Source organism: Blautia glucerasea (genome assembly GCF_013304385.1).
GTDB lineage: Bacteria > Bacillota > Clostridia > Lachnospirales > Lachnospiraceae > Blautia_A > Blautia_A ammoniilytica.
Window position 1 is genome coordinate 1 of the sequence record NZ_JAAITU010000014.1, and the last position, 57,671, is coordinate 57,671.

Genomic DNA, 57,671 nt, shown 5'->3' on the forward strand with positions numbered 1-57,671 from the left:
CAATTCATCTCCCACCTGTAGAGGAAGGAGAATTCTTGCTATATATTATGTTAAAATTTACCCCCACATGTTGTATCTTCGTATTTTATTGTGTTTTGATATAGCCTACAATCTCCTCCACACAATCCTCCAATTCAACATTCTGAAACCTCTTCCAGATTCCTGCCTTCAGAATATTCTCCTCAGAAAAATCTGCCTGATCTGCCAGGAAACGTCTGCACATTTCCTCATACTTTGGCTTCTCCTGCTCCTTCTCCCTATTCAGTGCACGGGTAAGACGTTCTCCATCCTCCACTTCGATATAAACCGGACGGACTGCATCCTCACCGTAATAGTTTTTTAGTTTAAGATAGGATTCCAGGGTGCCAATCCCAAGATAATCATCCTGTGTCAGATCCACCTGTCCGTCATCTGCGGTAAAATAATACCAGATTCCATGCATGGTACTGTAGGAACGTGCCTCGATCACACAACCCTTTCTCCTGAATTCTTTCAGCTTTTCTTCATCTGTAAAAAAATATTGCTTTCCTTCTTCTTCTCCGTCACGTATAGGACGTGTTGTATATAAAACCATTTTTTTCAGATTCAGTTCTGTATGCTGCATCAGTCTTGCGTAGATATGATCCTTACCTGATGCACTCTTTCCCATGATATAAAAAATCTTTCCCATATGGTTCCAGGGCATAAGCCCTATAACTCCTTTACTACTGCTATGGTTTCATTTGTATTGTCTGCAAGACCCTGGAAATTCAGTCCCTGCTCCATGTATCTTCTCACATTCTTTATGAAAAGTCCAGTGATCTGCTCGCCTGGCACCAGAAGCGGAATCCCCGGCGGATATAAATAAGCAAATTCTGTAGAAATCTTCCCTGCACTTTCTTCTAAAGGACAAGGCACAGACGGAGCATCCATTGCCTGGGAGATCCTCATAAACTGCTTCTTTTCTTCCCAGCGAAAATCATACTCTGTCCTCTTATCTTCCACCTTCAAAATGGCTGCTTCTCTTTCATCTATGGTCTGTATGGCCTCACACAAACGTAAAAATCCTTCTTCTGTATCGCCTACTGCTGCCATAGCGATCACATACTGCTCTGTCTCCATCTCTACTTCGATCTTAAATTCCTGACGCAGGACCTTGGCAAGCTGTGTGCCATTAAAGGAACAATGCTCTGTAGACAATATGATCTTTGATCTGTCAAAATCGAAATATTCTTTATTGCCTGGCTCAGGAACCAATCTTATATAATTGCATTTCGCCAAGCTTCGCCTTGCCTGCTCCAGCTGCCTGGTAAAGGTGCGAAACATATCCGTACCTTCTCTTTTCATCTTGTCTACACAGGCATCAATACTTGCCATAAGTACATAGGAGGGACTGCTGGTCTGATAAATATCCATAAATCTGGCAAGCTTTGTCCCATCTACAAGATCACTGCACCTGTGGAGAACTGCAGTCTGTGTCATAGAAGGCAGGGTCTTGTGAAAACTCTGGATTACCACATCTGCTCCCAGCTTCTCTGCTGGCACAGGAAAATAAGAAGAATATCGGAAATGAGCACCATGAGCCTCATCTACGATCAGTGGAACCTGATGCTCATGTGCGATCCTGGCGATTTCCTGAATATCTGACACTACTCCATCATAAGTAGGAGAAGTGATCAGCACTGCCTGGATATTTTTATTTTCTTCCAGCGATCTTTCCACACGGGAAGTCAAAATTTCTCCATTTATCCCCAATTTTGGGTCTGTCTGTGGATAAATATATATAGGTTCAAGATCTCTTAAATAAATCCCATGATATACTGCTTTGTGGCAGTTACGGGCTACCAGGATCTGTCCTCCCTTTTCCACAGAAGCAGAAATAGCCGCAAGGATAGCTGCCGTACTTCCATTTACAGAAAAAAAACTTTGTTTTACTTCGTAAAGTCTGGCCAGCTCTTCCTGTGCTTCTTTAATGATCCCTTCTGCATGATGAAGATTATCAAATCCATATATTTCTGTAATATCCTGCTCTATTGGAAAATCTCCGTACACAGATGCTTTGTTTCTTTTGTGCCCCGGCATGTGAAACGGGTAAGACCCTTCCTGACCGTATGCTTCCAGCTTTTTATATAATCGTTCCATCCTGTCCTCATATCCTGTCTGTATGGCCGATCCAGCAGGATCAAACCTTAAACCTGTATCCAACACCCCAGATCGTCTCAATATACTGTGGCTTTGCTGTATTAAACTCTATCTTCTCACGGATCTTCTTAATGTGTACAGTAACTGTGGCTATATCCCCTACAGATTCCATATCCCAGATCTCCCGGAACAATTCTTCTTTTGTAAATACCCGGTTGGGATTCTCTGCCAGGAAAGTAAGAAGATCAAATTCCTTGGTAGTAAAGGTGGTTTCTTCCCCATTGATCCATACTCTCCTGGCCGTCTTGTCAATCTTGATCCCACGGATCTCGATCACATCATTCTTCTGGACATTAGATCCTACCAGACGATTGTATCTTTCCATATGAGCTTTTACCCGGGCAACCAGTTCACTGGGGCTGAATGGCTTGGTCATGTAATCATCTGCTCCAAGTCCAAGTCCTCGTATCTTGTCAATATCATCCTTCTTGGCAGAAACCATGATGATCGGGATATTCTTTTCCTGACGCACCTGTCTGCAAATATCAAAACCATCCACCTCCGGAAGCATAAGATCCAGAATGATCAGATCAAATTTCTCTGTCAGTGCCCGATCAAGTCCTGTATCTCCCCGGTTGGCTATCTCTACTTCAAACCCGGAAAGTTCCAGATAATCCTTTTCCAGATCTGCAATTGCTTCTTCATCTTCTATGATCAATATCTTACTCATTTCATAGGTACCTCCTGATATTTTCTGAGAGCAAAGTACATGATCGTACCAATCCCTTCACGGCTTGTAGCCCATACCTTGCCGCCATGGTCCTCCAGGATTTTCTTTACAATGGAAAGCCCTATGCCACTGCCCCCCTTAGAAGAATTACGGGAAATATCCGTCCTGTAAAAACGGTCAAAAATATATGGAAGATCCTTGGCCCCAATACCCTTGCCATTGTCCTCTATCTCAACCTGGATAAAATCTCCAACATCCTTTACACGGATCTGTATAATACCTCTCTTCTTGTCCATGTACTTGATGGCATTGCCGATAATATTGTGAATCACCCTGCGGATCTGCTCACCGTCAGCGATCACCACCACATCATTCTCCACATAATTGGCATAAACCAACTCGATTCCTTTTGTTTCCAGCTCCAGACCAACTTCTTCTGCGCAGTCACTGAAATAATCCTCTACATTCAGCTTGCTGAACGTATATGGGATACGGTTGGTGTCAATCTTGGAATAAAAAGTAAGCTCATTGATCAAATGATCCATCTCATTTGTCTTATTATAAATGGTACGCACATATCTGTCCATCTTCTCCGGTGTATCTGCAACACCATCCATGATCCCCTCCACATAACCTTTTACAGCAGTGATCGGGGTCTTCAGGTCATGGGAAATATTGCTGATCAGCTCTTTATTCTCTTTTTCGATCAGATTCTTCTCTTCTGTGGATTCTTTCAGACGGCGGCGCATCTCTTCAAAGTCCTGGCACAACTGGGAAAACTCATCATTTCCCTCTACATCCAGGACAAAGTCCAAATTCCCTTCTTTGATGTTCTGCGTCGCTTTTTTAAGTTTTACCAAGGGAGTGGCAATACTCCGGTACAGCCAGAGACCAATTGCCAGAGCTGTAAATATAAGAATAATAAATGCAGACAAAAACAGATCCTTGGTCATCAAATGGATCCTGGCATGTCCTTCATCGGACTGCGAAATGGCAATATCATATACTTCTCCATCACTGTCAGTCTCTGTCTGGGTAACGGTTTGCTTGGACTGAGTCTCTCTAAAACCATATAATGCTGCAGCAAAAAGCAGTAACGGAACCAAAATGATCATCGTAAATCCTACGATGATTCTTGCTTTCAGTTTCATAGGCAATATCCTTTACTTATTCATCCTGTACGTTAGCAGTATTATATCACAGATACCATTGTTTATCTCTAAATTTTCTATAAAAAAGCTTCACTAGGCACGATCCTATTACGAAAAAAAGCGCCCCACCATACAGTGAAGCGCATTTTCCAAATCTATTAACGGCTTATGCCAGATATTTTTTAAGATCATCAACTTTGTCCAGATGCTCCCATGGAAGATCAACATCTGTACGTCCAAAATGTCCGTAAGCAGCAGTCTGTTTGTAGATCGGGCGACGCAGATCCAGCATTTTGATGATACCAGCCGGGCGAAGATCAAAATTCTCACGGATCACTTCTACAAGCTTTGCATCAGAAAGCTTTCCTGTGCCAAATGTTTCTACATGAATAGATGTAGGATGTGCAACACCGATTGCATAAGAAAGCTGGATCTCACACTTGTCGGCCAGTCCTGCTGCCACAATATTTTTAGCTACATAACGAGCTGCATAAGCTGCAGAACGGTCTACCTTTGTACAGTCCTTTCCGGAAAAAGCACCGCCGCCGTGACGTCCTGTTCCACCGTATGTATCTACAATGATCTTACGTCCTGTAAGTCCACTATCACCATGAGGTCCGCCGATTACAAAACGTCCGGTAGGATTAATAAAATACTTGGTATCCTCATCTACCATATCACTTGGGATGATCTCATCAAATACATATTTTTTAATATCTTTATGGATTTGCTCCTGTGTTACATCCGGATCATGCTGTGTAGAGCATACAACTGCATCAATACGGATCGGCTTTCCATCTTCACTGTATTCTACAGTTACCTGAGTCTTGCCATCTGGCCTTAAATACTTTAAAGTACCGTCTTTACGTACTTTTGTAAGCTGATATGAAAGCTTGTGTGCCATATTGATGGCATAAGGCATATATTCTTCCGTCTCATTGGTAGCATAACCAAACTGAATGCCCTGATCACCGGCTCCAATGGAATCCAGTTCATCCTCATCCATCTTATCCTCTCTCAGCTCCAATGCTTTATCAACACCCATTGCAATGTCTCCTGACTGCTCGTCGATTGCAGTGATCACAGCACAGGTATCTGCATCAAATCCGTATTTGCCTCTGGTATAACCAATCTCACGAATCGTATCCCTTACGATTTTCTGGATATCAACATATGCTTTTGTAGTAATCTCTCCCATAACAAGCACAAGACCTGTGGTTGTTGCTGTCTCGCAGGCTACACGGCTCATCGGATCCTGTTCTATCAATGCATCAAGAATGGCATCTGAAATAGCATCACACATTTTGTCCGGATGACCTTCTGTTACTGATTCGGAAGTAAATAAAAGTTTCTCCATGATTTCTCCTTTTCTCTTTAAATGTAAAAACAGCCCGAATAATCGGACTGTTTAATAAATGCTATATATAATCAGTCCTCTTATTGTTCGATTGCTCGCTCAGGCAGGGCACCTTCCATGATCTCTCAGGGGTTGCCGTGGCTTCTCAGGTCCTATGTACCTCCACCACTCTGAATAAAAGGCTATTTTTAATTGTATCGTTGCAAACAATACAATATACTCATTAATATCAATTGTCAATAGATTTCAGAAAAAAACCTGACCGTCAGTCATTTCATAGTATTAACACTGCTTTACAGCATGCTATAGCATCAGGCCAAATCCATAAGATCATCCTACACGAAGACGGAACTTCTGGATCTCTTTCTCACTGGATACACGCTCGATCTCAGCTCCAAGACTTCTCAGCTTGTCCTCAAAATCCTCATATCCTCTCTGGATATACTGGATATCATCCACTATGGTAATACCCTCTGCTGCAAGTCCGGCAATCACAAGAGCAGCTCCTGCACGCAGATCCGGAGCACTGACTCTAGCTCCTGTCAGCTTCTTCACACCATCAATGATAGCAGAATTACCTTCTACCTTGATGCTGGCTCCCATTCTGGAAAGCTCGTCTGCATATTTGAAACGATTCTCAAAAATACTCTCTGTTACAATACTTGTCCCCTCTGCAAGGGCAAGGGCAACTGCAATCTGCGGCTGCATATCTGTAGGATATCCTGGATATGGAAGGGTCTTCACATGAGTACGGTGAAGCTTTCCTGTAGCACGTACACGAACCGCATCATCAAATTCCTGTACTTCACAACCGATTTCCTCCAGCTTGGCAGTGGTTGCTTCCAGATGCTTCGGTATTACATTTCTTACGGTAACATCGCCGCCTGTAGCAGCTGCAGCAAACATAAATGTACCAGCCTCGATCTGATCCGGAATAATGGAATATTCTGTCTTGTGAAGCTTCTCAACTCCACGGATACGGATCACATCTGTACCTGCACCCTTGATGTTGGCTCCCATACTGTTCAGGAAATTGGCAACATCTACTACATGTGGCTCACGTGCTGCATTCTCGATAATCGTACGTCCTGGCGCCAGAGATGCAGCCATCATAATATTGATGGTAGCTCCAACAGATACCACATCAAGGAAAATATGGCTTCCATGAAGATTCTCTGCTTTGGCCACGATCGCACCATGAAGAATATCCACCTTTGCTCCAAGGGCACGGAATCCCTTTAAATGCTGGTCGATAGGACGGCTTCCGATATTACATCCTCCCGGAAGGGGGACTTCTGCATGCTTATACTTGCCAAGCAGTGCTCCTAATAGATAATAAGACGCACGGATCTTCTTAATATATTCATAATCTACACTTACGTCCGCAATGGTAGAACCATTGATCTTAACGGTTGATTTATTCACACGTTCTACCTGGGCACCAATACCGGAAATAGCCTCCAGCAAAACATTTATGTCTCTTACATCAGGCAGGTTCTCAATCAGGATAGTCTCGTCCGTCATTATTGCTGCGGATAAAATAGCAAGAGCCGCATTCTTTGCACCGGCTATGTCCACCTCACCTACCAGTGGATTTCCGCCTTTAATAACATACTGTTCCATAAAACACCTCTATTATTTACTCTCCTCATGTCAACAGTTACTTTTACCCCTTTGATTATCATATAGCTACTGATTCTTTTCACTATACCAGTGTTTCCAAAACTGCCTGCAGACTTGCTTCCAAATCTTTCCCTTCTTCATCGATCACAATATCTGCATATCTCTCATATAAGGGAACTCGTTCCTCATAAAGGCTTTTCAGAGTCTGTCCTTCCTTCAAAAGAACTCCTCTTTTTTCAAGATTTCCCAGTCTTTTAGCAAGGGAATCCAGAGAAAGCCTGAGATAAACGACTTTTCCTATTTTTTTGAGATGATCCATTGCCTCCTCACAATATACCACACTTCCCCCAGTGGCAATAACTGTATTCTCAGTCTCAATGGATGCATTCACACGATTCTCTATGGCTTTGAATCCTTCGACTCCTTCCTGCTCAATGATCTGATGCAGACGCCTTTTCTCCTGACGCTGTATCAACAGGTCTGAATCCATAAATTCATATCCCAGTACCTTGGCAAGAACAACACCAATGGTGCTCTTCCCCACTCCCGGCATGCCAATCAATGTAATATTATTCATGTTCTCAATAAATTCCTTTCGATTTTAACACATTCTGATCAAATGTGCAATCCCACCGTGAAATCAGCGCTTTTCCTGTTTTTTTCTTTTCTTTACGCTGTACCCGAAAGTGCCCAGGCTTTTGCCTGTTCCCAAATATTCACCATGGGAATATACGATCGGTTTTGCTTTATTCAGTTGAAATTTATTATTCTTATCTATGTACTCCTGCTGGGCATGGACTGCCAGAACCTCTGCAAGAAACATGTGATGGGAACCAAGCTCCTTTACCTCTGTTACCCTGCATTCAATAGATACCGGTGATTCCTTGATCATAGGTGCCTTTACAAACTGTGCCGGCTCCTTGGTAAGATGGGCTTCTTTAAATTTGTCCACATCCCTTCCTGAACGGACACCACAGTAATCTGTAGCAAAAGCCAATTCCTCAGTGGTAAGGTTGATCACAAATTCTCCGGTCTTTTTAAGCATTTCGTAGGAATATCTTGACGGGCGCACAGAAATATAAACCATAGGCGGATTAGTACATATGGTTCCTGTCCAGGCCACTGTAATAATGTTGTCATTCCCCTGTCCGTCTGTAACGCTTACCATCACTGCCGGAAGAGGATACAGCATATTCCCGGGTTTCCATGTTTCTTTCATAATTTTTATCTATCCTTCTGTATTCTTTAATGCTCTTTATCCTAACGATTTTTATACAATGGTCTTTACTGTAATGATCTTACTGCAAGATTATGCATATTCGTTGGTCATAAGCTGTGCAGCTTCCATCATCGCAGGAATGATCTGCTTCTTTCTTGAAACCACTCCCGGAAGCATAAATGCTCCGTTCTCAGGCTCAATATGAAAAGCAGACTCTGCCATTTCCCGGCTGCCTTCCCCATAGTAAAGAAGCATAGTAGACTCGTCCAGGATATTAGTAAGCATAAAATAAACCCTGGTAACACCATGCCGCCCGCATTCGCTTACCATAAATGGTTCCAGCCTCTCTTTAATCTCCAGAAGCTCGTCTTTGTCCATGGAACTGATCTGTCCCACGCCAAAAGTAACATTTCCTTCTGCAATAAATTTCTTGTAATCCTGATAAAAAATCTCTTCCGGAGACTTTTCCTTCAGATTGCTGCCTGCCTTAAACATTTCCTTTGCAAATTCTTCTATCTTAATATCAGCGATCAGTGCCAATGCACTAGCAGCAATCTTATCCTGCTGCGTGCATGTAGGGGAACGAAACATCAGCGTGTCTGAGATGATTGCCGCACAGAGAAGTCCTGCGATCTTTGGCGGGATCTCCAGCCTTTCTTCCCCATAAATCTTATAAAGAATGGTGGCTGTGCAGCCTACCGGTTCATTCCGAAAGCTGATAGGCTTCATCGTCTCCAATGATCCCAGCTTATGGTGATCAATGATCTCAACGATCTCAGCTTTATCTATATTATCAACTGCCTGATCCTTCTCATTATGATCTACCAGAATCACCTTTTTCCTGTGCATATCAAGAAAATTACGGCGAGAAATAGTACCTACGCATTTCCCCCGCTTATTGATCACAGGAAATGCACGGTGACGGTGTTTAATCATAACATCCTGAATATCATCTGTAAAGTCTTCTGTATTAAAAGTCACCAGATTATCCCTTTTCATTACAAATCTTAAAGGAATACTCTGGTTGATCAGCCTTGCAATTGTAAAAGAATCACATGGTGAGGTGATCACCACAATGTTCTTCTCATGTGCAAGAGATAGCACCTTCTGAGATACCTCAACGCCCATACCCACAATGATACAGCTTACATTTAGTCTGATTGCCTGGATATGGTCTTCTTCACGGTTGCCCATGATCACCATATCGTCTTCTTTTACAAATTCCTTCAGTACCTGAGGATTGGCAGTGCCTACAAGAACCTTACCTTTTACAAAATAAGCATGTTCATTACCCTCAACTACCTTGCCGCTAAGAGTTTCCGCAATCCTTCTGTACTGAGTCCTGGCATTAGACAGAAAGTAACTATCTGTTGTATCCATGTAAGTCTTTGCAATATCTCCGATGGTGACAAGGCCTTCCAGTTCTCCGTCCTTATCCCGGATGGGCAGTGACACAATACTATTCTCCTGCATCATATCCCATGCATTCTTCAGGGACATACTCTTATCCGCCTCAGGACTGACACGAATATCCATATCCTTTACCTGTGTACCTATATTTCCCAAATATGCAGGAGGCTGTACCCCAAAACGCTTCAGTACATACTGAGTCTCTTCATTGATCTGACCTGCACGCTTGGGAATATATTTTTTTACAAGGCTTTTTTGATTCTTAATGTCTGCATAAGCAATGGCAGAACAGATGGAATCCGTATCCGGATTCTTATGTCCTATTACAAATATTTTTTCCTGTGTACCCATTCATACCGTCCTTCCACGATCCAGAACCCTGATCAAAGCTTGATGTTTGCAAACAGAGAACCAAGGGATGTTGTAGCCTGTTCTCCTGAATCAGGAATTTCAAAGGTTTCTTCTTCTACATCTTTTGCCATCAGGTCGGAAGCCTCTTTAATACTCAGGCTTAACTTACCGTCCTTCACAGAAATCACTTTTACCTTAACAGTATCTCCTACTGTCAATACTTCTGAAGGCTTCTTGATCCTTTTCTCACAGATCTGTGAAATATGGACAAGACCAGAAAGACCATTTCCCAGATCAACAAATGCGCCATAAGGCTGCAGGCTTTCTACTTTTCCTTCCGTAACAAAGCCCGGCTGAATATTTGAAATTTTGTTCTTACGCTCTTCCTCTGCCTTCTCTCTGAGAAGCTCTTTTGCAGAAAGAATCAGCTTCTTGTTATCTTCATCAACATCGATCACCTGTACCTGAAGATGCTTATTCAGGTAATCATTGGTATCCTCCACATAAGAAAGTGCCAGCTTAGATGCAGGGATAAAGCCTCTGATGCCTTCTACATAGGCAACTACACCGCTGTTCACAACTCCCTTTACAATCACATCGATCACTTCACCGGAAGCTTTCATCTCTTTTAAACGATCCCAGGCCAGCACATCAGTAGCCTCCACCCTTGAAAGCAGAATATTCCCATGTCCGTCATCTGTACGCACTACTGTGGCAGAAACCTCATCACCTACATGCACATCTTCTTTCAGGTTAAAACCAGGCTCCCTGCTGTAATCCTCTGCCGGAATAATACCTTCTGCATAATATCTCAGGTCAAGCACTACTTCCTTCTCATCTACACTGATCACTGTACCGGTAAGAATGTCTCCCTCCTGTACCTTCTTAAAAGAAGCCTCCAGCTCCTTCTCATAATCTTTCATTGTTTCAGACATAATCTATTCTCCCATCTTTCAATATTAATTATTCTCATTGTAAATAATCCATATCCTTATAGTATTACTTTTAAAAATGCATTCCACAGATAATTCTCATCTTATCTGAAGTGAATTATAGCATACTAGCTGAAAAGATGAAAATATGGATTTTTATATTTTTATATAACATTTTACTTTCTTCTTGGAAATAAAGATAAACTTTCCCTAAAAACGAGGAGTGCCCCGGTAGTGGTTTACCGGGGCAATTATTATGAAAAAATTTTATGTGTAATGGTGTCATTACAACGTCTTTGGTATTGTTCTTTCGAACTGATTACATCATAGCAGTTACTTGTGAACAAATTATGAACCTGTAGTGAACTTTTAGTTTTTTTGCACAATATTTTCTGTTTTTCTATTCTTTTTTTATAAAATTACCACATGCAATTTTTTCATAATGTTTTTATTTATTGTGTATTTAGTACATTAAAGTGATAAATCAGAACCATCCTTTTACTAAATTAAGAATCTTCTTCAGGAATCCTTTCACATCATTCTTCTCAACTCCAAGAGCATCCATCTTGTCAAATACTGCATTTACATCACTGCGAAGCTCATCCTCATCAATATTGGCATCCTTTACCTTTCTGGCAAGGTCTACCAGATTGTCCTTCTCTGAATCTGTAAGACTGATCTGGAAAGCATCCGCTGCCTCATTGATCACAGTACGGATCTGATCATCAGTTACATCCTGCTGTCCGATCTTGTCCTTCACATACATGATAATGTCTACTGTCTGATCCGGATCGCTGAATACTGCATCCACTCCACTGTCGATCAGAGCTTCCAGAGAAGAAGTATCAAAACCAGAAGCTATCGCCGGTACCGGTACAGAAAAAGCAAGTGCCCCAGCCATCATAATACCTGTTAATTTCTTTATGTTCTTCAAAATAATAACCTCCTGTTAAATAGCCAAATGATCTTTGTGTCTCATAATTTCCTCTATGATATCATCAAATCATTACATCCTTACGATCCGTTTCTTATATCATAAAGTTCGGTTTATTATAACACAGTTGGTATTTAAAATTTGTAAAATATATATAAAATTTCTATAATCATTTTATAAGTAATATCCAAAAGAAAGTTATAATTTTCACTCAATTCCAAATCTCAGTTACAATTATTTTTTTTCTCGTTCATTATTTTTTCATAATATAAACATGATTCCATCACAATTTATGGATATACTAAAAAGCGTAAAAATAATACAGCCAACATTATTTTTATAAATTTCTTTTTCATATGTTAATTACCAATACGGTAATTAACTCTCCTTCCTTTTAAAAAATATATTTGAGACAAAATAAAAAGCATCCGCCTAGCCAACGGATGCTTTTTATTTTATTTATATTCTGGAAAATTCATTGGAAAGCTGCGCAAACTGCTCCAGCGTCAGTGCCTCTCCTCTGATATTCAGCGGAAGACCAGCACTTGTCAGCGCACTTTCGATCTGCTCCTTCTTAAAAGACAATTCAGAAGCGTTCTTAAGTCCGTTTACCAGAGTCTTTCTTCTCTGATTAAAGGATGCCCGGATAATGGCAAACATCAGTTTTTCATCATCTACCTTTACCGGCGGATCCTGAAATCTGGTAAGCCTGATTACAGCACTTCCTACCTTTGGCCTTGGCATAAAACAGTTTGGCGGAACATTGGTCACGATCTGTGGCCTTGCATAATACTGTACAGCCAGTGACAGTGCTCCATAATCCTTAGTACCCGGACCTACCTGCATCCTGTCTGCCACTTCTTTCTGCACCATAATAGTAATACTGTCCAATGGTACCTGATTTTCAAATAATCCCATAATAATAGGCGTTGTAATATAATATGGCAGATTGGCAACCACCTTTACCGGACGTCCACCATTCTTCTCCTGGGCCAGCTTACATACATCTACCTTCAGGATATCCTCATTGATCACAGTTACATTATCCCAATCCTGTAAGGTATCCTGTAAGATTGGAATCAGAGAACGGTCGATCTCCACCGCTGCCACTTCCCTGGCAGCCTCTGCCAGATACTGGGTCATCGTACCGATACCAGGACCTATCTCAATCACAAAATCATCCTTTGTTATCTGGGCAGCTTCAATGATCCGTTCCAGAACGTGGGTATCAATTAAAAAATTCTGCCCAAACCTTTTCTGGAATACAAAATGATACTTTTGAAGGACTTCAATGGTATATTTTGGATTTCCAAGATAAGGTCTGGGCATTTTTTAATCTCCTTTATTTTGCAAAATCTTTCTCATAGAGTACGATGTATCCGTCTCTGTCAACTCTTTTTTTCTTGTTGAATTTCAGAAGGCCTCCCTGAGATCTGGAAATTGCATTATCCAGAAGCTCTTTCACAGAACCGATATTCATTGGCTCATCTTCTTTTTGGTTGATGCCAATCAGATTATAAAGGGCAAGCATTCCCATCTGATCGATACGGTATCCATTTTCTTTTGTATAAACTCTTGCGAAATTCACAAGCTCATCATTAGTGAAAACAGGTATATTGATCATGGATGTAAACTTCTTTGCAAACCTGGGATATTTGGCAATCAGCTTCCTCATGCCAATCTTCTCATCTTCAAGGATCACTGTAAGACCATCCGTCCTGAAATTCATAGCTTTATCCAGTTCTTCTACAGTCTCCGGAGTAAGGGAATTGGCTTCCTCAATCACCAAAAATCCACCGGAAAGCTTATCTACTACCTTTGACATATCCATGCCATTGATCTGGTCAGCAAATACGTAGGCTACTTTTGAGGCTTCAATATTTCTTTCTTTACAAATAGCAGGAATAAGACTTCCGATCAGCCTTGTCTTACCTGTCTCATGACCTCCCATAACAATAATATTGCCTGTTTTTGAGGTCTTATCTGCTGCTGCCAATTGGGCGTCCAGAAGGGCGTCCAGAAGCTGCTCCTTCATACCGGGAACCTTTACAAAATATGTAAACAGCTTTTTCTCCTCATCAGTCAGTGTACGCTCTCTTGGGATAATATCCATAGGATCTCTTTCATCCTTAGGCTGAATAGAATCAATAAACTGCTCTAATTCCTCTTCCTCAGAAAGAACCGGCTTCTCTTCTTCTGACTCTTCTTTCAATGGCTGTATCTCTTCTGCAACTTCAGGCACTTTCGGTGCAGCCTTTTCTTTTAATTCTTCTATCGGCTCATCATCCGCACTGTAATCGTTGGTAAATAATTCTTCATCTTCCAGTCTTGGGATCTCAGGTACAGAAGATTTCTCAAGGCTTTTCTCTTCAGGCTTCTTCGGACCATTCAGGAATTCAGCTTCTGCTTCCTGCAGATCCTCCTCGGAAAGAAATTCTTCTTCCTCAAGTTCCACCATTTTCTTTTGTGGTGAAGGTACTTCTTCTTTGATCGGCTCTTGAACAGGAGTTGCTGCTTTCACCGGCTGTGCTTCTTCTTTTTCAGGAATCTTTTCTTCTTTGGAAACAAGAGTTTCCTTTACTTCAGGTTCTTCTGGAATATTGATGCCCTGGGCACTTGCTGCTGCCAGAATGGTATCTTCCAGATTGAATTCTTTTCCCTCTTTTTGATTGGCAAAAACAGGAGTATCATCCAGAACTGCCTTAGGTACCTCCGGTGTTTCTTCTGCTTCAAAATTCTTCATGGACTCCGGAATTTTAAGCTCCGGCATTGTGAAATTCTCTTTCAGATCTGCAGATTCTTTCTTTTCTGTAGCATCCTCTTTAACCAGAATGGACTTGCCGCTCTCAGGCTCCAGTGCAGGTGCATTCGCCAGTTCTTTATCTGAAGGCTTTTTGATCATCTCATCCTCTGCACCATACTCCTCGCTTAAAAGCTCTTCATCCGATTCCATACGTTTACCGAAAATGTCACGGATTCCTTTGGATATCTTCTCCTGAAGACTTTCTACTCCGCTCAGGTCTTTATCATTGCCAACCGGAATACTTTCGATCAGTGGCTGTTCTTTTTCTTCACTGCTTTCTTTCGGCTCCTCGCCTTTGTCCTTCAGACTCTGTACTTCCTCAGGTGTAAACAGCTTAGGCACAAACTGCTGCTCATAACGCTGCTTCTCATCTCCTGTAAGTGCTCCCATACGAAGCTTCAGATCCATGGCACGCATCACATAGCTACCTTCATTAAACCACAGGATCATCTCATTACATAATTCAAGACACTTTTCCTTTTCGCCTGCCTGATAATAAAGATTTGCCAGCTCATAAGACCATTTCTCTGTAAATTCTTTTTCTTTATATTCTTCAAGAACCTTGATCTGTTCACTGATAGGCGCATTCTTTGCACTTAAGATCTTATATTTCAGAACCAGAAGCGTGCTGTCCCCTGGGGCAACCTCCTTGTATTCCTGATAAAAATCCTTAGCCTCCTCAATGTCCCCCATCTTCAGAGAAACCTCGATCAGACGGTAAAGAATATTCTTGCCGATAGGTGCCCTGTGATAAGCCAGAAGAAAAATCTCCTTACTGTCCTCATACCGCTTATTGGCAGCATAGATCTCACCTACTACACAAAGAGTACGTACATTCTTTACACGGCGCCAGTCAATACTGTCAACAACGCCCATAGCCCCCTTATAATCCTTGTTCTCAACAAGGTGATTAATCTCCTCCAGCTTAATACGAAATTCTTCCTTGTCCAAAATTTTCACCAACTTTCCAATACCAACTCACAATTACGGATAGTTTATCATAAGCAGTCATGCTTGTCAAAAAATAAATGTTTCACATCTAATGTACATGACCTGCAACAACCTGAAAAACCTTATTAATGTGAAACTGCCTGCTTACAAAATCATCAAGTCCTGTACAGGTGATCAATGTCTGTATATCATGGATGCTGTCCAGGAGACAGGACTGCCTGCTGCTGTCCAGTTCAGAAAGCACATCATCCAGAAGAAGCACAGGCTTATCCTTAATGATTTTTTCTACCAGATATATTTCTGAAAGCTTCAAAGATAAAGCTGCTGTCCTTTGCTGTCCCTGAGAACCATATTTACGGATATCGATGCCATTGACCATTACACCAAAATCATCTCTGTGGGGTCCTGTAGAACTTAAGCGCATACGAAAATCCCTGTCTCTGTTCTTAAACAAAGTCTCTTCAAAATCCTGGTCACTTACATTTGGCTCATAAAGGATCTCCAACAGTTCCTCCCTGCCCGTAAGATTCTTATGGATTTCCCGGATAATATCATTAAGTTCTGCCACAAAATCCCTTCGCTTAGCAATTACCCTCTTCCCATAATTAACCATCTGCATATCCCATACATCCAGAGTGTCCTTCAGAGATGTATTCCCCAATATCTCCTTCAGCAGCTTATTCCTCTGATTCAGTATATGATTATATCCTGCCAGGTCTGTAAGATAAAGCCGGTCAAGCTGACAAAGCTCTGAATCCATAAACCTTCTTCGCTCCGAAGGACCGTTTTTGATAATATTCAGATCCTCAGGCGAAAAGAAAACCAGATTTACCACACCTAGCAGTTCTCTTGCTTTCTTGATAGGCATTCCATTAATTGCCACGCCCTTTGCCTTATTTTTACGAAGATGCATATCTATTTGATAATTCATCCTGTTTTTACATACATTCATCCGTATATGGGACTCATCCTGCCCGAAACGGATCACTTCTTTATCCCGGCTTCCTTTATGGGAACGGCTTGTACCACACAGATAAACAGACTCCAGGATATTTGTCTTTCCCTGCGCATTATCTCCGTAAAAAATATTGGTTCCCTGATCCAGATGCAGTTCAAGATTCTCGTAATTTCTGAAATTGCTTAATTTGATGGATTCAATATACATGGGACTGCTTATTCACTTTCTCCTTCAACCTGCACATCCTGTCCATTATAGGAAATCATATCGCCCACATATAGCTTACGGCCTCTGCGTGTGTCAACCTCTCCGTTTACTTTTACAAGTCCGTCACTGATCACATATTTTGCTTCTACACCGTCAGATACCAGATCTGCCAGCTTCATTGCCTGTCCAAGTTTGATAAATTCGTCTCTGATATGGATAACCAAAATAATCCGCCTCCTGATGTTTTTACTGTTTACATTTTATTTTTTACACAGATCCGGCTTTCTATCTGTGTCAGTTATTTTCTCTTCTTTTATCTTGCCTGATTCTGATTAATGTTTACAGGCAGGATCAGATACGTATAGGACTCCTCATCATCCCTGATAAAACATGGAGCCTTGGGATTTACAAGATAAATATTAATGTTTTCATCATCAATGACCTTCAATGCATCGATCAGGAATTTAGGATTAAATCCGATTACAATATCCTTTCCATCTTTTGAAATATCAATATCCTCATTCATAGAACCCATGGCAGAATCGATTTTCAGCTCCATACTGCTGTCTGTAATGGAAATAATGATAGGTTTTTTATCACCTTCACGTACCAGAAGAGTGGCACGGTCAATACAGCTTAAAAATTCTTTTTTGTTAATAGTCAGCTTAGTCTCATAATCGCTGGAAAGCATCTGGTCAATCCTGAAATATTCTCCTTCAATCAGTCTGGATACTACCATTGTCTGGTCAAATTCAAAAAGAATATGATTTTTTGTAAAGAAAATGCTTACCTGTTCATCTACTTCGCCAGAAAGGATCTTGCTGATCTCATTGAGAGTCTTACCTGGTACCACCACTTTTTTGTCTGAGTAATCTCTTTTCAACGGCATTTTACGAATAGCAATACGGTGTCCATCCAGAGAAACTATTTTCAGACAATTATTCTTTATTTCAAACAATTCACCGGTCATTAATTTGTTGTTTTCATTCACTGCAATTGAGAAAATTGTCTGACAAATCATATTCTTCAATGTGTACTGTGATAAAGTCAAAGGTTCATCCCTTTCAATCATTGGCAAATAGGCAAAATCTTCTCCGGATTTGCCGGGAATCGTAAATTTTGCTTTTTCACAGGTAATCGTTGCAGTAAATTTATCATCTGTTTTGATGGTTACATCATTATCAGGAAGTCTTCTTATGATTTCGTAAAAGATTTTAGCATCCAGTGCAACCATACCTTTTTCTTCAATAGTACCCTCAACTATGGTTTCAATACCAAGTTCCATATCATTTGTTGTAAATTTAATCTGACTGGCTGATGCATCAATAAGAATACACTCAAGAATCGGCATGGTTGTTTTTGATGGAACTGCTTTTAATGAAATACTTACGCTTTTCAGAAGATTATTTTTAGAGCAGATAATTTTCATAATGTGTATAACTCCTTTTCTGGCTGATGTGGGTTTTTATGTGTTTAAATAAAAGAAGAAATCCGAAGTAATCGCCGTAGGGGGTGTGAAAATGTGAATAACTTCATAAAAGCCCCAAAATCAAAGGGTTTAAGCATTGGATAACTTCGTGTAAAATTCAGGTTTAGGTGTGTGAATAACTTGTGTAAAACAAATGTGGAAAAAAACGGGTAAAAAAACCACTTAAGTTTTCCACATTAAACCACATGCTATACACAGGGTGTGTGGATAAGCAATGTTAATTTTGTGGATTAATCTTTTTCTTTAAGATGTCAATGGTATTGTTAAGATTACTGTCTGTAATTATTTCCTTTTCCATCTTTTCGATACCATGCATAATAGTGGTATGGTCACGGTTTCCAAGGGATTTACCAATGCTTTTTAATGGTGTGGAAGTAAGTTCACGGCAAAGGTACATTGCTACCTGTCTTGGAATCACGATTTTGGAGCTTCGCTTATTGCCGCAAAGATCAGCGGTTGTTACATTATAATGTTCTGCAACAATGGAAATAATATATTCAGGAGTTATAACTCTCTTTTCATCAGGTGAAATAATATCCTTTAATGCCTGTTCAGCCAGTTCTAAGGTAACATCTTTTTGTTCCAGCTTTGCGGAAGCCATTACTTTATTAAAGGCGCCTTCCAACTCACGGATATTAGATTTGATATTATTGGCAATGTATTTGATAACTTCTTCATTAATATTATAGCCGTCCATTTCTTCTTTTTTGTGAAGGATGGCCATACGTGTTTCGTAATCTGGCAGGGTGATATCTGCGATCAGCCCCCATTCAAACCTGGAACGGAATCGTTCTTCCAGGATCTCCATATCCTTTGGCGGTTTATCTGAGGAGATGATGATCTGCTTTTTGGCGCTGTGCAGGCTGTTAAAAGTATGGAAAAATTCTTCCTGGGTGGATTCTTTACCTATAATAAACTGAATATCATCAACCAGAAGAACATCAATATTACGGTATTTTTCACGGAATTTGGTCATGGCAGAATTATTTCCATTACGGATCGTCTCGATCAGTTCGTTGGTAAATTCTTCACTGGTAACATAAAGTACCTTACTTTTTTCGTTATGTTCAATAATAAAGTGGGCAATAGAATGCATCAGATGAGTCTTTCCAAGTCCGGCACCGCCGTAGATGAAAAGCGGATTATATGCTTCTCCTGGTGATTCTGCAACTGCAAGGGCTGCAGCCTGTGCAAATTTGTTGTTGCTGCCTACGATAAAGGTATCAAATGTATATTTGGGATTTAAATGTGCTTCTTCGCAACGGATATCCTGCGCTGTATGGCTGTTGCCAGAAGAAACTGTTTTTTTGGCTGGTACGTCTTCGGGAAGGATAAAACGCACATCACAGTTGTCCATGCCTGCAACTTCACTGATGGTTACCTGCAGAGGAAGCTTATATTTCTTTGTAATATAAGAAAGCCCTACCTGCTCAGAGGGCACGATGATGGTGACTACATTACCATTTACTTCATATACTTTAAGGGGTTTCAGCCATGTATTAAAGGAAACCTCAGAAAGATCATGTTCTGTTTTTACTATATTAAGGATTTCATCCCATTTTTCGATTACTGTGTTCATTTTTTCCTCCCGTGGTGCATTGATAAAAGGACATAAATATCCTTTTATATATTATAATAAATTTCCTGGTTTCGCAATGAGAAAATAGGGCAGTGATGGAAAATAAATGGTGTGTAATGAGAAGAATAATGTGGATTAGGTGGGTTGTTATCCACATTTTAGCTGTGGATTAGTGTGGATAACAGTGGAAATAACCACACAGGTTTCCATAAAATCCGAAATAGCGACAAAATGGTTTAAAATAATGTGTATAAGTTTATCCACTGTCCACCACTTGAAAAAAATGGCTTTTTAGCAAAAGGTGTGTATAAATATGTCGAAAAAAGTGGATAGTTTTATAGATTATTGACAAGTTATCCACAAGTTATCCACAAATTGTGGATAATATTACGTAAACCATTTAAACTATCCACTATTTCCCAAAATAGCAAAAAAAATGAGACGAAAAAAAGCCGGAAAATTCCCATTTTATGCTTGACGTATCAGGTTTTTATGAATATAATTGAAATGATGTTCTGATTAGGATAGATAATTAAAATGATAAATAGATAAAGGAGGTGCTTTACCTATGAAAATGACATTTCAGCCGAAAAAAGGATCAAGAGCAAAGGTTCACGGATTCCGTGCACGTATGAGTACAAAAGGCGGACGTAAAGTTCTGGCTGCCAGAAGATTAAAAGGAAGAAAGCGCTTATCTGCTTAAGCAGGACAGCTGTCAGCAGCCAATTTTATATGCTGGAGCAATAAGAATGCTTGACCCGTTAAGACCGCAGATATGTGGTCTTTTCTTCTATAAAGAATTAAAAAGGAGGATTAGATGCAATACTCAGACTCCTTAAAGAAAAATCAGGATTTTCAGAAAGTATACCGAAAAGGAACATCACAGGCAAATAGGTATCTGGTGATGTACGTGCTGAAGAATGGGCACATGGAGAATCGTCTGGGAATATCAGTAAGTAAAAAAGTAGGGAATAGTGTGGTACGCCACAGAATCACCAGATTGATCAGAGAGAGTTATCGCCTGAATGAAACATTATTTGAAAGAGGTTTGGATATAGTAGTTGTTGCCAGGACCGGGGCAAAGGGAAGGTCTTATCAGGAAATCGAAAGCGCTCTTTTGCATCTGGGTCAGCGGCATAAATGCTGTGGAGGAAAGCCATGATCAAAAAATGGATGATTAAGATGATTCGTCTCTATCAGAAATATTTGTCACCAATGAAGAGAACAAAATGTCCTTATATTCCCACATGTTCTCAATATGGTTTGGAAGCAATCGAAAAGTACGGTGCATGGAAAGGCGGCCTTCTTGCTTTGTGGAGGATATTAAGATGTAATCCTTTTTCACATGGAGGCTACGATCCTGTACCATAAGGTATTTTACCTAAGCAGTACGAAATCTAGGAGGAGAAAACCTTGGATATTATTTTAGCCACAAAGAGTACTACTCCGATCATTGGCCAGCTGGCAACTCTGATGGGATGGATCATGAATGGCATCTACAAGATGTTTGATAGTCTGTTCGGTATTCAGAACCTGGGTCTTTGTATCATTATTTTCAGTATCGTTATTTTTTTGTTTATGACCCCGCTGCAGGTTAAGCAGCAGAAATTTTCCAAGCTGAGTGCGGTTATGCAGCCTGAGCTTCAGAAGATTCAGAAGAAGTATCAGGGTAAGAGAGATCAGGTTTCCGCACAAAAGATGCAGGAAGAAACACAGGCTGTTTACCAGAAATACGGCGTTTCTCCTACAGGAAGCTGTGTGCAGTTGTTGATCCAGTTTCCTGTATTGATGGCTTTATGGCAGGTTATCTATAAGATTCCTGCATATGTAAGCAGTGTTGGTGAAGTATTTACAGATGTTGTGACAAAGATCGTTTCCATAAACGGATATACAGATCTGCTTCAGACCTTTATCAAGGATCACAACATGTCAAGGGTATCCCTTGTTTTAGATGGAACAAAGGCTACAAGCAACTCAATCATTGATTTCCTGTATGCACTTTCCCCATCTCAGTGGAAGGAACTTTCTTCCATGAGCCAGTTTTCAGGATTTTCCAAGGAGATCAATGGAGCTGCCAGCGAGATTTCCAAGATGCAGAGCTTTTGCGGGCTGAATATTGCAGACCAGCCTCTTACTTATATTAAGGCTGCATTTACAGGTGGTGCTATCATCCTTGCTATTGTAGCAATCATGATCCCGGTTCTTGCATGGGCAACACAGGTACTCAATTATAAGCTGATGCCTCAGGCAGCAGTAACAAATGACAGTAATTCTACCATGAATGCATCCATGAAGACCATGAATACAGTAATGCCCCTGATGTCTGCTGTATTCTGTTTCACATTCCCGGTAGGTCTTGGTATTTACTGGATTGCCAGTGCAGTGGTACGAAGCGTACAGCAGGTAGTGATCAATCGTATTCTGAATAAGATTGATATTAATGACCTGATTAATGAAAACATGAAAAAAATGGAAAAGAAGCGTGCAAAACAGGGGCTTCCGCCACAGAAGATCACAAATCAGGCAAATCAAAATACAAAGAACATTAATACAACAAAGATTGATAAGGGAAATGGCGGCGGCAATGCTGCTGAGAAAACAAAAAAACTTGAGGAATCCTACCAGAAGGCAAGAAATGCAAAGCCAGGCAGTATTACTGCAAAGGCCAATATGGTAAGGGATTTTGATGAGAGAAACAAGAAAAAATAAGAACAACAATAAGGAACGGAGGGGCTATGATGGAGGATTACGTTCAGTTTTCCGCAAAAACTAAAAGTGAAGCAATCACAAAAGCCTGCATAGAGCTTGGTACATCCAGTGACCAGCTTGATATTCAGGTTGTAAGCGAAGGCAGCTCTGGATTTTTTGGCATCGGCAGTAAGCCTGCAATTATTAAAGTACGTAAGATCGAAACCGTTTCTGATGAGGAAGAGATCAAGGAAATCGTTGATACTGTAAAAGTGGAAGCGATCAAAGAAGATGAAAACCGCAAAAAGGCTCCGAAGCCAGTGAAGAAACAGGCACCCAGACAGGAAGAAAAGAAAGAGCCAAAGAAAGCGGATCTTGCAAAAGAACCAAAGGAAAAGCCAGTTAAGCCGGCAAAAGAGAAAACTTATAAAGAACGTCCGGTTAAAGAAAGACAGCCAAAAGAAACAGAAGGCACAGTAAAAGAACGTCAGCCGAAGGAAAGACCGGTAAAGCCGTCTAAGCCTGTAGAAGTGATCACAGATCCACAGGAGATCAAAGAGATCGAAGAGAGAGCAATTGTTTTCCTGAAGGATGTGTTTGCATCCATGGATCTTGGAGAAGTAGAGATCACATCCAAGTACGACACAACTGACGGATGTCTGGAGGTGGATTTTGAAGGCGAAGATATGGGTATCCTGATCGGAAAAAGAGGACAGACTCTGGATTCACTTCAGTATCTTACCAGCCTTGTGGTAAATAAAGGCAAGAGTAATTATATTCGTGTAAAGCTTGATACAGAGGACTATCGCCGTCGTCGTAAAGAGACACTGGAGAACCTGGCAAGAGGGATTGCCTACAAGGTTAAGAAGACCAGGAAGCCGGTAGTTTTAGAGCCGATGAATCCATATGAGAGAAGGATCATCCATTCCTCTCTGCAGGGAAACAAGTATGTGGAGACCATCAGCGAGGGCGAAGAGCCATATCGTCATGTAGTTGTAAGATTGAAAAGGTACTAAGATTACAGGATGGAAAATCTGGACGCAGATATAATGATATTTGTTTTGCGAAAGCTGAGAAAACAGATATAAGAATATCTGTTTTCCGAAAATCCAGTTGAATATGAAACTGAAAAGATGTTATTCTAGGTGAAAGATAGAAAAGCAGCTTTGTTATTCGGGATATATTCCAGCATAGCAAGGTGCACCTGGAGTAACATTTTTTTATTGAAAAACAAGAGGAGAATGAAAATGGAAAAAACCATCGCTGCAATTTCTACAGCTGTCAGTGCATCCGGCATTGGGATCGTCCGTATCAGTGGAGAAGAATCCATGGATGTGATCAGTCGGATTTACAAATCCAAAGGTGGGAAAAAGGATATCCGCAAAGCGGCATCTCATACTATTCATTATGGATATATTTATGATGGAGAGGAATTGGTAGATGAGGTTCTGGTAATGATCATGAAGGCACCTCGCACTTTTACAGGAGAGGATACTGTAGAGATCGATTGCCACGGCGGTGTGTATGCTATGAACAGGGTACTGGAAACAGTTTTGAAAAACGGAGCTAAGATTGCAGAGCCAGGTGAATTTACAAAACGGGCATTCTTAAACGGAAGGCTGGATCTGTCCCAGGCTGAGGCAGTGATGGATGTGATCCAGGCAAAGAATCAGTCAGCTTTGAACTGCTCTATGAGCCAGCTGAAGGGTTCTGTAAAAAAAGTGATCACACAGATCCGTAGTGAGCTGATCTACCATATTGCATATATTGAATCTGCACTGGATGATCCAGAACATATCAGTTTGGATGGATATCCGGAGCAGCTCCTTAAAGTAGTAAAAATACAGGAAAAGAAGATGGATCATCTGATTGCAACAGCTTCAGATGGAAAAATGATCCGTGAGGGTATCCGCACAGTGATCCTTGGTAAGCCAAATGCAGGAAAATCTTCCATGCTGAATCTTCTGACAGGGGAAAACAGGGCTATTGTTACAGACATTGCAGGAACTACCAGAGATGTGCTTGAGGAGTATATTAATCTTCATGGGATCACCCTGAAAATGGCAGATACTGCAGGAATACGGCAGACAGAGGATGTGGTTGAAAAGATTGGCGTAGGGAAGGCAAAGGAGCTGGCAAAGGACGCAGATTTGATCCTGTATGTGGTAGATTCGTCTACGCCTCTTGATGAAAATGATCATGAGATCATGAAGATGCTGGAAGGAAAAAAAGCCATTGTGCTTTATAATAAAACAGATCTGGATCCGGCTGTTACAACAGAAGATATTCGGGCACTGGTTTCACATCCTGTAATTCCGGTTTCGGCTAAAGAAGAGACTGGGATAGGAGAACTGGAAGAACAGATCCGGAAGCTTTTCTTTCAGGGGGAAATCACTTTTAATGACCAGGTTTATATTACAAATGCAAGGCATAAGGAAGCCCTTACAGATGCATTGGCAAGCTTGAAAATGGTGGAACAAAGTATTATTGATGATATGCCTGAAGACTTCTTTTCCATAGATCTTATGAGCGCTTATGAGAGCCTTGGAAGGATCATAGGGGAGTCGGTAGGCGAAGATCTGGTAAATGAGATATTCAGTAAATTCTGTATGGGAAAATAGGTAAAAGGAGCAGACAGCAAATGAAAAGAATAGAAGAAGATTTTGATATTGTTGTTGTAGGTGCAGGGCATGCAGGCTGTGAGGCAGCACTGGCAGGGGCACGCCTTGGACTTAATACCATTATGTTTACAGTCAGTGTGGAAAGTATTGCGCTTATGCCCTGTAATCCTAATATCGGCGGCAGTTCCAAGGGACATCTGGTAAGAGAATTGGATGCACTTGGCGGCGAAATGGGGAAGAATATTGACAAAACATTTATACAGTCAAAGATGCTGAATTGTTCCAAAGGACCGGCCGTTCATTCCCTTCGTGCCCAGGCAGACAAGCAGGCTTATAGCAATGAAATGCGTAAAACACTGGAAAATCAGGAGAACCTTACCATTCGTCAGGGCGAGGTGACAAAGCTGCTGGTACAGGATGGCAGGATCACAGGTGTGGAAACATATTCAGGCGCTATTTATCATTGTAAAGCAGTAGTTCTTTGTACAGGCACTTATCTGAAGGCAAGGTGTATTTATGGGGATATAAGCAATTATACAGGACCTAACGGCCTTCAGGCAGCCAATTATCTTACAGATTCCCTGAAGGAGCTGGGAATTGAAATGTTCCGTTTTAAAACCGGTACACCGGCCAGAATCGCAGGAAATACCATTGATTACAGCAAGATGGAAGAACAGTTCGGAGACGAAAAAGTAGTGCCGTTTTCCTTCTCTACTGATCCTGAAGATGTACAGATCCCTCAGAAATCCTGCTGGCTCACCTACACCAATGAAGAGACACATAAGATCATCCGGGATAATCTGGATCGATCTCCTCTTTACTCCGGAATGATCCACGGAACAGGACCCAGATACTGTCCTTCTATTGAGGATAAGGTAGTACGTTTTGCAGATAAAAAAAGGCATCAGGTGTTTATTGAGCCTGAAGGCGAATATACAAATGAAATGTATATCGGAGGTATGTCCAGTTCCCTGCCTGAGGATGTGCAGAAGGCTATGTACCATACAGTACCTGGTCTAGAGCATGCAAAGATCGTGAAAAATGCATATGCAATTGAGTATGACTGCATTAATCCAAGGCAGCTTTATCCCACTTTGGAATTTAAGAAAATCCAAGGATTGTTCAGTGGAGGACAGTTTAATGGAAGCTCCGGATATGAGGAAGCAGCGGCCCAGGGATTAATAGCAGGAATTAATGCGGCTATGGAGGTAAAAGGCCAGGAACAGCTGATTTTGGACCGCTCAGAGGCATATATCGGAGTGCTGATAGATGACCTGGTAACAAAGGAAAACCATGAACCATACCGTATGATGACAAGTCGTGCAGAATACAGGCTTCTTCTCCGGCAGGATAATGCAGATCTGCGTCTGCGTAAAAAAGGATGGCAGGTAGGGCTTGTGGATGATGCCACTTATCAGAAGATCCTTGTTAAAGAGCAGCAGATTAAAGATGAGATTAAGAGGATCGAAAATGCTACTATTGGAGGAACACCGCAGGTACAGCAGCTTCTGGAAAGCTTAGGAAGCACACCATTAAAATCCGGTACAACACTTGCAGAACTGATCCGCAGACCGGAGCTTTCTTATGATGCGATCCAGTCTATTGATCCGGCAAGACCAAAGCTGTCCAGGGATGTGGAGGAACAGGTAAATATTAATGTGAAATACGACGGATATATCCGTCGTCAGCTGAAGCAGGTGGAGCAGTTTAAGAAGTTGGAAGAAAAGAAGATACCTGCAGATCTGGACTATGAAAAGGTAGGAAGCCTGCGTCTGGAAGCAAAACAAAAACTGGAACTTTACAGGCCTGTATCCATTGGTCAGGCATCCAGAATTTCAGGAGTATCTCCTGCAGATATTTCCGTACTTCTGGTATATTTGTCCCACTGAAACATTCTTAAAATAGTTGGGTGTTTTGCACCCAACATCACATTTATTTAGAAAGAGGAAATCCAGATGAATTATGATCTGACATCATTTGAAAAAGGGCTGGAACAGCTTTCTATTACCCTTTCCGGGGAGCAGAAACAGCAGTTTCTCACCTATTATGAATACCTTGTAGAGAAGAATAAAGTTATGAATCTTACGGCGATTACAGAATATGAAGAAGTGATCACTAAGCATTTTCTTGACAGTCTTGCTGTGGTAAAAACCAGCTGTTTTAAGTCGGAAAAGCTGGCTGGAAAAAGGCTGATAGATATAGGAACAGGAGCCGGTTTTCCAGGAATCCCGCTGAAGATTGCTTTCCCAGAGCTGGAGATCCTTTTGCTGGATTCACTGAATAAAAGAATCAATTTTCTGAATGAGGTAACAGAAATGCTGGGGCTTACAAAGATCAATACTGTGCATGGAAGAGCCGAAGATTATGCAAAACAGAAGGGATACAGGGAGAGTTTTGACTTTTGTGTATCCCGTGCTGTTGCTAATTTAAGTACACTTTCCGAGTATTGTATCCCATTTGTCAAGCCGGGCGGATGCTTTATTTCCTATAAGTCTGGTAGTGTTGACCAGGAGCTTATCCAGGCAGAAAAGGCTGTAAAGATCCTGGGAGGACAAAGAGAAGAGGTGGTGCGTTTTTCCCTTGCAGACACAGATATGGACAGATCCTTTGTGGTGATACGCAAGGCAAAACCAACACCAAAGAAGTATCCAAGAAAGGCCGGACTTCCTTCCAAAGAACCATTAGGAGCGGTAATACTATCATAAATACCAGATAAAATATCAGATAAAATACTGCGAAAAGTAGCACATAAAATACTAGAAAAATACTGGATAAAACACCTGAAATTTCACATTTGAAACACATAACTATCACACTTTTTTCACACAATCATACAATTTTCCTCACATCTTAAACATAAAATATATGTTAAAGAAGTATCCATGCGGCAAAAATGCTGAGGCATTTTTGCTGTGTGGAAATGTGGCCTATGTGCCGCATTACCATATATGAAAGTCAGCAGTCATCCTGGACTTTCACAGCAAAAAAAGGAGGAGAAGAACTTGATTGAAGTGAATAATCTGGTCAAGCGGTATGGAGATCACAAAGCGGTTGACCATCTCTCTTTTTCTATCGAAAAAGGCAAAATCTACGGTTTTCTAGGACCAAATGGAGCCGGTAAATCTACTACCATGAATATGATCACCGGCTATATCGCTTCCACAGAAGGAAGCGTTGTTATTGATGGGCATGATATTCTGGAGGAGCCTGAGGAAGCGAAAAAATGTATTGGCTATCTTCCGGAGCAGCCACCTCTTTACTTTGACATGACGGTTCTTGAGTACCTGCGGTTTGTCGCTGATCTTAAAAAAATTCCAAGAGCAAAAAAAATGTCCATGATCGAAGAAGTTATGGATATGGTTAAAATAACGGACATGAAACATCGTCTGATCAAGAATCTATCCAAAGGATACAGACAGAGGGTAGGAATTGCTCAGGCAGTGCTGGGATATCCGGAAGTGATCATTCTGGATGAGCCTACCGTTGGTCTTGACCCGAAACAGATCAATGAGATCCGGGAACTGATCAAAGGTCTTAAAAAGAAGCATACTGTGATTTTAAGTTCTCATATTCTGTCAGAGGTCAGTGCGGTATGTGATTATGTTTTGATTATCTCCCACGGGAAGCTGGTTGCCAGTGATACACCGGAGAATTTGGCTAAACTGGCAGCAGGATCTAATAATCTGAATATGCTGATCAAAGGAAATCGCAGTGAAATTCAGAACGCACTTGCTGAAGTGGAAGGCATTAAACGGATAAAACTGGAAAAATCATCTGAAGAAAATATTTGGAATGCATCGCTAACCCTGGATGAAAATAAAGATATAAGAGAAGCGGTATTTTACAGTATGGTTAAAGCTGACTGCCCAATCCTTGAGATGAAAACAAAGAGGGCTTCTCTTGAGGAAGTATTCCTTGAACTTACCGAAAATGAAAAGCAAGATCAGGCAAAAGATGAAAAAACTGATAAGAAGTCAGAAGCAGCCATTTCAGACGCAGATATGGATACAGATACTGAAACAGATATAGCTGCAGAAAAAGATACAGAAAGCGTTGCAGATGTGGATATAGAAACAAGTGCTGGATCTGTAAACGGACCGGCAGAAAAGGAGGAAGATCCAGATGACAGCAGTTTATAAAAGAGAACTAAAAAGCTATCTGACCTCCATGATCGGATACCTGTTTATATTTTTTATCCTTGTTTTAGCAGGAATTTATTTTTCTGCCTATCAGCTTTCATCCGCTTATCCAAAGTTTGAGTATACTATGAGTGCGCTTACGTTTGTATTTCTTATTAGTGTGCCCATTCTTACTATGCGTGTATTGGCAGAAGAAAGAAAGCAGAAAACAGACCAGCTGCTTCTTACATCCCCTGTGTCTGTTACAGGCATTGTAATGGGAAAATATCTGGCATTGGTAACTGTTTTTGCAATACCGATGGCAGTGATGTGCACATATCCGCTGATCATGTCAAAGTTTGGAACTATATCCTATAAGGGAGCTTACACAGCGATTCTTGGGTTCTTTCTTCTTGGATGTGCCAATATTGCCATTGGAGTATTCTTTTCATCCATAACAGAAAGCCAGGTGATCGCAGCAGTGCTTACGTTTGTATTTCTGTTTGCATTTTACATGATGAGTGGCATTTCCTCATTCTTTTCACAGACAGCACTTTCTACATGCATTGCATTTGGTTGCCTGATTCTTGCGTTTTGTATCATTATTTATACTATGATTAAGAATACAATAATATCAGCAGTCATCTGTATCTGTGGAGAAGCCGCACTTGTCGTCACATATATAGTGAAATCCAGTATTTTTGAAGGCGGGATTCAAAAGATTCTGGAAGTGTTTAACCTGAGTGCACATTACGAGAACTTTACGAATAATATTTTGGATGTAACAGGAATTGTATATTTTATTTCTGTAATTGCAATCTGTATATTCCTTACTGTCCAGTCAATCGTGAAGAGACGCTGGAATTAAGGAGGTGGAGAAATGAAATTGTTAGGAAAAAATATAAACGAACAGACAAAAAAAGAATCTAAGGAAAAGATGCCGCTTAATAAGAAATATCTGCGGAACGGCTCTTACAGTACGCTGTTGATCGTGATTTTTGTGGCAATCGTGGTAGTGATCAACATGATCGTAGGAAAACTGCCATCCAAGTATACACAGATTGATATTAGTGATCAGCAGTTGTACAGTATTGGTGATGAGACAAAGAAAGTCCTGAATAATCTGGACAAGGATGTTACCATCTATCAGATTGCTCAAAGCGGTTCTGAGGATGAAACTATCAGTAATCTGCTTCAGAAATACGCAGATGAGTCCAAACATGTGAAGGTTGAATTGAAGGATCCGGTTGTAAGTCCCAAATTTGTTTCTGAATACACCAGTGATCAGGTATCTTCCAATAGTCTGATCGTTGCATGTGGCGACAGAAATAAAGTAGTGAATTATAATGATATGTACGAATCTACAATGGATTATAATACTTACAGTTACCAAACAACCGGATTTGATGGAGAAGGACAGATCACAAGTGCGATTGCTTATGTAACAACAGAGAATCTTCCTGTTCTTTATACATTGGAAGGACATGGAGAGAAAGAACTGGACAGCACCATAAAAGAAGATATTGAAAAGGCCAATATGGAGATCAAGACTCTAAATTTGATCAGTGAGGGCAGTGTGCCGGATGATGCAGCGTGTCTGCTGATCGATTCTCCATCCAGCGATATTTCTGAGGATGAAAAAACAGCATTATTGGATTATCTGGAAAATGGAGGAAAAGCAATGGTCTTCTCCGATTATACAGAGAGTACATTGTCCAATTTTGCTGCTGTGCTTGAAAACTACGGAGTAAAAGCAGCTGATGGCATTGTTTTTGAGGGAGATAACCAGCATTACGGAATGCAGATGCCATATTATCTGCTTCCTACTGTTAACAGTACAGACGCATCCTCTGAAACAGCCTCTTCCGGATATTATATTATCATGCCTTACGCACAGGGAATCCAGAAGCTTGATGATGTTAGAGATACTGTAACCGTTGAGGATATTCTTACAACATCTGACAGTGCTTATTCAAAAACAAACCTGCAAAGTGAGACGCTGGAAAAGGAAGACGGAGATGTAGAAGGGCCGTTTGCTCTTGGTGTAAGCATCAAAGAAGATGTGGGAGATGGAAAAAAGACTCAAATAATCTACTATTCTTCTTCTTATATTATGGATTCGCAAATGAATCAGCTGGTTTCCGGAGGAAATGAGAAGCTTGTAACAGAAAGCCTTAACTCTATGGTATCTACAGAGGAAACAACCACTGTTTCTATTCCGTCCAAGAGCCTGGAAGTATCATATCTGACAATATCTGATTATGATGCAAGTTTCTGGAAGATTTGTACAATTGGTTTGATCCCTGGTATCTTTTTAGTGGCAGGTTTTGTGATCTGGTTTAAGAGGAGAAAAGCCTGATGAAAAAAAAATCAATGAATCTGATAACTGCAGTTGCAGTATTAGTCGTTTTAAGCGGTGCATATGTAGGTGTTAAGACATATGTGGCCAAACAGGAAGAAAAAGAAAATGCAGAAGAGGAAGAGGAGAAAACCCAGGTTTTCTCCATTTCCTCCGAGGATGTTCAGTCAATCAAATTTGTGATTGATAAGAAAGAAGTTACTTTTGAAAAAAATAATGATGAATGGGTTAAAAGCGATGAAAGGGACTTTCCGGTAGATCAGGATAAACTGATTGAGGCCATAGGAAGTCTGAATAATGTTGAAGTGGATCGTGTTCTGGACAATGTTACAGATACTACGGAGTATGGCTTAGATAATCCTACAAATACTATTACGATAACTGATAAAGATGGTAAAGAGACAGTACTGCATGTGGGAATGGAAAATGCATCTACAAGTCAGTATTATGTAGAAAATGGTGAAGATGAGTCAAAAATTTATGTTGTAGCAGATTCAGTATTCCAGCCATTTATGAAGACCTTGTATGATTATGCAAAAGCTGGAACATTCCCTGTTATAGATTCTTCAACGGTCAGCAATGTTACAGTTGATGAAAATGATGATAGTTACACTTTGACCAAAGATGATAATACTGGGCTTTGGAATATCCAGGATAAGGACGGGGCCGAGAAAGCAGACTCCGCAAAAGTCAGCAGTCTTACTTCATCGATTGCAAGCATTGCTTATGGATCATTTGTAAATTACAATTGTAAAGATCTTTCAGAGTATGGTCTGGATAAACCTTATGGAACTATTACCATTGATTATCAGGAGAAAGTGGAGGAGAAAAGTGATTCTTCAGAAGATGGAGATGCATCTGAAGAAAATTCCACAGATGAGCAGGACACTACAGAAGACAAGAAAGATATCTCCGCTACGGATTCTACAGAAGATAAGGATGATGCCTCTGCTGTAGATTCTACAGAAGAAGATACCTCCGCTACGGATTCTACAGAGAAAAAAGATACCTCTGTTACGGATTCATCAGATACTCAGACTAGAATGGTGAATCGTGAGATGACAATTCTTGTAGGTGATCAGTCTGATGATGACGGAAGATATGTAATGGTAAATAACAGTAAAGAAATATACACTATCTCAAATGATACATTATCTGTATTCCTTGGAAAGACAAAAGAAGATTTCTGGGATATGACAGTAAGCTATCTTTCTGTAAACAATCTTGAAAGCTTGCAGGCAGAATATCAGGGAGAGACGCATGTAATTGATGTTTCACGTGAAACATCTGAGGATAATAGTGGTGATGATTCTTCCACAACAAGTACTACAACCTTAAGCTATCAGCTGGATGGAACAGAATTGGATGACAGCACTCCATTTACTACATTTTATAATAAGCTGATTAATATGACCGGACAGAAACGACTGACGGAAAAATATGAAAATAACAATAAATCAGATTTTGATGTAGAATTAGAGGATGTAGACGGTGAAAAGACAAAGATTGACTATTATCAATATGATACCAATTTTTATGCAGCTGTTGTTGGTCAGAAGGTGTATTTGGTAAATAAGATGACAGTAAAAGAATTGATTGATAGTTATAAAACTCTTGTAGGACAAACAGATTCTGAATCATCTGATGAAAATTCGGATTTGGTAAGTGAAGAGAATGCTACTGATGAAGATTCTAATTCAGCAGATAATACTGATAATACAAATGGTGTAGATGTAGATTAGGCGACTAAAAAGCGAATGATATAGTTTTGAAATTTTCAAGACATATAAAATTTATCAGAAATTTTTGGCTTGTCAAGTAATCTGGAGTTTATCTTATCCTCAGTTTGATAAGTACTATTATAATGATGATAGGGTAAAAGCCTCAAATTATGATATCTACGGATTACTTTGTGCTATGTTATCCCATGGAGTATTTCTTATTACTCATCACTTATAGAAGTGGGGCCTTCTCATCTGAGTTAAAAAGTGATAAAAGTGACGGTGATATTTTTAACATCCCAAATTGTGTTTGAAGTCCGATATTTGGAGTGTTGTGATTTATCACCGTCACTTTTAGTTGTAATGGGAATCTTACAGAGTAATATCACTAGTACATATAAATTGCTTTGCAAGGATGTGCTGGTATAGTGAATATTAAGCAACCACCATATTGACTTGTCTGATTTTCCGTATGTTGTGTTGTCGGCAGTCGCTGTAGCCACCACTACGCCTCCACCCTTCACCTTGCATATGAGAAAATCATTCTGCGCCAATATAGTAGATATAGTAGATATTTAATTTTCACTGTACTAGATACAAGTGAAATATATTTACTGAAACATGCCACTACTGGCATGAAAAACGTACTAAGTCCCTCGAGAAATTGAGGGACTTAGTAGGAGTGAAACCAATTTGTTTGTTATTTGAAATTGTAATTTAACGGATATTTGCAATCCGCTTTGTTACTTGTCATAACCGAATAACTATTCCACAGTTATGTTGTTAAAATCCAGAATATATGCAAATCTAGATTATTGAATTAGATAATCAGAAATAGCGTTTAAAAATCCTGATGCATTTTCCATGTGTGGAAAATGCTTGCTTTTTTCTATAACGGATGTTTCTATAGACTGATTTAGCTGCATATATTCATCGACAATAGCTTCTCTTTTATATTCAGCTTCGCCTGTTAGAATATAAATGCTATTATCCATTTCCTGAATACTTTTGCTAATGTCGATATTCATGTATTTGGATTTTTGACTGGAATACATGTATTTGGCATAATAGCCACCTTTATGAGCTGATTCATAGTAAGCATCAATTGTTCGATCATCTACATGGAACGGATTGAAATAGAGATTATCAATAAACAAATTACTAATTGTTTCACGTGAAACAATCATATGATATATTAATGTTCCAAAAACGGGGAATTCAATTAAATATTTGAATAATTTATTCTTTTCAGAAGGATATTGCTTTAAGGAATTGATGCTGGGTGGATTCACAAATATAATTTTATTGAAACAGGTATTGTCATAACGGCAAGCCATTGTAATAAAAGAACATGAAAAACCACAAGCAATTACATCTGTTTTTTCTTTAATTACATTCTTAGTAAAATCACAAAGCAACTGTACAAATAAAAAATTAGTATATGTGATTCCAGGCTTATCAGAACGACCACAACCTAAAAGATCAATGGTATATACAGTATGCTCTTCTGCAAGACGATCAGCAGTTAATGACCATTCATATCCTGAAGAACCTGTTATTGTGTCATGAATCAATAATATTGGACTTCCAGATCCTCTTTTTGTATAGAAAACCTTTCCAAATCTCCAATCATAATATTGGTTTTCAGTTGCTGGAAGCAAATTCTTAATTTGGGAGGATGCAGCAATACAACGGTTTGCTACATGGATAATTCCGGCAGCAATTGTAGTCAGAGCTGCAAGAGTAATAATTTTTCGGTTATGTTCTTTCATTACAATCCCTCCTGATGATTAAAAAATTCTCATTAAAAAATATTATAATAATCTAAATTAATTCAAATAGCAAAAACTTACGGAGCATGAATATACGGACTGTTTTGTAATATGCATACCCAAAAGTCTTCCTGTTATATCGGATGCGAGGTGACGACCACTATTACAAGAAGTGAGCGCCAAATTACTTTTGGTGATGGTATTTGCTTTGTATGTCTCGGAATTTTGGCAAAATACATGTCAAAAATTTTACGGGTTATTATCTTCTGAATAGCTGCCATTTTTCTTTGTAACTATGAAAATACTTTTTAGCTACATTATAGTTCATATTATAAGCCAAATTTGGTGAATTTACAATGTTAAGTTTCCTATTAGGATGTAACATAAAACATTTTTGTTATTCATATCAATTATTTACCGGTACATTGTTTTGCAAATAACTGGTCTTATTTTCTCACTGCGGCATATACATATCCAATACTTGAGTTAAAGCCAACTACATCAATAATTTTGTCTTTTGCTGAGTAAAAATTATCTTGCATTATTCGATTAATTATCGTTCAGCACGCTTTACTAAATTCATTCTGGATTTTTGTTGAAGCTTTGAAATGTATAGGACAGATTCATTAAGATTCATTTCTTTCATGAATGATGTCTGTTACTTTGGTTTTTAATAATTCTGAGTAAGATATGCGTATTCATTAAGTAATTCTGATTGAGATATGCGTATTCATTAAATGATTCAAATCATGAGGTTCGTATTTGTTCAAACCCACATTCGTAATCTGTTTCACTGTTTGTTCATAACAAAGTAACTGTTCCACAATATATCAGAAGGAACGGCACTCTTTCTGATATTATCAAGTCCGCAAGCTCCTATCCATTGCTCATTGTTTTCTACAATTGAAATAGGTGACTTATGTGATTTGGCTATATCAGCTGGGAGATGACGCCCACCTCTATAGGAGGTGAGAAACAAGCTGGTATCAGTGGTGGGAGTCAATCCCCCAGCTGATATAGCCTCCGGCAGGATTGCAGAGGCGCGCAGGAGAAGTATGTCATGCAATTGCATGACGCACACCTCGCAGCAAGAATGCCTCGGCATTCTTGAATTATTTTTGGCTTTTTACAAATTATCATATTACACAAGTTTATTGACAAATAAAACATCTTTTTCTATGTTTCACGTGAAACATTATGTAGCATGAAAAAAATAAAAGTGTTATAATTTATTAGAAAAGAATCAGATTCAGAAAGAACAAAAAGAGCAGTCTGGAAAAAGATTAAAACTGTCTTGAATATGAACTTGACGTTTTGATTTTATAATTATATCAGCTGGGAGATGACTCCCACCTCTATAGGTGGTGAGAAACAAGCTGGTATCAGTGGTGGGAGTCAATCCCCCAGCTGATATAGCCTCCGGCAGGATTGCAGAGGCGCGCAGGAGAAGTATGTCATGCAATTGCATGACGCGCACCTCGCAGCAAGAATGCCTCGGCATTCTTGAATGACGTGTGCCAAGGTCTTTCATCTACTTATGAGCAAACTCATGTGGAGTTAGACTTGTACTAGTATCATGATATATAGTTGCTGAGTTCAAACATTCATGATAATATAAGTACAACAGTTTATGTGAACATATATATTTGCAGATCGAACTGTAATGTAAGTCAAAAAATTAATTCTTGATTTTGGTATCAAAAGGAAATAGGGGAGTTTAAATAGAAGTAACACAAGAAGGAGGAAGAGCATTGGGGAGAATTATAGCTGTTGCCAACCAAAAAGGTGGCGTAGGCAAGTCTACAACAGCAATTAACCTTTCAGCGTGTCTTGCCGAATGGGGGAAAAAGGTTCTTACAATAGACATTGATCCGCAGGGAAATACTACCAGTGGATTAGGTGTTGATAAAAACTCAACAGAGAATACTTTGTATGAACTTCTGTTAAATGAAGCAGAAATAGAAAATACAATTGTGAAAGATGTGGTACAGAACGTGGATCTGATACCATCAAATATTAATCTTTCGGGTGCAGAAATAGAACTGGTTGGTATTGATGAAAAAGAGTATATATTAAAAAAGATTATAGATAAAGTAAGAGATAATTATGATTATATTATCATGGATTGTCCCCCTTCATTGAATATGCTTACAATCAATGCATTGACAGCTGCTACTTCTGTACTGGTACCTATTCAGTGCGAATATTATGCGTTGGAGGGACTGTCACAGCTGATCCATACGATTGAATTGGTAAAAGACAGATTGAATAATTCTCTGGAGATTGAAGGCGTTGTATTTACCATGTATGACGCAAGGACAAATTTGTCGTTACAGGTAGTAGAAAATGTAAAGGATAATCTGGATCAGAATATCTATAAAACTATTATTCCAAGAAATGTCAGACTGGCAGAAGCTCCCAGCTATGGTCAGCCAATTACAATCTATGATTCGAAGTCAGCAGGCGCAGAAAGCTATCGCCTCCTGGCTGAGGAAGTAATCAACAGGGAGGGTGAGTAATGGCGGCAAAGAAGACAGGATTGGGAAGAGGATTAGATGCTTTGTTTCCTGAAAAGAACGGAGAGAAAGTAAAAACAACTGCTAAAAAAGAAAATACTTCAGTAGAAACGACAGAAATATCTGTGAAAAGTAAGGATTCACATGGCGAAGATAACAAGTCTGTGTTAACCGTGAAAATTTCAAAGGTTGAGCCAAATCGAAGTCAACCAAGAAAACAGTTTGATGAAGATGCATTGTTAGAACTTTCAGAGTCCATTAAACAGTACGGAGTTTTACAGCCACTACTAGTGTCCGACAAAAAGGACTATTACGAAATCGTTGCAGGCGAAAGAAGATGGAGAGCTGCAAAACTGGCAGGATTAAAAGAAGTGCCGGTAATTATAAAAGAGTTAAGTGACCAGCAGGTTGTGGAAATTTCACTGATTGAGAATATTCAACGGGAAGATTTGAATCCTATTGAAGAAGCTATGGCATATAAGCGTCTAATTGAGGAATTTTCGCTGAAACAGGACGAGATCGCAGAAAGAGTATCAAAGAGCAGGACTGCGGTTACAAATTCAATGAGACTTTTAAAATTGGCTCCCAAAGTGCAGCAAATGCTGATTGATGAAATGATTTCTGCAGGCCATGCCAGGGCAATCCTTGCGATTACAGAACCAGACACACAGTATTCCGTTGCAATGAAGGTATTCGATGAAAAACTTAGTGTTCGGGAGACTGAAAAACTGGTAAAGAAGCTTCTTGAGCCTGCAAAAGAAAGAAAGGGAAATGTAGGCAGTACTACAGAGGATGTGATCTATGAAAGTCTGGAAGAAAAAATGAAAGGAATCATGGGCACAAAGGTTCATATCCAAAGAAAAAAGAATAATAAAGGAAAAATTGAAATCGAATATTATTCAAGAGATGAGTTGGAAAGAATTATTGAGCTGTTTGAATCTATCAGATAAGGAGAATCTATGAGCAGTATTTTTGACAGCATGGGAATCGATCCAGGAATTATTATCATTATATTGCTGATCCTCACATTAATTCTCCTGGCAAATGTGTTGGGCAGCAAAATGCGTCTCAGTCGATTGGAACGTAAGTACAAAATGTTCATGAAAGGCAGCGATGCCCAATCACTGGAAAAGGTATTTGTGAGAAAATTTAATCAGATTGACCGGCTTTATGAAGCAAAAGAGGATCATGAACATGACATTAGTTTTATTAAGCATAATATGGAAACCATGTTCAGCAAATATGGGATAGAAAAGTACGATGCTTTTGATGATGTAGGTGGAAAATTAAGTTTTGCGCTTGCCTTACTTGACAAAGATAATACAGGTCTTATACTAAATGCAGTGCATAGCCGTGACAATTGCTTCCTGTATTTGAAAGAAATAGTAAAAGGCGAATCATATGTTGTTTTAAGTCAGGAAGAAGTTGAAGCATTGAGAAAAGCTGTTAATTTTGGCCTTGGAAATCTTGAGACTGAGGAGTAAAATAGTGTGGTATCAATGCTGAGATAGATCGTTGTTATAAAACAACAAAGAAATAAACTTGAAAAGAACGCAAAACGAAAAACAGAAAAAAAGTGACGTTTTCTATACAATAAGATCATGAAAAAAAGAAAGTATATCAAAAGGAATATTAGTATCAGGAGGACATTATGTTAGACATTAAATTTGTAAGAGAAAACCCGGAAGTAGTAAAACAGAATATTCGTAATAAATTTCAGGATAATAAGCTTGAACTAGTAGACAAGGTACTGGAACTGGATAAAGAAAACAGAGAAATCAAACAGGAAGTCGAAGCACTGCGTGCACAGAGAAATAAAATTTCCAAGCAGATCGGAGCTCTGATGGGACAGGGCAAAAAAGAAGAGGCAGAAGAAGTAAAGAAACAGGTAGCTGCATCTGGTGCACGTATTGAGGAGCTTTCCGCAAGAGAGAAAGAAGTAGAAGAAGAGCTTCTGAAAGATATGATGGTTATTCCGAATATTATTGATCCATCTGTTCCTATTGGAAAAGATGATAGCGAGAATGTTGAAATTGAAAAGTTTGGAGAGCCGGTTGTGCCGGATTATGAGATTCCATATCATACGGATATTATGGAAAGCTTTGACGGGATTGACCTTGATAGTGCAAGAAGAGTTGCCGGAAATGGCTTTTATTATCTGATGGGCGATATTGCCAGACTTCATTCCGCAGTAATCGCTTACGCAAGAGATTTTATGATCAACAGGGGATTCACATATTGTGTACCGCCTTTTATGATCCGCAGCAATGTGGTAACAGGCGTTATGAGTTTTGCTGAGATGGATGCAATGATGTATAAGATCGAAGGTGAAGATTTATACCTGATCGGAACCAGTGAGCACTCCATGATTGGTAAATTTATTGACCAGATTATCCCAGAGGAAGAACTTCCAAAGACTCTTACAAGTTATTCTCCTTGTTTTCGTAAAGAAAAAGGTGCACATGGACTGGAGGAGAGAGGCGTTTACCGCATCCATCAATTTGAAAAACAGGAAATGATCGTTGTATGCAAGCCTGAAGAAAGCAAAATGTGGTTTGAGAAGTTGTGGCAGAATACAGTAGATCTGTTCCGTTCTTTGGATATTCCGGTACGTACCTTGGAATGCTGTTCCGGTGATTTGGCAGATCTTAAGGTAAAATCCCTGGATGTAGAGGCATGGTCCCCAAGACAGAAAAAGTATTTTGAAGTAGGAAGCTGTTCTAACTTGGGCGATGCACAGGCACGCCGTTTGAAAATCCGTGTAAATGGAGCAGATGGAAAGAAATACCTTGCACATACCTTAAATAATACTGTTGTAGCACCGCCAAGAATGCTGATCGCATTCCTTGAAAATAATCTGAATGCAGATGGAAGTGTTAATATTCCAAAAGCACTTCAGCCATATATGGGTGGAATGACAAAAATCGAGAAAAAGTCCAATAAATAATACACATATGTAAGGCGTTTCCAGCACAATATTGAAGCGAAACAAGAATGCATTGATATTTTAAATAATAAAGTGTCATTAAACGTACAGCAAAACAGGAGGTGTTTTCGTGCACAGCTATTTGAGATCAATCGGATTTTCAAAGATCACAAAAAGAAAAGAAATGCAGGAATTGATCCGTGACGTGATTGATTCTTATGACGAAAAATATGTTGTGGAGAACCATCCGGATGGTACTTTTGCTGAATTCTCTAAAAATTATGGATGTGATTGCGGGATCACCGTCTGCGGACAGTATGATGAAGACAATCAGTTTCAGGTGGAATATTCCTTCCCCTTTTTTAGGGGGACAGGGATTACCACGCAGGAGAAAGTTACGATTGAACGACATGCGGATAAGGAATCTTTTGCAGGTGCTTGTGATGATCTTAGAATTGGTGTAACATTGATTTTTTATTTGCAAAATCCTGCAGAATATATACTTGAAAGTTCAAAGGGAACTTTTGGCGGGCAGCCATTGACCCTTACCGGACTTGCCAAAAAGGGAACAATTCTCCTGCCTGTTCAGAAAGATAAGGAAGCAGTGATAGTGGCCCAGGAATCGACAAGAAATCGTACCAATTTGATCGAGGCTGCCAGAAATGGTGACGAGGAAGCCATGGAAAGTCTGACAATGGAAGATATGGACACTTATTCAATGATTTCCGAGCGAATTGTGAATGATGATATTTTGACTATCGTCGATTCCTATTTTATGCCATATGGTATTGAATGTGACCAGTATAATATTATGGGAGAGATCAGAGATGTTGTAAGCTTCCAGAATGTGCTTACAGGTGAAAACCTTTATCAGATGACCGTGGAAAGCAATGATATGCAGTTTGATATATGCATCAACAAACAGGATCTATTTGGAGAACCGCAGGTGGGAAGAAGATTTAAAGGAATCATCTGGCTTCAGGGACAGCTGCATTTTTAAAAGCTAAATTTGATTTAGACCTTGCCTTTTAGGTGCAAATATAGTACAATTGTCGATGTGGTTTTGGAATATATAAAATCGCATGTGTCGTCATAGCTCAGCTGGATAGAGCACTCGCCTCCTAAGGTTGCGTTACAACGGCCACCTCAAAAAAAACTAAATAAGGGATTGCAGTTCGACTTTGATCGGGCTATAATCATATATCAGACACGTCCATATAGCTCAGCTGGATAGAGCACACGCCTCCTAAGCGTGGGGTCGGAGGTTCAAATCCTCTTATGGACGCCAGTGAACAACGCCGAAAGCCTTTGTTTTCAAGGGTTTTCGGCTTTTCTTATATAAAAAGCTACGAAAAAGCTCTTTCACTGTATGAGATAAAATTCTACTCCAAAATTTGATTTTTGACAACCCCTCCAGAATCGAACGGTTGTTATAAGACAAAATCGCCAGCTAATTTTTAGCAGAAAACGGGCTGTTCTTGCTAATGAAAATGCCCTTCCTGCTAATCAGCCCCAAAATCGTGCCAAAAATCCAGCTAATCAAAAAAGGCGGATGTTTTGAATACCATGCAGTTATAGCAGATAAAATTAAATATCGTTATGTACATAGAGCGTCTATTTGCCCCGCATTGGGGATGGATAGGCGCTCTTTTTTTATGCCCAAACCCATGGGCAAATACAAGAGATTGGAGGTGTTTTATTTGAGCAAGCCTGTTTATACCGCAGACAAGCCGAGCGACTGTCATTACTGCTACTTCTGGACGAATGGCAGAAAGGGCTGCCGTCTGGGTAGAAATAATTGCTACTACTTAATCTCTTTGCCGCCGAAACCCAAGTCGGAATGTGATGGCTGTCCCTATGGGCGAGATCACCCGTGCATTGGTTGGTGTACGAAGAAGGTTATGCGTGAAGTGGGGCTTCGTTGATATGGATGTGTATGAACAGGAATACCGCTTCTACTATTTTGCCCGATGTCCTTACGAAAAGACGGATACGACTTTCCGCAGCATTCCGCTGACAACAGAAAGTTTTCCGCAGAAAGAAGGTGGTGAAGCCGTGTGAGTTTTGATTATTTTTACGGTCAGCAATCCGATCTATTCACATTCTATCGAGTTCCGAAGGTGTTGTTCACGAACGAGAGGTTCTGGAATATTTCTGCCGATGCCAAGATGCTGTATGGCATTTTGCTTGACCGCATGAGCCTGTCTGCCAAGAATGGTTGGATAGATAAAAACGGTAGAGTGTATATCATTTTTACAATCGACGAAGCGAAGATGGCTCTGAACTGTGCTGAACAAAAGGCTATCAAGCTGCTCAGTGAACTTGAGAAGAAAGCAGGATTGATTGAACGTAAGCGCCAGGGTTTGGGAAAGCCCAACCTGATCTATGTGAAGAACTTTATCTCTGCTGTGGATTCACAACTCTTGAATTGTGAAAATCACAATTCTGGAACAATGGAAATCACAACTCAAGAACTTCCGAAATCACAATGTAATAATACTGATATTAAAAATACTGAATTTAGTGATACTGATTCTATCTTTCCTTCCGGAAATGGTGGAATGATGGACGAGAATGACCGGTATCAAGAATACTTTGATTATTTCTCGGATCAGCTTAGTATGGATTTGTTGAAGAAGGATTACCCTTACGATTCCGAAATGCTGGATAACATTCTGGAGTTGATCGTTGAAACAGTTTGCACGAAGCGACCGTTGATTCGCATTGGTGCAGAGGAGCGTCCGGCAGAAATTGTCCGCAGTCGGTTTATGAAACTGAATGCCGAACACATTCGATATGTTATGGACTGCTTCAAGGAGAACACCACAAAGATTAGAAATATCCGTCAGTATATGCTGACTACGATATACAATGCGCCGACGACAATAGACACCTACTACGATGCTCTTGTTCGGCACGATATGTCACACGGATATTTGGAAGGAGGATTTAAGAAATTGAAAATGAAGCGAGAGGAAGGAGAGTGACGATAAATGTCGAAAAAAGCAACCATCATTGCGGTGGTCAATCAGAAAGGAGGCACTGGAAAGACCACCACCACCGAGAATCTGGGCGTTGGCTTGGCTCTTGAAGGAAAAAAGGTGCTTCTGGTAGACACCGATCCCCAGGCTTCCCTGACGGTCAGTTTGGGCAATCCCTGCCCGGATGATCTGTCTCCGACACTTTCCGATCTGATGGGAAAGATTATGATGGAAAACCCTATTACTCCCGATGAAGGGATTCTTCATCATCCGGAGGGCGTTGATTTGGTGCCGTCCAACATCGAACTCTCAGGTATGGAGGTAGCACTGGTCAATGCCATGAGCCGGGAAACCATTCTCCGGCAATACCTGGATACAGTCAAACAGAATTATGATTACATTCTTCTTGACTGTATGCCGTCTTTGGGTATGCTGACCGTCAATGCGTTGGCAGCTGCCGACAATGTGCTGATACCGGTTCAGGCAGCATACCTTCCTGCAAAGGGTCTGGAACAGCTGCTTGGAACCATCAACAAGGTCAAGAGGCAAATCAACCCGAAACTGAGGATTGAAGGGATTCTTCTGACGATGGTGGACAGCCGCACCAACTACTCCAAAGACATCAGCAATCTGATTCGGGAGAGCTACGGCGGAAAGCTGAAGGTTTACAAGACCGACATTCCCCGCTCTGTCCGTGCAGAGGAAATCAGCGCAGAGGGAACCAGTATCTTCAAGCATGATCCCAAAGGCAAAGTTGCCGAAGCCTATAAAATTCTGACGAAGGAGGTGTTAAACAATGCAGAAAAAAGGCGCAAACATCAGCTTGAAGGGGTACGATGATATTTTCTCCACCGATCAATCCAGAGCTGAAGCCCAGCAGGAGCGTGTGCAGGAAATTCCGCTTTCTGAGCTACACCCCTTTGAGGGACACCCCTTCCGTGTGGTTGATGATGAAGAAATGATGAAAACGGCAGAGAGCGTCCGAGATTTCGGAGTTCTCACTCCTGCGATTGTCCGTCCTGACCCCGACGGTGGTTATGAAATCGTTTCTGGTCACAGGCGGCACCGGGCATCGGAGCTTGCGGGTAAGGAAACCATGCCTGCGATTGTTCGTGACCTGGACGATGATGCAGCCATTATTTTGATGGTTGATGCGAATTTGCAGAGGGAGAGTATCCTGCCGAGTGAAAGAGCATTTGCTTATAAGATGAAGCTGGATGCGATTAAACATCAAGGTCAACGCACCGATTTAACTTCATCCCAAGTTGGGATGAAGTTGCAGGCAATGGATATAGTCGGTCAGGAGGCAGGAGAAAGCAGAAATCAGGTACACCGTTATATCCGTCTGACCGAACTGATTCCGGAACTGCTGGATATGGTAGATACGGGTCAGATCAAATTCAATCCTGCGGTGGAGCTTTCCTATCTGGCAAGTGAAGAACAGAAGGATTTTCTTTCTGCAATGGATTATGCTCAAGCAGCTCCTTCCCTTTCGCAAGCACAGCGAATTAAAAAGCTCGCACAGGAGGGCGAGTGTACGCTGGATGCGATGTGCGAGATTATGAATGAAATCAAGAAGGGAGAGCTGGACAGAGTAACCTTCAAAACGGATTCGTTGCGAAAATACTTCCCGAAGTCCTATACCAACAAGCAGATGGAGGATAAAATCATTCAGCTTTTGGAGCAATGGCAGAAAAAAAGAGAAAAATCAATGGAAAGGTAAGGTAAAAAATGTTTACACCCAAAAACATTCAGGGCGCTTTGGAAGAACTCTACGACCTTTGCGATCCTGATTATATGGTAGATATGCTCGTAAACTACAGTGAGGAGTTCGATGATATTTCTCCTGCGCTTCTGGCAAAGTCGTTTCAGAAAAATGCCGAGATGATTAGCGAGTATCGAGTATTGTCCTCTGCTGGTGAGGGTATCGACTATCAGGGAAAGGTACTTCTGAACAGCAGAGCCGTGCGGCTTCTGTCCTATGTAGAAGATATGAGCGGCGATGAAAAAGTTCGCACGATTCAGAGCAAGGAGCTGTGGTTAGCAGAAGATATGACATTCTATGTGGTGTCCTGTATGTCTACGATCACGATGGACAAGGAAGAAGCCATTTGTCTTAACGAACACCGCAGCGTGGTTACTACGGTGGAATGCGAGGACGATATTTTCTTCGACATGGGTTCCCTGATTTGCGAACTGGACGATATTTGCTTGTTCGAGCTTTTAGCCGATGTGGATGCGACTATTTATGAACTGTAACAGGTTCATGGATGGTCGCTTTTCTTATTTCCAAAGAAACGGAGGTATCGAAACTTGAAAGAATACGATGTGAAGATCACCGAAACCTTGGAGAAAACGGTTACGGTGCAAGCAGAATCTCACGATGCGGCAGAGGAACAGGTTAGAGCCGCTTATTACAATTCGGAGTACATTCTGGACTCCGAAAACTTTACCGGTGTTGCGTTCGGCACGACCGAGGAACGGGAGGTTCAGAAAGAACAGGCAGATACCATGAATGTGTTGCTGGTAAAGCCGTTCATGTATCCGCAGGCTGTGCAGATCGGCTGTGAGCTGGAGGATTTGCAGAAAGCCGTAGGTGGCGATATTGAGGCAACTTATCCGTTCAATGAGCCGGTTGCACTGGTGATGCACGACGAAGGTAAACTCGTAGGCAAAGAACTGAACCGTGCGCTGCGTGATGATGACGGCGATATTTATGACATTATCGCCGGTGATTTTCTGGTTGTGGGATTGGGCGAGGATGATTTTTGTTCTCTGTCCCCGGAACTGATGAAGCAGTTTGAGGAACACTTTCATCAGCCTGAGACTTTTGTACGCATGGGGCGCAGCATTATGGCGCTTCCCCTGCCGGATGACATGGTGAAGAAAGAAGATGCACCTGTCAAAGCTGATTCGGTTCCCCACAAAAGTAACCCTGACCGAGATGTTCTGTAAGGAGGTTCTTATGCAAAGAAATTCGACGATTGGAGAGCTGATGGAGCGAAAGCGGATTCAGGATGGTGCCAAGGAGTACCAGGGACATACCTATATGGACTTGGCACGATTTGATGACGCCACCAAGCACATGATTATTTTCGATGTGCTGACCGATGAATCGCCTGTCGGTTGGAAAGGCGAAAGAAATCGCCTGTATTTGAGCGATGTGGGTTATCAGAAGGCTCTGGATAACCAGAAAGCTGGCAATATCAAGATTATCAGCCATGCCGCAGTTGCCAAGGGCAATCTGTATTACGACCACAGAGATATGGCACGATAATCTGTTCACTCTACTGCTTGCAGGAGGTGATGAATCATGCAGGAAGAAGTTGAAAACAGAACAGTAAACCTGGCGATCAGCACAACCAAGCTGACGGGGCGCACTATCATTGCCGGTATCCGCAAGTATTTGCAGCACCGGGAAAAAGTGAAGATGAAAAAGGCACGAGACCCTGCCGTTCATGGAAAGCAATCCGTGAAACAGCTTTTGGGACAGAATCAGGGTGCTACGAATGTTGAGATCGACAAAGAGAGTATCCGTGATTTTGAAAAGCTCGCCAAGAAGTATGGCGTGGACTTTGCCGTAAGAAAAGATAAGTCCGTTGATCCTCCCCGGTTTCTTGTTTTTGTCCGTTCTAAAGATGCAGATGCTTTGGATGCAATCTGCAAGGAACATCAGGCAAGGGCATTAACCAAGAATGAAAAGCCGAGCGTTCTGGCGCAGCTGAAGAAGTTCAAGGAAATTGTCGCAGCGATTCCGAAGAAGGTTCGAGAGAAGAAACAGGAGCGTGATCTGTGATGGATAAGAGAAAAATGAAAAAGCTCCTGATTCTGAATTTACCGTATTTTCTGGTAGGGTTGTTCGCTACGAATTTAGGAGAAGCATGGAGATTGGCTGAGGGGGCAGATTCATCTGCGAAAATCCTCAGCTTTTTTCATGCCCTTCCGATAGCCCTGAACAATCCGTTTCCCAGCTTTCACCCGTTGGATTTGCTGATTGGTATTCTCTGCGGCGCAGGACTTCGGCTGGCTGTCTATCTAAAAGGCAAAAACGCAAAGAAGTACCGACACAATGTTGAGTACGGTTCTGCTCGTTGGGGAACGGCAAAAGATATTGAGCCGTTTATTGCACCAAAGTTCGAGGACAATGTGATCCTGACGAAAACGGAGCGGCTGATGATGAGCAATCGCCCGAAGAATCCTGCCAATGCCCGAAATAAGAATGTTCTGATTATCGGCGGTTCGGGTTCCGGTAAAACTCGCTTTTGGTTGAAGCCAAACCTTCTCCAGATGCACAGTTCCTATGTGGTCACTGACCCGAAAGGCAGCATCGTGATTGAGTGCGGCAACGCCCTTTTGAAGCATGGCTACACCATCAAGATTTTCAACACCATCAACTTTCAGAAGTCGATGCACTATAACCCATTTGCCTATATCCATTCAGAAAAAGACATTCTGAAACTGGTGACAACGCTGATTGCCAACACAAAGGGTGATGGAAAAGCCGGTGATGAGTTCTGGACGAAGGCGGAAACGCTGCTCTACTGTGCCTTGATCGGATATATCCACTATGAAGCTCCGGTTGAGGAACAGAATTTCTCCACCCTGATTGAGTTCCTGAACGCAATGGAGGTGCGGGAAGATGATGAGGAGTTCCAGAACCCGGTGGATCTGATGTTTGAAGCCCTGGAAAAGAAAAAGCCGAATCACTTTGCAGTCCGTCAGTATAAAAAATACAAGCTGGCTGCCGGCAAGACCGCTAAATCGATTTTGATTTCCTGCGGCGCTCGTCTGGCTCCTTTTGATATTCAGGAGGTCAGAGATGTGACTGCCTATGACGAGTTGCAGTTGGATACTCTCGGAGATAAGAAAACGGCGCTCTTTCTGATTATGTCAGATACGGATGCGACGTTTAATTTTTTGATCTCCATGATTTACACACAGCTGTTCAACTTGTTGTGCGAGAAAGCAGATGATGTGTACGGCGGCAGACTGCCGGTTCATGTGCGCTGCTTGATTGATGAGATGGCAAACATCGGTCAGATTCCCAATCTGGAAAAACTGGTAGCGACAATCCGAAGCCGTGAAATATCGGCTTGCCTTGTTCTCCAGGCACAATCACAGCTGAAAGCCATTTATAAAGACAATGCCGATACCATCATCGGCAACATGGATTCCCGAATTTTCCTGGGTGGTTCTGAGCCAACCACGCTCAAAGAACTGAATCAGGCATTGGGAAAAGAAACTATCGACACCTACAACACCTCCAACACCAGAGGTAACAGCCCGTCTTACGGCTTGAATTATCAGAAGTTAGGCAAAGACCTTGCGAGCGTAGATGAGCTTGCGGTTCTGGATGGCAGCAAGTGTATTTTGCAGTTGCGTGGTGTCAGACCGTTTCTTTCTGACAAGTACGATCTGACGCAGCACCCCAATTATAAGTACACATCAGACTTTGATAAGAGAAATGAGTTCAACATTGAGCAGTTTCTGAGTCGAAGGTTGAAGCTCAAGGCAGGTGATGAGTTTGTGGTAGTCGATGCGGATTAAGGAGGTTTCTGTTTGGAAAATCTGAAAACGGTATCTGCCCTGGTTAAGAACATCTTGGAACACGACCACAAGGCAAGAAATACCGACAATCATTTGTACCTGATGGTACTGGAACACTATTCCGGTCTGCGTGGCATCGACATTCATGCCATGACGGTTCCTGTGTTTTTGAAGGAACTGGATAGACGCAGCTTTCCGGGGTTTGAAACTGTCCGCAGAAGCAGACAGAAAGTGCAGGCAACCTACCCTGACCTTGCTCCCAGTGAAGCCGTAGGCAAGCGCAGAGCAAAAAATGAGGTTGTATATCGAGAATTTGCAGAAAGCGAGGTGTAAAAAAAATGACTTGGTGGATCACGGATACCTCTATTGGGCAGCGATTGAAGTTCGTTAGACGATTTCGCCGCCTTACCCAGAAAGAGCTTGGACTCCTGATGGGGTATTCCGAGAAAACAGCGGATGTCCGTATTGCTCAGTATGAGAAAAACGCTCGAACCCCTAATGCAGAAACCACAGCGAAACTCGCAGAGGTTCTGAAGGTTTCACCTGTCGTTTTTTCACCGACAATCTGTGCTTCTCGTGAAGATTTGTTGCAGTCAATGTATTGGCTGTTTCTTATGAAAGGTGGTGGTGATATATATGATTGTGAAACTGAATATGCAAGAAGCAGAATGGAACAGAAACTTGGCGTGATAACCGTCGAGGAGTTCCTTGAAAAGATTCTCGTAAACTAAGCCTTCCGTCCGGTTTTGATGCCGGTAGTACGGAGGGCTTTTTCTATTCTCAAAACAATTTCAAATTTTAGGAGGAAAATATTATGGCATTTTTCAATAGCGCAGTAACCGTTCTTCAGACTCTCGTTATCGCTCTGGGCGCAGGTCTTGGCATCTGGGGTGCAATCAATCTGCTTGAGGGCTACGGCAACGATAACCCCGGCGCAAAGTCCCAGGGCATGAAGCAGCTCATGGCTGGCGGCGGTGTTGCCCTCATCGGCACCACCCTTGTACCTCTGCTCTCCGGACTGTTCGGTTAATCACAAAACAAGGAGGTAATCGCCTTTGGACAGCATACTCCAACAGATCACAGACTGGCTGAAAGAAATGCTCGTTTCAGCTATTATGGGAAATCTGTCGGGGATGTTTGAGTCCGTCAACAACCAGGTTGGCGAGATAGCAACCTCCGTTGGCATGACCCCGGCGAATTTTTCGCCGGGTGTCTTTGCCATGGTACGAAACATCTCCGAGTCAGTGATTATCCCAATCGCAGGCTTGATTCTGACCTTCATTGCCTGTTATGAGCTAATTCAGATGATTATTGACCACAACAATCTGGCAAATTTTGAAACCTGGATCTTCTTCAAATGGGTGTTCAAGACTTTTGTTGCGGTCATGTTAATCACAAACACATTCAATATCACGATGGCTGTGTTTGATGTGACACAGCACGTTATAAACGCAAGCGCCGGTATCATATCCGGAAATACTGCCATAGATGCTTCGGCATTGGAAACAATGGAAGAAACGCTGATGGCAATGGATTTGGGTCCTTTGCTCGGCTTGTTCCTGCAATCCTTTATCGTGCAGGTCACGATGTCCGCTTTGGCAATCATCATCTTTGTGATCGTCTACGGTCGAATGATTGAAATTTATCTGATGGTCAGCCTTGCCCCGATTCCGCTTTCCACTTTTGGAAACAGAGAACAGAGCAATATCGGACAGAATTATCTGCGTTCGCTGTTTGCAATCGGATTCCAGGGATTCCTGATTATGATCTGCGTGGGCATTTATGCGGTGCTGATTCAGTCTATCGCATTCAGTGATGACATCATCGGTTCTATCTGGGGTGTTATGGGCTACACCGTCCTTTTGTGCTTCACCCTGTTTAAGACTGGTTCGCTTGCGAAGGGTGTATTCAGCGCTCACTAAGGGAAGGAGGAAATTGTTTGGCAGCGTATATTCCCGTACCTCGTGACCTGACGAGGGTAAAAACAAAAGTGTTCTTCAATCTGACGAAACGGCAGTTACTTTGCTTTGGTGCGGCGGCGCTCATCGGAGTGCCGATTTTCTTTCTGGTCAAAGCAACCGGAAATGTGAGCCTTGCAGCACTGTCCATGATGATCGTCATGTTACCGTTGTTCTTTCTGGCAATGTATGAAAAGGATAGTCAGCCGTTGGAAGTGGTTGTAGAACACTTCATTCAGACCAAATTCGTTCGTCCCAAGGTTCGCCCTTATCAGACGGACAACTATTATGACGCTTTGATGCGTCAGTACAAACTGGAAAAGGAGGTTGAACGAATTGTTTTTCAAAAAGAAGCCACAGGCAAGAAACATCAAAATGCCTGCAAATCTGAATCGGAAGCAGCAGCGAGAAATTAAAGCTGTTGTGGAACGGGCAAAGAAGGACAACGGTATTCCGCAGACTGCACAGCAGTCCATTCCCTTTCAGAGAATGTTCCCGGATGGCATCTGCCGTGTCACTGACAGTTATTACACCAAGACCATTCAGTTTCAGGACATCAACTATCAGCTGGCACAGCAGGAAGATAAGACTGCCATCTTCGATGAGTGGTGCAGTTTCCTGAATTTCTTTGACAGCTCCATTCACTTTGAGCTTTCCTTTATGAACCTGAGTACCGATGCTGAAAGCTTTGAAAAGAGTATCCGTATCCCGTTCAAGAAGGACAGCTTCAATCCCGTCCGTGCCGAGTATAGCCAGATGCTGAAAAAGCAGTTGGCGCAGGGCAACAACGGCTTGACCAAAACCAAGTACCTGACATTCGGCATTGAAGCCGAATCCATGCGGCAGGCAAAGCCGAGACTCAACCATATCGAAAACGATCTGCTCAATAACTTTCGGCGTTTGGGTGTCATTGCCACTACCATGAACGGCAAAGAGCGGCTGCATCTGATGCACTCTATGTTCCACATGGGTGATAATGATAAGTTCTTCTTCGATTGGAAGTATCTTGTGGAATCCGGGCTGTCCGTAAAGGACTTCATTGCTCCGACGGCGTTTGCCTTTAAGACCAACCGCACCTTCCAGATGGGCAGTATCTTCGGTTCGATGTCTTATCTGGCAATTACGGCATCAGACCTGTCTGATCGTATGCTGGCGGATTTTCTGGATATGGAATCCACGCAGATCGTGACCATGCACATCCAGTCGGTTGACCAGACTGCGGCGATTAAGACCATCAAGAGAATCATCACCGAGCTTGACCGTTCCAAAATCGAGGAACAGAAAAAGGCTGTGCGTTCTGGCTATGACATGGACATTATCCCATCTGACCTTGCTACCTATGGTAAAGATGCGAAGTCACTTCTGAAAGAATTGCAGAGCCAGAATGAGCGAATGTTCATGGTGACATTTCTGGTGCTGAACACCGGGCGCACCGAGCAGGAACTGGAGAACAATGTGTTCCAGGCACAGAGCATCGCCCAGAAGCATAACTGCAATCTGCGTCGTTTGGATTTTCAGCAGGAATCCGGACTGATGAGCAGCCTGCCTTTGGCACAAAACCTGATTGAGATTCGTCGTGGCCTGACTACCAGTTCCACGGCTATTTTTGTGCCTTTCACCACGCAGGAGCTGTTCCAGAATGGTGGAGAAACGCTCTATTACGGGCTGAATGCTCTGTCGAACAACCTTATCATGGTGGACAGAAAGAAGCTCAAGAACCCCAACGGACTGATTCTGGGTACTCCCGGTTCCGGTAAATCCTTTTCCGCAAAGCGTGAAATCACCAATGCGTTCCTGGTTACGGATGACGATATTATCATCTGCGACCCCGAAGCGGAATATGCGGCTCTGGTTCACAAGTTCAATGGTCAGGTGGTAAAAATCAGCTCCTCCAGTACCAACTATATCAACCCTATGGACATCAACCTGAACTACTCTGAGGATGACAACCCGGTAGCACTGAAAGCTGATTTTATCCTGTCCCTCTGTGAGTTGATTATGGGCAGTAAGGATGGCTTGCAGCCTATCGAAAAGACGGTTATCGACCGTTGTGTGCATCAGATTTACCAGAGATATTTCGACAATCCTGCCCCTGAGAATATGCCGATCCTTGAGGATTTGTATGATGCCCTTCTGAAACAGGACGAAAAGGAAGCCCACCATGTAGCGACCGCCTTGGAAATCTATGTTAAGGGTTCTCTGAAACTGTTTAACAACAGAACCAATGTGGATATTCAGAATCGTCTGGTGTGCTTCGACATTAAGGAGCTGGGCAATCAGCTGAAAAAAATCGGTATGCTGATCGTTCAGGATCAGGTCTGGGGGCGTGTAACTGCCAACCGTTCTGCCGGTAAATCGACCAGATATTATATTGACGAGTTCCATCTGCTTCTGAAGGAAGAACAGACGGCAACCTATTCCGTAGAAATCTGGAAGCGATTCCGTAAATGGGGCGGCTTGCCGACCGGTATTACTCAGAATGTCAAAGACCTGCTTCGTTCCCCGGAGATTGCCAACATCCTCGAAAACTCTGATTTCATCTATATGCTGAATCAGGCAAGCGATGACCGAAGTATTCTGGCACAGCGGTTGAACATTTCGCCGCATCAGCTGTCCTATGTAACCAACTCCGGTGAGGGCGAAGGACTTCTGTTCTATGGCAATGTGATTCTGCCGTTCATTGACCGATTCCCGACAGATCTGGAACTGTATCGCATTATGACCACGAAGTTAAACGAGGTGGCACAGGAAAAGGAGGCGTAATGTATGGCGAAAAGACCTACACGACTCCGTTTTACCGAAGATGACCTTGCAGATTCTCATGTGAAGAAAGCTGCCGACCGTGCAGATAAGGCGGTTGATAGGGCTGAAAAAGCGGCAGACAAATTGGCTTCTAAAAAGGCAAAGCCGAAGCTAAAGCTGGAAACAGATGCAGCCGGTTCCCGTAAAGCAAAGCTCCGTTTTGAAAAAGCGGAGTTTACGGAAATCGAGCGCCCATCTGTGGCAAAGCACATGGCAAGCCGTGGTGCCGCAGTCACGCTCACATCCAAAGCACATCGGGCGGTGTCAGAATATGAGGATGATAATATCGGCGTTCAGGCTGTGCAGGAAACGACCAAGGCTGTTGAATCCACTGTCTATACCGTCGATCATGCCGTTTACAGTCACAAGCTGAAAGCCTACGACAAGGCGGAAAAGCTGGTTGAGAAGTCAGATAAAGCAAATGTAAATGCCCTGTATGAGAAGTTCAAAAAGGACAACCCCGATGCCGGTTCCAATCCCTTTTCCCGTTGGCAACAGAAAAGGGCAATCAAGAAAGAATATGCTGCCGCCAAAGCCGGTAAGAATACCGCTTCGACAACGGCTTCTGCATCTAAGGGTGCAGGCAAGGCAACGGGCAAAGCAGCTCAGGGAGCCAAGAACATCACAGAAAGAGTAACGGAGTTCTGCACCACACACTCTAAAACGATTCTGTTTGTTTTGATTGCCGGACTGCTTTTTATGATACTCTCAGGGATGTTCTCGTCTTGTTCGGCTATGTTCCAAGGCGGCACACAGATCATTCTGGGAACTTCTTTTACTGCAAAAGAGGAAGATATTATTGGTGCGGACAATGATTACAAGGCTTTGGAAGCTGCGCTCCGCAATAAAATCAATAATATCGAGCGTACTCATAGCGGATATGACGAGTACCGGTATGACCTTGATGAAATCAACCACAATCCTTATGAGCTGGCGGCGTATTTGACGGTGAAGTTTGAGGATTACACCAGAGATGAGGTGCAGGCTACCCTGCAATGGCTATTTGAGCAACAATATGAGCTGACCCTGACGGAAGTAGTAGAGATTCGTACACGAACAACATCTTCTACTGATCCCGAAACGGGAGAGACAACAACAGAGGAAGAAGATTACGAATATTATATTCTGAATGTGAAGCTCAGAAATAAGGGCTTGAACAGTGTGATTTCAAATTCCGGCTTGTCGGAAGATGATATGGAGCGATATAGAATTTTGCTTCAGACAAGGGGCAACAGACCGGATATTTTCGGAAATGACATTTACGCCACCCCTGGCGGCGAGTACACCGATTATGATATTCCGGGCGAAGCGCTGACAGACACAAGATTTGCCAATATGATTCGGGAAGCTGAAAAATATCTGGGATACCCGTATGTGTGGGGCGGCAGCAGCCCGTCTACCTCCTTTGACTGCTCCGGATTTGTTTCCTATGTAATCAATCACTGCGGAAACGGTTGGAGTGTTGGTCGTTTGACCGCAAACGGTTTGATGGGCGTATGCGACATTATCCCGAAAAGCTCTGCCAAACCGGGAGATTTGATTTTCTTCCAAGGCACTTATGATACCTCCGGTGCATCACACGTTGGTATCTATGTTGGCAATGGTATGATGATCCACTGCGGAAACCCCATTTCCTACGCTTCTATCGAATCGAATTACTGGCAACAGCATTTTTACTGCTTCGGCAGAATCAGAAACTAAAGGAGGGATGGCGATTGAGTGCCAAGTTAGACAGAATAGGTGCAGACCTTGAAAAAGCCCGTAAGAAACGGGCAGAATGGGATGCTAAGGTGAAAGACCTGGAACGCAGATACCGTGAGGAGGAAAATTCCGAAATCCATGAGATGGTTCATGCTGCGAACCTGAATCCCGAACAGCTTTCCGAGCTGCTCCGTATGTTTGCTGCGGATATGGCTCCGAAGCCTGATACGATCAATACTATGAATGAGGAGGAAACGCAGAATGAGATTTAAGAAAATTGGAGCCGCATTGCTGGCGTGTGCAATGTGTTTTGGCGTGTTTTCTACAACGGCATTTGCCTATGTAGATGAAAGCGTAGCGACTGAAGAACCTGCGGTCGAAGAAAAAGTTCCCGAAACAGAGCCGGAGGAGCCGATGCTACCGCTTACTCCCGACGGCAATCTGACTTTGGTTGATGACGCTGGCTCGCCTACGAAAAGCGGAAAGCAGTTCATTACCGCTGTAACCAAAAACGGAAACTACTTCTATATCATCATTGACCGTGATGATAAGGGCGAGGAAACCGTGCATTTTCTGAATCAGGTGGATGAAGCCGACCTGCTCAAGCTGATGGACGAGGAAGAAGTTGCAGAGTTCACCAAGCCGGTTGAGGAAACAAAGCCGGAAGTAGTTGAAACAGTTCCTGAAATTACAGAACCGACACCGGAGGAAAAGCCGAAATCCACAAATATGCTCCCGGCGATTCTTACTCTGATTGTGCTTGCCTGTGGTGGTGGATTCTTCGTATTTAAGAAAGTCCAGGAAAAGAAGAAGGCACAGGAAGCGGCAAAGCCTGACCCAGATGCTGATTATGTGGACGATGACGAGGACTATGGGTACGATCCGGAGTTTGAGGACGACGATGAAGATAGCTCCGTCGATGAAGATGATAATGAACCTGTGTAAACAGGATAGGCTTGATGCCTGGGGCAGCCTTCGGGTTGCCTTTACATAGTTTCCGCTTTCAAAAAATAAAAAAATTTGCGTTTTTGAAAGTGACATCTTGCATATACTATTAGCAGACAGTATAATAAGTACAGCGAAGCGGTTTCGAGAAATGAAAAAACTTCAATTTTTGAAAGCGGGTGACTATATGAAAACAATCACGAGAGCAAAATATCTCGATAGAATCATTGAACTGAATGGTACTCCTGACATCAAGATCATCACGGGCATTCGTCGATCTGGTAAGTCCAAATTGATGCAGGCGTATATTGCGTATCTGAAAAGCAATTTTGAAAACATCAATATTATCTTCATCGACTTCATGGATTTGGCGTATGAAGAAATCAAGGAATACCATGCCTTACACGCCTATGTGGAAGAACATTATCAGGAAGGAAAAACGAACTACCTGTTTGTAGACGAGGTTCAGATGTGTCCCAAGTTTGAGTTGGCAATCAATAGCCTGTACTCTAAGGGAAAATACGACATCTATGTAACAGGCTCTAATGCTTTCCTGTTGAGTGCAGATCTGGCAACTCTGTTTACCGGACGCTATATTGAAATTCATGTGTTTCCTTTCAGCTTCCAGGAATATTGCCAGTATTATGATGATATTAGTGACAAAGATAAGCTCTTTGATGAGTACGCTATCAAGGGCGGTTTAGCAGGTTCCTATGCTTATAGAACCGAAAAAGACAGAACAAACTATATCAAAGAGGTCTACGAAACGATTGTTACAAGGGATTTGGTACAGAAATATACTCTCCCGGACACTTTGGTTTTACAACGTCTGAGCGAGTTCCTTATGGATAATATCAGCAACCTGACTTCTCCGAATAAGGTCAGTCAGCTACTGACAGCAAATGAGACTCCAACCAATCATGTAACCGTCGGCAAGTACATTAAGTATTTGTGCAATGCTTTTGTATTTTATGATATTAAGAGATATGACATCCGAGGTAAGAAATACCTTGAAAGCTCTGAAAAGTTCTATTTGTGTGACAGCGGTATTCGATATGCAATACTGGGAAGCAGAAATATAGACTATGGCAGAGTATATGAAAACGTTGTTTGTATCGAGCTTCTTCGCCGTGGATATGATGTCTATGTCGGCAAGCTCTATCAAAAGGAAATCGACTTTGTTGCTCAGAGAGGTAGCGAA

54 protein-coding genes, 1 tRNA gene and 1 riboswitch (1 of these 56 running past the window's edge) are annotated in these 57,671 nt (G+C 41.6%); of the genes, 37 read left to right on the plus strand and 18 right to left on the minus strand.

Translation table 11 applies throughout. The features are described 5' to 3' along the window. Positions 1-85: 85 nt before the first annotated feature. From G5B11_RS07270 to dnaA, 17 genes are all read right to left on the minus strand, one after another. Positions 86-670, minus strand: a complete 585-nt coding sequence (locus tag G5B11_RS07270) for a guanylate kinase (RefSeq protein WP_173727417.1) — start codon at positions 668-670, stop codon at positions 86-88. A gap of 20 nt (positions 671-690) precedes the next feature. Next, entirely contained in the window at positions 691-2,121 is a 1,431-nt protein-coding gene (locus tag G5B11_RS07275) for an aminotransferase class I/II-fold pyridoxal phosphate-dependent enzyme (RefSeq protein ID WP_173727397.1), read from the minus strand. A 40-nt stretch (positions 2,122-2,161) separates the two neighbouring features. Continuing rightward, positions 2,162-2,851 (minus strand): response regulator transcription factor, encoded by a 690-nt coding sequence (locus tag G5B11_RS07280; protein ID WP_158422146.1) that lies wholly within the window; start codon positions 2,849-2,851, stop codon positions 2,162-2,164. Then, complete coding sequence (locus G5B11_RS07285; RefSeq protein ID WP_420360622.1) at positions 2,848-3,966, minus strand: sensor histidine kinase; 1,119 nt, start codon at positions 3,964-3,966, stop codon at positions 2,848-2,850. The genes G5B11_RS07280 and G5B11_RS07285 overlap by 4 nt, the downstream gene beginning before the upstream one ends. Before the next feature lie 202 nt (positions 3,967-4,168). Beyond that, entirely contained in the window at positions 4,169-5,359 is a 1,191-nt protein-coding gene (gene metK, locus G5B11_RS07290) for a methionine adenosyltransferase (protein ID WP_173727399.1), read from the minus strand. Between the two features lie 77 nt (positions 5,360-5,436). Beyond that, positions 5,437-5,540: riboswitch (SAM riboswitch) on the minus strand. 149 nt (positions 5,541-5,689) lie between these two features. After that, positions 5,690-6,982 carry a UDP-N-acetylglucosamine 1-carboxyvinyltransferase gene (locus G5B11_RS07295; protein WP_158422149.1) on the minus strand — a complete coding sequence of 431 codons (1,293 nt, stop codon included), beginning with the start codon at positions 6,980-6,982 and terminating at the stop codon, positions 5,690-5,692. An 82-nt stretch (positions 6,983-7,064) separates the two neighbouring features. Further along, positions 7,065-7,559, minus strand: a complete 495-nt coding sequence (locus G5B11_RS07300; RefSeq protein WP_158422150.1) for a shikimate kinase — start codon at positions 7,557-7,559, stop codon at positions 7,065-7,067. A 63-nt stretch (positions 7,560-7,622) separates the two neighbouring features. Further along, positions 7,623-8,204: a flavin reductase family protein gene (locus G5B11_RS07305; protein ID WP_158422151.1), complete on the minus strand. Its 582-nt coding sequence runs from the start codon at positions 8,202-8,204 to the stop codon at positions 7,623-7,625. An 87-nt stretch (positions 8,205-8,291) separates the two neighbouring features. Next, a complete protein-coding gene (locus G5B11_RS07310) occupies positions 8,292-9,962 on the minus strand; it encodes a putative manganese-dependent inorganic diphosphatase (protein WP_173727400.1) in 1,671 nt (556 codons plus the stop codon). Positions 9,963-9,994: 32 nt separating this feature from the next. Then, on the minus strand, positions 9,995-10,897 hold the full coding sequence (locus G5B11_RS07315; protein ID WP_173727401.1) for a 30S ribosomal protein S1: 903 nt from the start codon (positions 10,895-10,897) through the stop codon (positions 9,995-9,997). Between the two features lie 481 nt (positions 10,898-11,378). Continuing rightward, positions 11,379-11,828, minus strand: a complete 450-nt coding sequence (locus G5B11_RS07320; RefSeq protein ID WP_173727402.1) for a DUF1002 domain-containing protein — start codon at positions 11,826-11,828, stop codon at positions 11,379-11,381. 459 nt (positions 11,829-12,287) lie between these two features. Beyond that, positions 12,288-13,157, minus strand: a complete 870-nt coding sequence (gene rsmA, locus G5B11_RS07325) for a 16S rRNA (adenine(1518)-N(6)/adenine(1519)-N(6))-dimethyltransferase RsmA (RefSeq protein WP_173727403.1) — start codon at positions 13,155-13,157, stop codon at positions 12,288-12,290. A gap of 13 nt (positions 13,158-13,170) precedes the next feature. After that, positions 13,171-15,582: a hypothetical protein gene (locus G5B11_RS07330; protein ID WP_244092941.1), complete on the minus strand. Its 2,412-nt coding sequence runs from the start codon at positions 15,580-15,582 to the stop codon at positions 13,171-13,173. A gap of 88 nt (positions 15,583-15,670) precedes the next feature. Continuing rightward, the gene (gene recF / locus G5B11_RS07335; protein WP_158422157.1) at positions 15,671-16,747 is read right to left on the minus strand and encodes a DNA replication/repair protein RecF; all 1,077 of its coding nucleotides are present in this window, start codon (positions 16,745-16,747) and stop codon (positions 15,671-15,673) included. 8 nt (positions 16,748-16,755) lie between these two features. Further along, positions 16,756-16,974, minus strand: a complete 219-nt coding sequence (locus tag G5B11_RS07340) for an RNA-binding S4 domain-containing protein (protein ID WP_173727419.1) — start codon at positions 16,972-16,974, stop codon at positions 16,756-16,758. Between the two features lie 86 nt (positions 16,975-17,060). Next, the gene (dnaN, locus tag G5B11_RS07345) at positions 17,061-18,176 is read right to left on the minus strand and encodes a DNA polymerase III subunit beta (RefSeq protein ID WP_158422159.1); all 1,116 of its coding nucleotides are present in this window, start codon (positions 18,174-18,176) and stop codon (positions 17,061-17,063) included. 277 nt (positions 18,177-18,453) lie between these two features. Next, complete coding sequence (gene dnaA, locus G5B11_RS07350; protein ID WP_158422160.1) at positions 18,454-19,815, minus strand: chromosomal replication initiator protein DnaA; 1,362 nt, start codon at positions 19,813-19,815, stop codon at positions 18,454-18,456. Between the two features lie 568 nt (positions 19,816-20,383). Here dnaA and rpmH point away from each other — a divergent pair. The 12 genes from rpmH (at position 20,384) to G5B11_RS07410 (ending at position 33,343) form a co-directional block, all read left to right on the plus strand. Next, the gene (gene rpmH, locus G5B11_RS07355) at positions 20,384-20,518 is read left to right on the plus strand and encodes a 50S ribosomal protein L34 (protein ID WP_158422161.1); all 135 of its coding nucleotides are present in this window, start codon (positions 20,384-20,386) and stop codon (positions 20,516-20,518) included. A gap of 114 nt (positions 20,519-20,632) precedes the next feature. Continuing rightward, complete coding sequence (rnpA, locus tag G5B11_RS07360) at positions 20,633-20,977, plus strand: ribonuclease P protein component (protein ID WP_158422162.1); 345 nt, start codon at positions 20,633-20,635, stop codon at positions 20,975-20,977. Continuing rightward, the gene (yidD, locus tag G5B11_RS07365) at positions 20,974-21,186 is read left to right on the plus strand and encodes a membrane protein insertion efficiency factor YidD (RefSeq protein ID WP_158422163.1); all 213 of its coding nucleotides are present in this window, start codon (positions 20,974-20,976) and stop codon (positions 21,184-21,186) included. The genes rnpA and yidD overlap by 4 nt, the downstream gene beginning before the upstream one ends. Positions 21,187-21,228: 42 nt before the next feature. Continuing rightward, positions 21,229-22,524: a membrane protein insertase YidC gene (gene yidC, locus G5B11_RS07370; protein WP_244092942.1), complete on the plus strand. Its 1,296-nt coding sequence runs from the start codon at positions 21,229-21,231 to the stop codon at positions 22,522-22,524. A 29-nt stretch (positions 22,525-22,553) separates the two neighbouring features. Next, positions 22,554-23,519, plus strand: coding sequence for an RNA-binding cell elongation regulator Jag/EloR (gene jag / locus G5B11_RS07375; RefSeq protein WP_158422180.1), 966 nt, complete (start codon positions 22,554-22,556; stop codon positions 23,517-23,519). A gap of 231 nt (positions 23,520-23,750) precedes the next feature. Continuing rightward, positions 23,751-25,124 carry a tRNA uridine-5-carboxymethylaminomethyl(34) synthesis GTPase MnmE gene (mnmE, locus tag G5B11_RS07380; RefSeq protein WP_173727405.1) on the plus strand — a complete coding sequence of 458 codons (1,374 nt, stop codon included), beginning with the start codon at positions 23,751-23,753 and terminating at the stop codon, positions 25,122-25,124. A 20-nt stretch (positions 25,125-25,144) separates the two neighbouring features. Then, positions 25,145-27,013: a tRNA uridine-5-carboxymethylaminomethyl(34) synthesis enzyme MnmG gene (gene mnmG, locus G5B11_RS07385; protein WP_173727406.1), complete on the plus strand. Its 1,869-nt coding sequence runs from the start codon at positions 25,145-25,147 to the stop codon at positions 27,011-27,013. A 66-nt stretch (positions 27,014-27,079) separates the two neighbouring features. Beyond that, on the plus strand, positions 27,080-27,829 hold the full coding sequence (rsmG, locus tag G5B11_RS07390; RefSeq protein WP_173727407.1) for a 16S rRNA (guanine(527)-N(7))-methyltransferase RsmG: 750 nt from the start codon (positions 27,080-27,082) through the stop codon (positions 27,827-27,829). A gap of 297 nt (positions 27,830-28,126) precedes the next feature. Continuing rightward, positions 28,127-29,263 (plus strand): ABC transporter ATP-binding protein, encoded by a 1,137-nt coding sequence (locus tag G5B11_RS07395; protein ID WP_173727408.1) that lies wholly within the window; start codon positions 28,127-28,129, stop codon positions 29,261-29,263. Continuing rightward, entirely contained in the window at positions 29,247-30,110 is an 864-nt protein-coding gene (locus G5B11_RS07400; protein WP_173727409.1) for an ABC transporter permease, read from the plus strand. Before G5B11_RS07395 ends, G5B11_RS07400 begins: the two co-directional genes overlap by 17 nt. A gap of 12 nt (positions 30,111-30,122) precedes the next feature. Then, on the plus strand, positions 30,123-31,601 hold the full coding sequence (locus tag G5B11_RS07405) for a GldG family protein (RefSeq protein ID WP_173727410.1): 1,479 nt from the start codon (positions 30,123-30,125) through the stop codon (positions 31,599-31,601). Then, positions 31,601-33,343 (plus strand): DUF4340 domain-containing protein, encoded by a 1,743-nt coding sequence (locus G5B11_RS07410; RefSeq protein ID WP_173727411.1) that lies wholly within the window; start codon positions 31,601-31,603, stop codon positions 33,341-33,343. Before G5B11_RS07405 ends, G5B11_RS07410 begins: the two co-directional genes overlap by 1 nt. Positions 33,344-34,134: 791 nt before the next feature. On the opposite strand, the gene G5B11_RS07415 is transcribed toward G5B11_RS07410, so the two are convergent. Further along, positions 34,135-35,094, minus strand: a complete 960-nt coding sequence (locus tag G5B11_RS07415; RefSeq protein ID WP_173727412.1) for an alpha/beta fold hydrolase — start codon at positions 35,092-35,094, stop codon at positions 34,135-34,137. 1,751 nt (positions 35,095-36,845) lie between these two features. Here G5B11_RS07415 and G5B11_RS07420 point away from each other — a divergent pair. The 25 genes from G5B11_RS07420 to G5B11_RS07540 form a co-directional block, all read left to right on the plus strand. Next, complete coding sequence (locus G5B11_RS07420; protein WP_173727413.1) at positions 36,846-37,613, plus strand: ParA family protein; 768 nt, start codon at positions 36,846-36,848, stop codon at positions 37,611-37,613. Further along, the gene (locus tag G5B11_RS07425) at positions 37,613-38,560 is read left to right on the plus strand and encodes a ParB/RepB/Spo0J family partition protein (protein ID WP_173727414.1); all 948 of its coding nucleotides are present in this window, start codon (positions 37,613-37,615) and stop codon (positions 38,558-38,560) included. Before G5B11_RS07420 ends, G5B11_RS07425 begins: the two co-directional genes overlap by 1 nt. Positions 38,561-38,569: 9 nt before the next feature. Beyond that, positions 38,570-39,094: a DUF4446 family protein gene (locus G5B11_RS07430; protein ID WP_158422174.1), complete on the plus strand. Its 525-nt coding sequence runs from the start codon at positions 38,570-38,572 to the stop codon at positions 39,092-39,094. Between the two features lie 167 nt (positions 39,095-39,261). Then, entirely contained in the window at positions 39,262-40,557 is a 1,296-nt protein-coding gene (serS, locus tag G5B11_RS07435; protein WP_173727415.1) for a serine--tRNA ligase, read from the plus strand. Between the two features lie 109 nt (positions 40,558-40,666). Beyond that, positions 40,667-41,536, plus strand: a complete 870-nt coding sequence (locus G5B11_RS07440) for a DUF3881 family protein (protein ID WP_173727416.1) — start codon at positions 40,667-40,669, stop codon at positions 41,534-41,536. Positions 41,537-41,747: 211 nt separating this feature from the next. Then, a tRNA-Arg gene (locus G5B11_RS07445) sits at positions 41,748-41,824 on the plus strand. Between the two features lie 557 nt (positions 41,825-42,381). After that, a complete protein-coding gene (locus G5B11_RS07450) occupies positions 42,382-42,597 on the plus strand; it encodes a hypothetical protein (RefSeq protein ID WP_009146480.1) in 216 nt (71 codons plus the stop codon). Continuing rightward, positions 42,594-43,523: a DUF6017 domain-containing protein gene (locus tag G5B11_RS07455; protein ID WP_002304312.1), complete on the plus strand. Its 930-nt coding sequence runs from the start codon at positions 42,594-42,596 to the stop codon at positions 43,521-43,523. The genes G5B11_RS07450 and G5B11_RS07455 overlap by 4 nt, the downstream gene beginning before the upstream one ends. 6 nt (positions 43,524-43,529) lie before the next feature. Further along, entirely contained in the window at positions 43,530-44,357 is an 828-nt protein-coding gene (locus tag G5B11_RS07460; protein ID WP_002304313.1) for a ParA family protein, read from the plus strand. Continuing rightward, complete coding sequence (locus G5B11_RS07465) at positions 44,314-45,240, plus strand: ParB/RepB/Spo0J family partition protein (RefSeq protein WP_002304314.1); 927 nt, start codon at positions 44,314-44,316, stop codon at positions 45,238-45,240. Before G5B11_RS07460 ends, G5B11_RS07465 begins: the two co-directional genes overlap by 44 nt. An 8-nt stretch (positions 45,241-45,248) precedes the next feature. Continuing rightward, positions 45,249-45,776, plus strand: a complete 528-nt coding sequence (locus G5B11_RS07470; RefSeq protein WP_002304315.1) for a hypothetical protein — start codon at positions 45,249-45,251, stop codon at positions 45,774-45,776. A gap of 54 nt (positions 45,777-45,830) precedes the next feature. Further along, entirely contained in the window at positions 45,831-46,472 is a 642-nt protein-coding gene (locus tag G5B11_RS07475; protein ID WP_002588969.1) for a DUF3846 domain-containing protein, read from the plus strand. Between the two features lie 10 nt (positions 46,473-46,482). Continuing rightward, positions 46,483-46,794 carry a DUF5720 family protein gene (locus G5B11_RS07480; RefSeq protein ID WP_002304317.1) on the plus strand — a complete coding sequence of 104 codons (312 nt, stop codon included), beginning with the start codon at positions 46,483-46,485 and terminating at the stop codon, positions 46,792-46,794. A gap of 36 nt (positions 46,795-46,830) precedes the next feature. Continuing rightward, positions 46,831-47,313 (plus strand): PcfB family protein, encoded by a 483-nt coding sequence (locus G5B11_RS07485; protein WP_002304320.1) that lies wholly within the window; start codon positions 46,831-46,833, stop codon positions 47,311-47,313. Next, complete coding sequence (locus tag G5B11_RS07490; protein WP_002588968.1) at positions 47,313-49,064, plus strand: VirD4-like conjugal transfer protein, CD1115 family; 1,752 nt, start codon at positions 47,313-47,315, stop codon at positions 49,062-49,064. The genes G5B11_RS07485 and G5B11_RS07490 overlap by 1 nt, the downstream gene beginning before the upstream one ends. 12 nt (positions 49,065-49,076) lie before the next feature. Continuing rightward, the gene (locus G5B11_RS07495) at positions 49,077-49,397 is read left to right on the plus strand and encodes a hypothetical protein (RefSeq protein WP_002304332.1); all 321 of its coding nucleotides are present in this window, start codon (positions 49,077-49,079) and stop codon (positions 49,395-49,397) included. 5 nt (positions 49,398-49,402) lie between these two features. Beyond that, complete coding sequence (locus G5B11_RS07500) at positions 49,403-49,795, plus strand: helix-turn-helix domain-containing protein (protein WP_002304334.1); 393 nt, start codon at positions 49,403-49,405, stop codon at positions 49,793-49,795. An 83-nt stretch (positions 49,796-49,878) separates the two neighbouring features. Then, the gene (locus G5B11_RS07505; protein WP_002576404.1) at positions 49,879-50,094 is read left to right on the plus strand and encodes a Maff2 family mobile element protein; all 216 of its coding nucleotides are present in this window, start codon (positions 49,879-49,881) and stop codon (positions 50,092-50,094) included. A 25-nt stretch (positions 50,095-50,119) separates the two neighbouring features. Next, positions 50,120-50,986 (plus strand): VirB6/TrbL-like conjugal transfer protein, CD1112 family, encoded by an 867-nt coding sequence (locus tag G5B11_RS07510; RefSeq protein ID WP_002304374.1) that lies wholly within the window; start codon positions 50,120-50,122, stop codon positions 50,984-50,986. 17 nt (positions 50,987-51,003) lie between these two features. Next, the gene (locus G5B11_RS07515; RefSeq protein WP_002304375.1) at positions 51,004-51,438 is read left to right on the plus strand and encodes a PrgI family protein; all 435 of its coding nucleotides are present in this window, start codon (positions 51,004-51,006) and stop codon (positions 51,436-51,438) included. Continuing rightward, positions 51,398-53,785, plus strand: a complete 2,388-nt coding sequence (locus G5B11_RS07520) for a VirB4-like conjugal transfer ATPase, CD1110 family (RefSeq protein ID WP_002588967.1) — start codon at positions 51,398-51,400, stop codon at positions 53,783-53,785. Before G5B11_RS07515 ends, G5B11_RS07520 begins: the two co-directional genes overlap by 41 nt. 3 nt (positions 53,786-53,788) lie before the next feature. Then, a complete protein-coding gene (locus tag G5B11_RS07525) occupies positions 53,789-55,525 on the plus strand; it encodes a C40 family peptidase (RefSeq protein WP_002304377.1) in 1,737 nt (578 codons plus the stop codon). A 14-nt stretch (positions 55,526-55,539) separates the two neighbouring features. Further along, entirely contained in the window at positions 55,540-55,797 is a 258-nt protein-coding gene (locus tag G5B11_RS07530; protein WP_002304378.1) for a DUF4315 family protein, read from the plus strand. Beyond that, positions 55,787-56,470 (plus strand): DUF4366 domain-containing protein, encoded by a 684-nt coding sequence (locus G5B11_RS07535; protein ID WP_002578950.1) that lies wholly within the window; start codon positions 55,787-55,789, stop codon positions 56,468-56,470. The genes G5B11_RS07530 and G5B11_RS07535 overlap by 11 nt, the downstream gene beginning before the upstream one ends. A 151-nt stretch (positions 56,471-56,621) precedes the next feature. Then, on the plus strand, positions 56,622-57,671 hold the 5' portion of the coding sequence (locus tag G5B11_RS07540) for an ATP-binding protein (RefSeq protein WP_002304383.1). 183 nt of this gene lie beyond the right edge of the window; only the first 1,050 of its 1,233 coding nucleotides appear in the window; the start codon lies at positions 56,622-56,624; its stop codon lies beyond the right edge, outside the window.

Excerpts from the sequence above, each read along its gene's own strand:
- G5B11_RS07430 (WP_158422174.1), top strand. The coding sequence starts at position 38,570 with ATGAGCAGTATTTTTGACAGCATGGGAATCGATCCAGGAATTATTATC.
- G5B11_RS07450 (WP_009146480.1), top strand. The coding sequence starts at position 42,382 with ATGGCTGTCCCTATGGGCGAGATCACCCGTGCATTGGTTGGTGTACGA.
- rsmA (WP_173727403.1), bottom strand. The coding sequence starts at position 13,157 with ATGCCCAGACCTTATCTTGGAAATCCAAAATATACCATTGAAGTCCTT.
- recF (WP_158422157.1), bottom strand. The coding sequence starts at position 16,747 with ATGTATATTGAATCCATCAAATTAAGCAATTTCAGAAATTACGAGAAT.
- G5B11_RS07500 (WP_002304334.1), top strand. The coding sequence starts at position 49,403 with ATGACTTGGTGGATCACGGATACCTCTATTGGGCAGCGATTGAAGTTC.
- G5B11_RS07465 (WP_002304314.1), top strand. The coding sequence starts at position 44,314 with ATGCAGAAAAAAGGCGCAAACATCAGCTTGAAGGGGTACGATGATATT.
- G5B11_RS07270 (WP_173727417.1), bottom strand. The coding sequence starts at position 670 with ATGGGAAAGATTTTTTATATCATGGGAAAGAGTGCATCAGGTAAGGAT.
- G5B11_RS07425 (WP_173727414.1), top strand. The coding sequence starts at position 37,613 with ATGGCGGCAAAGAAGACAGGATTGGGAAGAGGATTAGATGCTTTGTTT.
- G5B11_RS07300 (WP_158422150.1), bottom strand. The coding sequence starts at position 7,559 with ATGAATAATATTACATTGATTGGCATGCCGGGAGTGGGGAAGAGCACC.
- G5B11_RS07470 (WP_002304315.1), top strand. The coding sequence starts at position 45,249 with ATGTTTACACCCAAAAACATTCAGGGCGCTTTGGAAGAACTCTACGAC.
- G5B11_RS07505 (WP_002576404.1), top strand. The coding sequence starts at position 49,879 with ATGGCATTTTTCAATAGCGCAGTAACCGTTCTTCAGACTCTCGTTATC.
- G5B11_RS07400 (WP_173727409.1), top strand. The coding sequence starts at position 29,247 with ATGACAGCAGTTTATAAAAGAGAACTAAAAAGCTATCTGACCTCCATG.
- G5B11_RS07460 (WP_002304313.1), top strand. The coding sequence starts at position 43,530 with ATGTCGAAAAAAGCAACCATCATTGCGGTGGTCAATCAGAAAGGAGGC.
- G5B11_RS07520 (WP_002588967.1), top strand. The coding sequence starts at position 51,398 with ATGCCTGCAAATCTGAATCGGAAGCAGCAGCGAGAAATTAAAGCTGTT.
- G5B11_RS07315 (WP_173727401.1), bottom strand. The coding sequence starts at position 10,897 with ATGTCTGAAACAATGAAAGATTATGAGAAGGAGCTGGAGGCTTCTTTT.
- G5B11_RS07485 (WP_002304320.1), top strand. The coding sequence starts at position 46,831 with ATGCAGGAAGAAGTTGAAAACAGAACAGTAAACCTGGCGATCAGCACA.
- mnmE (WP_173727405.1), top strand. The coding sequence starts at position 23,751 with ATGGAAAAAACCATCGCTGCAATTTCTACAGCTGTCAGTGCATCCGGC.
- G5B11_RS07310 (WP_173727400.1), bottom strand. The coding sequence starts at position 9,962 with ATGGGTACACAGGAAAAAATATTTGTAATAGGACATAAGAATCCGGAT.
- G5B11_RS07405 (WP_173727410.1), top strand. The coding sequence starts at position 30,123 with ATGAAATTGTTAGGAAAAAATATAAACGAACAGACAAAAAAAGAATCT.
- yidD (WP_158422163.1), top strand. The coding sequence starts at position 20,974 with ATGATCAAAAAATGGATGATTAAGATGATTCGTCTCTATCAGAAATAT.
- G5B11_RS07275 (WP_173727397.1), bottom strand. The coding sequence starts at position 2,121 with ATGGAACGATTATATAAAAAGCTGGAAGCATACGGTCAGGAAGGGTCT.
- G5B11_RS07525 (WP_002304377.1), top strand. The coding sequence starts at position 53,789 with ATGGCGAAAAGACCTACACGACTCCGTTTTACCGAAGATGACCTTGCA.
- G5B11_RS07490 (WP_002588968.1), top strand. The coding sequence starts at position 47,313 with ATGGATAAGAGAAAAATGAAAAAGCTCCTGATTCTGAATTTACCGTAT.
- dnaA (WP_158422160.1), bottom strand. The coding sequence starts at position 19,815 with ATGAACACAGTAATCGAAAAATGGGATGAAATCCTTAATATAGTAAAA.
- rpmH (WP_158422161.1), top strand. The coding sequence starts at position 20,384 with ATGAAAATGACATTTCAGCCGAAAAAAGGATCAAGAGCAAAGGTTCAC.
- G5B11_RS07415 (WP_173727412.1), bottom strand. The coding sequence starts at position 35,094 with ATGAAAGAACATAACCGAAAAATTATTACTCTTGCAGCTCTGACTACA.
- G5B11_RS07480 (WP_002304317.1), top strand. The coding sequence starts at position 46,483 with ATGCAAAGAAATTCGACGATTGGAGAGCTGATGGAGCGAAAGCGGATT.
- G5B11_RS07295 (WP_158422149.1), bottom strand. The coding sequence starts at position 6,982 with ATGGAACAGTATGTTATTAAAGGCGGAAATCCACTGGTAGGTGAGGTG.
- G5B11_RS07410 (WP_173727411.1), top strand. The coding sequence starts at position 31,601 with ATGAAAAAAAAATCAATGAATCTGATAACTGCAGTTGCAGTATTAGTC.
- dnaN (WP_158422159.1), bottom strand. The coding sequence starts at position 18,176 with ATGAAAATTATCTGCTCTAAAAATAATCTTCTGAAAAGCGTAAGTATT.
- G5B11_RS07280 (WP_158422146.1), bottom strand. The coding sequence starts at position 2,851 with ATGAGTAAGATATTGATCATAGAAGATGAAGAAGCAATTGCAGATCTG.
- rnpA (WP_158422162.1), top strand. The coding sequence starts at position 20,633 with ATGCAATACTCAGACTCCTTAAAGAAAAATCAGGATTTTCAGAAAGTA.
- metK (WP_173727399.1), bottom strand. The coding sequence starts at position 5,359 with ATGGAGAAACTTTTATTTACTTCCGAATCAGTAACAGAAGGTCATCCG.
- jag (WP_158422180.1), top strand. The coding sequence starts at position 22,554 with ATGGAGGATTACGTTCAGTTTTCCGCAAAAACTAAAAGTGAAGCAATC.
- mnmG (WP_173727406.1), top strand. The coding sequence starts at position 25,145 with ATGAAAAGAATAGAAGAAGATTTTGATATTGTTGTTGTAGGTGCAGGG.
- serS (WP_173727415.1), top strand. The coding sequence starts at position 39,262 with ATGTTAGACATTAAATTTGTAAGAGAAAACCCGGAAGTAGTAAAACAG.
- rsmG (WP_173727407.1), top strand. The coding sequence starts at position 27,080 with ATGAATTATGATCTGACATCATTTGAAAAAGGGCTGGAACAGCTTTCT.
- G5B11_RS07285 (WP_420360622.1), bottom strand. The coding sequence starts at position 3,966 with ATGATCATTTTGGTTCCGTTACTGCTTTTTGCTGCAGCATTATATGGT.
- G5B11_RS07535 (WP_002578950.1), top strand. The coding sequence starts at position 55,787 with ATGAGATTTAAGAAAATTGGAGCCGCATTGCTGGCGTGTGCAATGTGT.